52 protein-coding genes and 1 pseudogene (1 of these 53 cut by a window edge) are annotated in these 57,671 nt (G+C 39.0%); 29 read left to right on the top strand and 24 right to left on the bottom strand.

Going from position 1 to position 57,671, the window contains the following annotated elements:
- From ATS71_RS06170 to ATS71_RS06150, 5 genes are all read left to right on the top strand, one after another.
- Positions 1 to 1,565, top strand: the 3' portion of a protein-coding gene (locus ATS71_RS06170) for an ABC-F family ATPase (protein ID WP_082653593.1). The gene continues 25 nt to the left of window position 1, outside the view; 1,565 of the gene's 1,590 nt are visible here — the last part of the coding sequence; its start codon lies off the left edge, out of view; the stop codon is at positions 1,563 to 1,565.
- Between the two features lie 204 nt (positions 1,566 to 1,769).
- A complete protein-coding gene (purE, locus tag ATS71_RS06165; RefSeq protein WP_058404023.1) occupies positions 1,770 to 2,252 on the top strand; it encodes a 5-(carboxyamino)imidazole ribonucleotide mutase in 483 nt (160 codons plus the stop codon).
- 2 nt (positions 2,253 to 2,254) lie between these two features.
- Positions 2,255 to 3,403, top strand: a complete 1,149-nt coding sequence (locus tag ATS71_RS06160; protein ID WP_058404022.1) for a 5-(carboxyamino)imidazole ribonucleotide synthase — start codon at positions 2,255 to 2,257, stop codon at positions 3,401 to 3,403.
- Positions 3,404 to 3,621: 218 nt separating this feature from the next.
- Positions 3,622 to 4,782 (top strand): endonuclease/exonuclease/phosphatase family protein, encoded by a 1,161-nt coding sequence (locus ATS71_RS06155; protein WP_058404021.1) that lies wholly within the window; start codon positions 3,622 to 3,624, stop codon positions 4,780 to 4,782.
- A gap of 119 nt (positions 4,783 to 4,901) precedes the next feature.
- Entirely contained in the window at positions 4,902 to 7,403 is a 2,502-nt protein-coding gene (locus ATS71_RS06150; RefSeq protein WP_058404020.1) for a S9 family peptidase, read from the top strand.
- 82 nt (positions 7,404 to 7,485) lie between these two features.
- Here ATS71_RS06150 and rrtA read toward each other — a convergent pair whose 3' ends face one another.
- A complete protein-coding gene (gene rrtA / locus ATS71_RS06145; RefSeq protein WP_058404042.1) occupies positions 7,486 to 8,070 on the bottom strand; it encodes a rhombosortase in 585 nt (194 codons plus the stop codon).
- 96 nt (positions 8,071 to 8,166) lie between these two features.
- Here rrtA and ATS71_RS18850 point away from each other — a divergent pair.
- From ATS71_RS18850 to ATS71_RS06130, 4 genes and pseudogenes are all read left to right on the top strand, one after another.
- Positions 8,167 to 9,190 (top strand): annotated as a pseudogene (locus ATS71_RS18850) (gamma-glutamyltransferase family protein); the annotation flags it as partial.
- Between the two features lies 1 nt (position 9,191).
- On the top strand, positions 9,192 to 9,942 hold a 751-nt coding region (locus tag ATS71_RS18845; RefSeq protein WP_235591420.1), incomplete at its 5' end, for a gamma-glutamyltransferase.
- A gap of 137 nt (positions 9,943 to 10,079) precedes the next feature.
- Positions 10,080 to 11,774 (top strand): NAD-dependent malic enzyme, encoded by a 1,695-nt coding sequence (locus ATS71_RS06135; protein ID WP_058404018.1) that lies wholly within the window; start codon positions 10,080 to 10,082, stop codon positions 11,772 to 11,774.
- 153 nt (positions 11,775 to 11,927) lie between these two features.
- Positions 11,928 to 12,656, top strand: coding sequence for an SIMPL domain-containing protein (locus ATS71_RS06130; RefSeq protein ID WP_058404017.1), 729 nt, complete (start codon positions 11,928 to 11,930; stop codon positions 12,654 to 12,656).
- 27 nt (positions 12,657 to 12,683) lie between these two features.
- On the opposite strand, the gene ATS71_RS06125 is transcribed toward ATS71_RS06130, so the two are convergent.
- The gene (locus ATS71_RS06125) at positions 12,684 to 14,036 is read right to left on the bottom strand and encodes a DUF2254 domain-containing protein (RefSeq protein ID WP_058404016.1); all 1,353 of its coding nucleotides are present in this window, start codon (positions 14,034 to 14,036) and stop codon (positions 12,684 to 12,686) included.
- A gap of 159 nt (positions 14,037 to 14,195) precedes the next feature.
- Here ATS71_RS06125 and ATS71_RS06120 point away from each other — a divergent pair, with 159 nt between their 5' ends.
- From ATS71_RS06120 to ATS71_RS06105, 4 genes are all read left to right on the top strand, one after another.
- The gene (locus ATS71_RS06120; protein ID WP_058404015.1) at positions 14,196 to 14,570 is read left to right on the top strand and encodes an MAPEG family protein; all 375 of its coding nucleotides are present in this window, start codon (positions 14,196 to 14,198) and stop codon (positions 14,568 to 14,570) included.
- Positions 14,571 to 15,200, top strand: coding sequence for a sulfotransferase (locus tag ATS71_RS06115; RefSeq protein WP_058404014.1), 630 nt, complete (start codon positions 14,571 to 14,573; stop codon positions 15,198 to 15,200).
- Between the two features lie 75 nt (positions 15,201 to 15,275).
- Positions 15,276 to 15,848, top strand: a complete 573-nt coding sequence (locus ATS71_RS06110) for a tRNA-(ms[2]io[6]A)-hydroxylase (protein ID WP_058404013.1) — start codon at positions 15,276 to 15,278, stop codon at positions 15,846 to 15,848.
- Between the two features lie 276 nt (positions 15,849 to 16,124).
- Positions 16,125 to 16,901: a DNA/RNA non-specific endonuclease gene (locus ATS71_RS06105; RefSeq protein ID WP_058404012.1), complete on the top strand. Its 777-nt coding sequence runs from the start codon at positions 16,125 to 16,127 to the stop codon at positions 16,899 to 16,901.
- Positions 16,902 to 17,181: 280 nt separating this feature from the next.
- Here ATS71_RS06105 and ATS71_RS06100 read toward each other — a convergent pair whose 3' ends face one another.
- From ATS71_RS06100 to ATS71_RS06075, 6 genes are all read right to left on the bottom strand, one after another.
- The gene (locus ATS71_RS06100) at positions 17,182 to 18,141 is read right to left on the bottom strand and encodes a sugar-binding transcriptional regulator (protein WP_058404011.1); all 960 of its coding nucleotides are present in this window, start codon (positions 18,139 to 18,141) and stop codon (positions 17,182 to 17,184) included.
- A gap of 169 nt (positions 18,142 to 18,310) precedes the next feature.
- Complete coding sequence (locus ATS71_RS06095; RefSeq protein ID WP_058404010.1) at positions 18,311 to 19,321, bottom strand: ABC transporter ATP-binding protein; 1,011 nt, start codon at positions 19,319 to 19,321, stop codon at positions 18,311 to 18,313.
- A 10-nt stretch (positions 19,322 to 19,331) separates the two neighbouring features.
- A complete protein-coding gene (locus ATS71_RS06090) occupies positions 19,332 to 20,162 on the bottom strand; it encodes a carbohydrate ABC transporter permease (protein WP_058404009.1) in 831 nt (276 codons plus the stop codon).
- A 2-nt stretch (positions 20,163 to 20,164) separates the two neighbouring features.
- On the bottom strand, positions 20,165 to 21,037 hold the full coding sequence (locus ATS71_RS06085; RefSeq protein WP_008133013.1) for a carbohydrate ABC transporter permease: 873 nt from the start codon (positions 21,035 to 21,037) through the stop codon (positions 20,165 to 20,167).
- 139 nt (positions 21,038 to 21,176) lie between these two features.
- Positions 21,177 to 22,484: an ABC transporter substrate-binding protein gene (locus ATS71_RS06080; RefSeq protein ID WP_058404008.1), complete on the bottom strand. Its 1,308-nt coding sequence runs from the start codon at positions 22,482 to 22,484 to the stop codon at positions 21,177 to 21,179.
- Between the two features lie 93 nt (positions 22,485 to 22,577).
- A complete protein-coding gene (locus tag ATS71_RS06075; RefSeq protein WP_058404007.1) occupies positions 22,578 to 23,906 on the bottom strand; it encodes a hypothetical protein in 1,329 nt (442 codons plus the stop codon).
- Positions 23,907 to 24,571: 665 nt separating this feature from the next.
- Here ATS71_RS06075 and ATS71_RS06070 point away from each other — a divergent pair.
- From ATS71_RS06070 to ATS71_RS06050, 5 genes are read left to right on the top strand one after another with little or no spacing between them, the layout of a single operon-like run.
- On the top strand, positions 24,572 to 24,955 hold the full coding sequence (locus tag ATS71_RS06070; protein WP_058404006.1) for a response regulator: 384 nt from the start codon (positions 24,572 to 24,574) through the stop codon (positions 24,953 to 24,955).
- A 12-nt stretch (positions 24,956 to 24,967) separates the two neighbouring features.
- On the top strand, positions 24,968 to 25,873 hold the full coding sequence (locus ATS71_RS06065; protein WP_058404005.1) for an AAA family ATPase: 906 nt from the start codon (positions 24,968 to 24,970) through the stop codon (positions 25,871 to 25,873).
- Positions 25,874 to 25,878: 5 nt separating this feature from the next.
- Positions 25,879 to 26,871: a DUF58 domain-containing protein gene (locus tag ATS71_RS06060; RefSeq protein WP_058404004.1), complete on the top strand. Its 993-nt coding sequence runs from the start codon at positions 25,879 to 25,881 to the stop codon at positions 26,869 to 26,871.
- On the top strand, positions 26,864 to 28,840 hold the full coding sequence (locus tag ATS71_RS06055; protein WP_058404003.1) for a transglutaminase family protein: 1,977 nt from the start codon (positions 26,864 to 26,866) through the stop codon (positions 28,838 to 28,840). Before ATS71_RS06060 ends, ATS71_RS06055 begins: the two co-directional genes overlap by 8 nt.
- An 8-nt stretch (positions 28,841 to 28,848) precedes the next feature.
- On the top strand, positions 28,849 to 30,171 hold the full coding sequence (locus ATS71_RS06050) for a Na+/H+ antiporter family protein (protein WP_058404002.1): 1,323 nt from the start codon (positions 28,849 to 28,851) through the stop codon (positions 30,169 to 30,171).
- Between the two features lie 174 nt (positions 30,172 to 30,345).
- Here ATS71_RS06050 and ATS71_RS06045 read toward each other — a convergent pair whose 3' ends face one another.
- Genes ATS71_RS06045 through ATS71_RS06035 form a run of 3 tightly spaced genes read right to left on the bottom strand, consistent with a single transcriptional unit; the run spans position 30,346 to position 32,451 of the window.
- Positions 30,346 to 30,777 (bottom strand): acyl-CoA thioesterase, encoded by a 432-nt coding sequence (locus ATS71_RS06045; RefSeq protein ID WP_058404001.1) that lies wholly within the window; start codon positions 30,775 to 30,777, stop codon positions 30,346 to 30,348.
- A 5-nt stretch (positions 30,778 to 30,782) separates the two neighbouring features.
- On the bottom strand, positions 30,783 to 31,601 hold the full coding sequence (locus ATS71_RS06040; protein WP_058404000.1) for a M23 family metallopeptidase: 819 nt from the start codon (positions 31,599 to 31,601) through the stop codon (positions 30,783 to 30,785).
- Positions 31,594 to 32,451: a 6-carboxytetrahydropterin synthase gene (locus ATS71_RS06035; protein WP_058403999.1), complete on the bottom strand. Its 858-nt coding sequence runs from the start codon at positions 32,449 to 32,451 to the stop codon at positions 31,594 to 31,596. The genes ATS71_RS06040 and ATS71_RS06035 overlap by 8 nt, the downstream gene beginning before the upstream one ends.
- 203 nt (positions 32,452 to 32,654) lie before the next feature.
- Here ATS71_RS06035 and fabA point away from each other — a divergent pair, with 203 nt between their 5' ends.
- The gene (gene fabA, locus ATS71_RS06030) at positions 32,655 to 33,170 is read left to right on the top strand and encodes a bifunctional 3-hydroxydecanoyl-ACP dehydratase/trans-2-decenoyl-ACP isomerase (RefSeq protein WP_058403998.1); all 516 of its coding nucleotides are present in this window, start codon (positions 32,655 to 32,657) and stop codon (positions 33,168 to 33,170) included.
- Positions 33,171 to 33,256: 86 nt separating this feature from the next.
- On the opposite strand, the gene rmf is transcribed toward fabA, so the two are convergent.
- Positions 33,257 to 33,427 (bottom strand): ribosome modulation factor, encoded by a 171-nt coding sequence (gene rmf, locus ATS71_RS06025; protein WP_004586522.1) that lies wholly within the window; start codon positions 33,425 to 33,427, stop codon positions 33,257 to 33,259.
- A 393-nt stretch (positions 33,428 to 33,820) separates the two neighbouring features.
- Between rmf and acuR the strand changes: the two genes are divergently transcribed.
- From acuR to ATS71_RS06010, 3 genes are all read left to right on the top strand, one after another.
- Positions 33,821 to 34,453, top strand: a complete 633-nt coding sequence (acuR, locus tag ATS71_RS06020) for an acrylate utilization transcriptional regulator AcuR (protein WP_058403997.1) — start codon at positions 33,821 to 33,823, stop codon at positions 34,451 to 34,453.
- A 49-nt stretch (positions 34,454 to 34,502) separates the two neighbouring features.
- Positions 34,503 to 35,495, top strand: a complete 993-nt coding sequence (acuI, locus tag ATS71_RS06015; RefSeq protein ID WP_058403996.1) for an acrylyl-CoA reductase (NADPH) — start codon at positions 34,503 to 34,505, stop codon at positions 35,493 to 35,495.
- A 72-nt stretch (positions 35,496 to 35,567) separates the two neighbouring features.
- A complete protein-coding gene (locus ATS71_RS06010) occupies positions 35,568 to 35,984 on the top strand; it encodes a VF530 family DNA-binding protein (protein ID WP_058403995.1) in 417 nt (138 codons plus the stop codon).
- A 422-nt stretch (positions 35,985 to 36,406) separates the two neighbouring features.
- On the opposite strand, the gene ATS71_RS06005 is transcribed toward ATS71_RS06010, so the two are convergent.
- A complete protein-coding gene (locus tag ATS71_RS06005) occupies positions 36,407 to 36,838 on the bottom strand; it encodes a DUF3859 domain-containing protein (RefSeq protein ID WP_058403994.1) in 432 nt (143 codons plus the stop codon).
- A gap of 162 nt (positions 36,839 to 37,000) precedes the next feature.
- Here ATS71_RS06005 and ATS71_RS06000 point away from each other — a divergent pair, with 162 nt between their 5' ends.
- Both ATS71_RS06000 and ATS71_RS05995 read left to right on the top strand, forming a co-directional pair.
- The gene (locus tag ATS71_RS06000) at positions 37,001 to 38,005 is read left to right on the top strand and encodes a YHYH protein (RefSeq protein ID WP_058403993.1); all 1,005 of its coding nucleotides are present in this window, start codon (positions 37,001 to 37,003) and stop codon (positions 38,003 to 38,005) included.
- Between the two features lie 3 nt (positions 38,006 to 38,008).
- Complete coding sequence (locus tag ATS71_RS05995; RefSeq protein ID WP_058403992.1) at positions 38,009 to 38,530, top strand: hypothetical protein; 522 nt, start codon at positions 38,009 to 38,011, stop codon at positions 38,528 to 38,530.
- 6 nt (positions 38,531 to 38,536) lie between these two features.
- Here ATS71_RS05995 and ATS71_RS05990 read toward each other — a convergent pair whose 3' ends face one another.
- Positions 38,537 to 40,348 (bottom strand): protein kinase domain-containing protein, encoded by a 1,812-nt coding sequence (locus tag ATS71_RS05990; RefSeq protein ID WP_058404041.1) that lies wholly within the window; start codon positions 40,346 to 40,348, stop codon positions 38,537 to 38,539.
- 221 nt (positions 40,349 to 40,569) lie between these two features.
- On the opposite strand from ATS71_RS05990, the gene ATS71_RS05985 reads away from it, so the two are divergent.
- A complete protein-coding gene (locus tag ATS71_RS05985) occupies positions 40,570 to 42,585 on the top strand; it encodes a TonB-dependent receptor (protein WP_058403991.1) in 2,016 nt (671 codons plus the stop codon).
- Between the two features lie 142 nt (positions 42,586 to 42,727).
- On the opposite strand, the gene ATS71_RS05980 is transcribed toward ATS71_RS05985, so the two are convergent.
- Positions 42,728 to 43,402, bottom strand: coding sequence for an NADPH-dependent FMN reductase (locus ATS71_RS05980; RefSeq protein ID WP_058403990.1), 675 nt, complete (start codon positions 43,400 to 43,402; stop codon positions 42,728 to 42,730).
- Between the two features lie 182 nt (positions 43,403 to 43,584).
- Between ATS71_RS05980 and ATS71_RS05975 the strand changes: the two genes are divergently transcribed.
- The gene (locus ATS71_RS05975; protein ID WP_058403989.1) at positions 43,585 to 45,102 is read left to right on the top strand and encodes a leucyl aminopeptidase; all 1,518 of its coding nucleotides are present in this window, start codon (positions 43,585 to 43,587) and stop codon (positions 45,100 to 45,102) included.
- A 44-nt stretch (positions 45,103 to 45,146) separates the two neighbouring features.
- Here ATS71_RS05975 and ATS71_RS05970 read toward each other — a convergent pair whose 3' ends face one another.
- The 9 genes from ATS71_RS05970 to ATS71_RS05925 form a co-directional block, all read right to left on the bottom strand.
- Positions 45,147 to 45,731 (bottom strand): lipoyl domain-containing protein, encoded by a 585-nt coding sequence (locus tag ATS71_RS05970; RefSeq protein WP_058403988.1) that lies wholly within the window; start codon positions 45,729 to 45,731, stop codon positions 45,147 to 45,149.
- A gap of 136 nt (positions 45,732 to 45,867) precedes the next feature.
- Entirely contained in the window at positions 45,868 to 46,881 is a 1,014-nt protein-coding gene (locus tag ATS71_RS05965; RefSeq protein WP_058403987.1) for a DUF5924 family protein, read from the bottom strand.
- A 736-nt stretch (positions 46,882 to 47,617) separates the two neighbouring features.
- Positions 47,618 to 48,388 (bottom strand): SDR family oxidoreductase, encoded by a 771-nt coding sequence (locus tag ATS71_RS05955; protein ID WP_058403985.1) that lies wholly within the window; start codon positions 48,386 to 48,388, stop codon positions 47,618 to 47,620.
- 9 nt (positions 48,389 to 48,397) lie between these two features.
- Positions 48,398 to 49,297: a 3-hydroxyisobutyrate dehydrogenase gene (gene mmsB / locus ATS71_RS05950; RefSeq protein WP_058403984.1), complete on the bottom strand. Its 900-nt coding sequence runs from the start codon at positions 49,295 to 49,297 to the stop codon at positions 48,398 to 48,400.
- Between the two features lie 10 nt (positions 49,298 to 49,307).
- Positions 49,308 to 50,459 (bottom strand): enoyl-CoA hydratase/isomerase family protein, encoded by a 1,152-nt coding sequence (locus ATS71_RS05945; RefSeq protein WP_058403983.1) that lies wholly within the window; start codon positions 50,457 to 50,459, stop codon positions 49,308 to 49,310.
- Positions 50,459 to 51,244 (bottom strand): enoyl-CoA hydratase, encoded by a 786-nt coding sequence (locus ATS71_RS05940; RefSeq protein ID WP_058403982.1) that lies wholly within the window; start codon positions 51,242 to 51,244, stop codon positions 50,459 to 50,461. Before ATS71_RS05940 ends, ATS71_RS05945 begins: the two co-directional genes overlap by 1 nt.
- Before the next feature lie 10 nt (positions 51,245 to 51,254).
- A complete protein-coding gene (locus ATS71_RS05935; RefSeq protein ID WP_058403981.1) occupies positions 51,255 to 52,412 on the bottom strand; it encodes an acyl-CoA dehydrogenase family protein in 1,158 nt (385 codons plus the stop codon).
- A 136-nt stretch (positions 52,413 to 52,548) separates the two neighbouring features.
- Positions 52,549 to 54,039: a CoA-acylating methylmalonate-semialdehyde dehydrogenase gene (locus ATS71_RS05930; protein ID WP_058403980.1), complete on the bottom strand. Its 1,491-nt coding sequence runs from the start codon at positions 54,037 to 54,039 to the stop codon at positions 52,549 to 52,551.
- Between the two features lie 91 nt (positions 54,040 to 54,130).
- Positions 54,131 to 55,312 (bottom strand): thiolase family protein, encoded by a 1,182-nt coding sequence (locus tag ATS71_RS05925; protein ID WP_058403979.1) that lies wholly within the window; start codon positions 55,310 to 55,312, stop codon positions 54,131 to 54,133.
- 330 nt (positions 55,313 to 55,642) lie between these two features.
- Here ATS71_RS05925 and ATS71_RS05920 point away from each other — a divergent pair, with 330 nt between their 5' ends.
- The 3 genes from ATS71_RS05920 to ATS71_RS18840 form a co-directional block, all read left to right on the top strand.
- The gene (locus ATS71_RS05920; RefSeq protein WP_010557391.1) at positions 55,643 to 56,077 is read left to right on the top strand and encodes a MerR family transcriptional regulator; all 435 of its coding nucleotides are present in this window, start codon (positions 55,643 to 55,645) and stop codon (positions 56,075 to 56,077) included.
- Between the two features lie 54 nt (positions 56,078 to 56,131).
- The gene (locus ATS71_RS05915) at positions 56,132 to 57,307 is read left to right on the top strand and encodes an isovaleryl-CoA dehydrogenase (RefSeq protein ID WP_058403978.1); all 1,176 of its coding nucleotides are present in this window, start codon (positions 56,132 to 56,134) and stop codon (positions 57,305 to 57,307) included.
- A gap of 10 nt (positions 57,308 to 57,317) precedes the next feature.
- A partial coding sequence (locus ATS71_RS18840; protein ID WP_327078234.1) for a carboxyl transferase domain-containing protein occupies positions 57,318 to 57,671 on the top strand: 354 nt, incomplete at its 3' end.

Raw genomic sequence — 57,671 nt, 5'->3', positions numbered from 1 at the left:
TGCAATTTGGTGCTAAACCATTATTTGAAAATATCTCAGCAAAATTTGGCGATGGAAACCGCTACGGTTTAATCGGTGCAAATGGTTGTGGTAAGTCAACGTTTATGAAAATTTTAAGCGGTGAGCTTGAACCATCTTCAGGTAATGTAAGCACAGATCCAAATGAGCGCGTTGCTAAACTAAACCAAGACCAGTTTGCTTACGAAGAATACTCTGTAATCGATACAGTAATAATGGGTCACAAAGAGTTATGGGATATTAAACAAGAGCGGGATCGTATTTATTCTTTACCAGAAATGAGTGAAGAAGATGGTATGAAAGTAGCCGACCTTGAAACAGAATTTGCTGAAATGGACGGTTACTCTGCCGAATCTAAAGCCGGTGAGCTTTTATTAGGTGTTGGTATTGCTACTGAGCAGCACTATGGTCCTATGTCTGAAATTGCGCCTGGTTTTAAATTGCGAGTACTACTTGCTCAGGTGTTGTTTTCTGACCCAGATATAATGCTACTTGATGAGCCTACCAATAACTTGGATATTTACACGATCAAGTGGTTAGAAGATGTATTGAACCAGCGCGATTGTACTATGATCATCATCTCGCATGACCGCCACTTTTTAAACTCTGTGTGTACGCACATGGCTGACATAGATTACGGCGAGCTTCGTATTTATCCAGGCAACTACGACGAGTACATGTTTGCAGCAACGCAGGCACGCGAACGTTTATTAAGCGAAAATGCCAAAAAGAAAAGCCAAATTGCAGAGCTACAACAATTTGTATCACGTTTCTCGGCTAATGCCTCTAAAGCTAAGCAAGCTACATCGCGTGCTAAGCGTATTGACAAAATTCAGCTAGACGAAGTAAAAGCCTCGTCTCGTCAAACACCATTTATTCGTTTTGACCAAGAAAAACAACTGTTTCGTAACGCACTAGAAATGACAAGCCTTAGTCAAGGTTTTGAAGACAATACGTTATTCACAGGCCTAGAAGGTTTAGTAGAAGTAGGCGAGCGCATTGCCATAATTGGTGAAAACGGCGTGGGTAAAACAACGCTACTTAATACGTTGGCAGGAAAGCTTGCGCCAAAAGCGGGTGAATTTAAGTGGTCTGAAAACGCTAACATTGGCTACTACGCACAAGATCATGCCGACGAATTTGAAAAAGACATGAACTTGTTTGAGTGGATGGAGCAATGGCAGCAAGAAGGCGACGATGAGCAAGTTGTTCGTAGCTTTTTAGGTCGAATGTTGTTTTCGCAAAACGACATTAAAAAGTCAGTAAAAGTAATATCTGGTGGTGAGCAAGGCCGTATGTTGTTTGGCAAAATCATGATGCATAAACCAAACATATTATTAATGGATGAGCCAACCAACCACATGGATATGGAATCGATTGAAGCGCTTAACTTAGCCCTTGAAGCTTACGAAGGCACGTTGTTGTTTGTATCGCATGACCGCCAATTTGTATCTTCTGTTGCTACCCGCATATGGGAAATTAAAGACGGTAAGATAATCGACTTTAGAGGTAATTACTCAGAGTACCTAGCAAGTAAAGAAGCCTAGTTACTTTGTAATTACAGAATTTAAAAAGCCATGTATAACATGGCTTTTTTTGTTTTTGTTTTATGTTTATTATTTATAAAAAATTAGCCGTTAATCTTCATTTAATATCATTCGAACCTCGCAAATTAAACGTGTTTGGGTATAATACCCGCCTAAAACCGGACATAAGTCCGCTATTTTAAAATACATTACTGAGGAGTATTTATGACTGTTGGCATTATTATGGGTTCTAAATCAGATTGGCCAACCATGGAACACGCTGCGCTTATGCTAGAGCAGTTTGGTATTAAGTACGAAACCAAAGTTGTATCTGCACATCGCACTCCTCAATTACTTGCTGATTATGCAAGCTCAGCTGCAGAACGCGGCATCAAGGTTATTATTGCAGGCGCAGGTGGCGCTGCTCATCTACCGGGTATGGCGGCTGCTTTTACATCGGTTCCTGTTTTAGGCGTTCCGGTAAAGTCTAAAGCGCTTAATGGCGTTGACTCGCTACTTTCGATTTGTCAAATGCCTAAAGGCGTTGCAGTAGGGACTTTGGCCATTGGTGAGCCTGGCGCTGCAAACGCAGGTTTGTTAGCTGCGCAAATTTTAGGGTGCTATAACCCTGAAATTTTTGAAAAAATCGAAGCATTTCGTAAAAATCAAACCGACACAATATTAGCTAACCCAAATCCTGCTGAGTAACGATGAATATTTTAATTTTAGGTGCAGGACAACTTGCACGTATGATGAGCCTTGCAGGCGCACCACTTAATTTGAATGTAGTTGCTTACGATGTTGGCAGCCAAAAAATTGTTCACCCGCTAACGGGTGAAGTGTATACAACAACGCTTGAACAAGCTATTGAATCAGCTGATGCAATCACGGCTGAATTTGAGCACATTCCTGATGATGTTTTAACGCTATGCTGTAATAGCAACAAGTTTTATCCGGGTAAAGCCGCAATTAAAACAGGTGGTGATAGAGCACTAGAAAAAGCGTTACTTAATAAAACAGGGGTTGAATGTGCGCCTTATCAGCTAATTACTGAAAAAGCACATTTAGAACTTGCTGCTAAAAACCTAGGTAAGCCACTTGTAATAAAAACCTGCCAAGCAGGCTACGACGGTAAAGGGCAATGGCGATTAAAATCAGATGATCAAATAGAACAAATTTGGTCAGAAATGGCTGATTTTATAGCATCAGGGTCACAGGATGCGCCGCACACGATTATTGCAGAAAAAATGATCCCGTTTGATCGAGAAGTCTCTATTATTGGTGCGCGAGATAAACACGGTAATGTTGCTATTTATCCGTTAACAGAAAACGAGCATACCAACGGTGTGCTAACGCTTTCTGTTGCTGGTAAAAATAATAAACAGGTAGAAGCACAAGCAAACGACGCATTTACTAAAATTGCTAACGAACTTAACTATGTGGGTGTATTGGCCATAGAGTTTTTTGATGTAATGGGCACACTATTAGTTAATGAAATTGCACCACGAGTCCATAATTCAGGTCATTGGACTCAGCAAGGTTGTCATTGTTCGCAATTTGAAAATCATATGCGTGCCGTTGCAGGTTTACCACTTGGAAATACTGAGCTAAAACATATTACGGCTATGATCAATGTGCTTGGACAAGCAAGCATCCCTGCTGAGGTACTTACATTACCTGACGTAACAAGCCATTGGTACGGTAAAGCGGCGAAGCCAGGTCGTAAAATGGGTCATATTAATGTATCGGCTCACAATATGAATGACCTGTCAGACAAGTTAAGTCAATTAACTGATTATTTACCAGAGCACGATTACCCGGGTATTTTAAAAACGGCAGAAAAACTAATTTTAGGCTAGGGGCCTTGAGCAGGACGGATGAGCCTTTTCTCAGTTAAATAAGCAAGACGCTTTATGCCGCATTTACTCAGAACTTTAGGTTAAATACCTCGAGCCAAAATTAAATTGCACCTTAATTAAAAAATGCTGAGTTTACTCGGCATTTTTTGTCTGTAAAAAAACAAAAACGCACTACATTATGAAATAATAAAACCAATTATTTCAAGGTGAGTGTTTAAATGAAATCTAAACTAATTTATGGCGCGTTAGTCGCCACGTTTTTGAGTGTCAATATTCATGCGACAGAGTCTATTCGTGTTGCCACATTCAATGTCAGTATGGATGCTACAAATTACACTGCCAAAGGCGAGCTTATTAAAAGTGATGCCTTAGTCAAAGCTCTTACCTCAAACACACAACAGATTAAAAATATTGCAGAAATTATCCAGCGCGTTCGCCCAGATATTATTTTACTAAACGAGTTTGACTTTGTTCCTAAAGAACAAGGTATTGATTACTTTAAAACACATTACTTAAACGTAAGCCAAAACCAGCAAACCGCCATTGATTACCCTTATTCTTATATAGCACCCGTTAATACGGGCCTTGCGACAGAGTTTGACCTAGATAACGATGGTAAAAAAAGTAAAGTAATGGGTGATGCCCAAGGCTTTGGCTTTTTTGAAGGGCATTATGGGATGGCCATACTATCTAAGTACCCAATCGATTTTGACAAAATTAGAACTCTTCAAACCTTTAAATACAAAGATATGCCTAATGCCCAAATGCCGTTAATGCCAAAAACAGGTGAGAATTGGTATAGCGCTCAAGAGTGGCAAGCTCTTAGGTTAAGTTCTAAATCGTTTTGGGATGTACCGGTTGTTATTAATAACAAAGCAGTGCATATATTAGCCTCGCATCCTACGCCTCCGGTGTTTGATGGCGAAGAAGATAGAAATGGCAAACGTAACCATGACGAAATTAGATTAATTGCTGACTACGTAGCAAATGCTAACTATTTATACGACGATAATGGACAAAAAGGCGGGCTAGAGACGCAGTCTCGTTTTGTTATTTTGGGTGATTTAAATGCAGCACCCGAAGGTGACAAAGCGCGTTTAGAAACAACCGATCAATTACTTAATAATCCATTAATCAATGCTCGCTTTTTACCTCAAAGTGAAGGTGCTAAGCAGCAATACGAGTTTTCCTATGCAAAACGCTTTACTGCCAATTGGCAGGCACGTGTTGATTATGTATTACCATCGACTTATGGGTTAGAAATAAAAGATGGCGGGGTATTTTGGCCAGTTGAATCAAGCGAGCAATATCGGTTAATTAAAGATAGAACGGCATCAAGCGATCATCGTTTAGTGTGGCTTGATTTAGCAATTAAATAATTAAGGAATGAGTAAACAGAGCTTTACCCTGTTAATTGGCTATTTATCTTAAAAAATTGCATTAACTTTGGTGCTTCTGCTTAAATACGCGTTAATTATAATAACGGTATAGAAGCACTATGATCTTTAATTTTTCCTCATCTAAAACGTTAGTCGCATTGGCTGTTGCCTCAAGTGTTATGCTTGCGGGTTGTAGTGCAACTGCAAACACATCATCTAAAAATAATATTTCGGCAACAAATAAAGTTGAGGCGGTGGTAAGTACACCTGCCGATGTTGGCTCTGAAAAAATTACATTAAAGCAAGCAATGGCTGATCCTGATTGGATAGGTAACCAACCTCAAAATGCTTTTTGGGGTACTGATTCAGCAACAATTATTTATGCTCAAAAGCAACAAGGTAACACCTTACATGATTTATTTAGCCAGTCATTAACGTCTCAAACAGCTGAACAAGTCGCATTGAGTAAGCTACATACACTGGGCGCTAGAAACGCAGTTTTTTCAAACAATAAAGCAATGCAAGCCTACGTGTTTAAAGGCAATGTGTTTGTTAAAAATGTAAAAACTGACACAATTCGCCAAGTAACCCATAGCTCGGTTAATGAATCCAATCCACAGTTTTTAAATGATGGCGCATTGGCTTATCGTCAAAGGAATGTGTTTTTTAAAGTCGATTTAGTGACGGGGTTAACGCAAGAAATTGCTAACTTAAAGCTTGCTGATAAACCAAAAGGAATTAGCGAGCCGAGTTCGTACATTGCAAAAGAACAACACAAACTTATTGAATATATTGCCCTTGAACACAAAAATAAAAAAGATCAGCACGCGCGTAATACACAAATAAACGAGCAAAATACCTCTATAGCGGATACAAGTTACTATTTAGGCAAAGGCAATAAAGTTGATAAAGTAGAACTTTCTCCAAACGGTGATGCGTTATTGGTGGTTGTGAAAAAGCAATCTAGCTGGCGCAGTGACACCGATATAATGCCACATTATGTGACTGATGACGCAACCATAGCCCCTAAAAAAGTTCGTCGTCGTATTGCTGATGCAACAGAAGAAACATCACAACTTATATACATAAATTTAAATGATAAAACACAAAACACGCTAGCGTTTGATACGCTGCCAGGTTTTGATGAAGATGTATTAGCCAGTGTCAAAAAAGAAAATTATGCACGACTAGGCAAAACCTATGAATCAAAAAAATCACCCCGCGCTATTAATTTGATCACTGGGTGGGGATTAGGTCAAAGCCCAATAGTGTGGAACAACGATGGTTCGCAAGTTGCTATTATGCTTGAAGCGTGGGACAACAAAGATCGCTGGATTGCAACCGTAGACTTTGAAAATAATACACTCGAGTCGCAGCATCGTTTACATGACGATGCATGGATTGCTTATGCATTTAATAATTTTGGCTGGTTAAATAACACAAATACTCTTTATTACCTTTCAGAAGAGTCAGGTTACAGCCAACTTTATAAAAAACCATTAAACGGTAAAGCCATTGCGTTAACTCAAGGTCAGTTTGAGGTATCAAACCCAACAGTTACAAGTGACGATTCTGCTATTTATTACAAAGCAAATGTTGAACACCCAGGTTTATACGAAATTTTTCGTGTAAATCCACAAACAGCTGTAAGTGAAAAAATTACTGATTTAAATGGCATGACCGACTACACGTTAAGCCCAGATGAAAGTAAATTATTGCTAGTACACTCTAAAATTACCATGCCTACTGAGCTATATGTAACAGATGCTAAAGCTAATGCGACGGCAACACGTTTAACTAATACGGTATCTAACGCGTTTTTAGCTAAAAAATTAACGGCACCTAAAATAGTTGCAGTGCCATCAAGCCATACAGATCAGCCAATATACGCCAAGGTATACTACCCAGCTGATTACGTAGAAGGCGAAAGTGGTAAAACCCGTAAAGCGGTGATTTTTAATCACGGTGCAGGGTATTTACAAAACTCACACATGGGTTGGTCTGTTTACTTTAGAGAGTTTATGTTTCATTCATTATTGGCTGATGAAGGTTACGTGGTAATGGATATGGATTATCGCGCATCTAAAGGGTATGGACGCGACTGGCGTGCAGCAATTTATCGCCAAATGGGCACGCCAGAAACACAAGATTTAGCGGATGGTGTTAAATGGATGGCTGAAAATGCTAACGTGGATACTAAGGCAGTAGGCACGTATGGCGGGTCTTATGGTGGCTTTATGACCTTTATGGCGTTATTTACGGCACCAGATTTATTTCAATCAGGTGCAGCGCTTCGCCCGGTAACCGATTGGGCACACTATAATACAGCATATACGGGTAATATATTAAACCACCCAGATGTGGATCCCATTGCATACGAGCGCAGCTCACCTATTTACTTTGCTGAAGGGTTAAATAAGCCGTTATTAATAAATGCACCAATGGTAGACGATAACGTATTTTTTCAAGACTCAGTGCGTTTAGTACAGCGCTTAATTGAGCTTGAAAAAGAAAACTTTGAAACGGCTATCTTCCCCGTTGAACCGCATGGTTTTGTGCAGCCTTCAAGTTGGTTAGATGAATACCGCCGTATTTATAAGCTATTTAAAGAAACGCTTTAATCTTAAATTTTTAAATTTTTAAATTTAAGTATAAAAAAACGCCGCGTTTACTAACGCGGCGTTTTTATTAATATTGGAAAGCTTAATCGTTATTTTTTAAGTATGCAATTGCCAAAGGTATGCCAAGCAGTGTGCCACCTATAGCACCTATTAAATGTGCATCTATTGCAACAGTAGAGTTTATTAACTTACCTATGTCGGCATTTGGACCGCTAAATTGCTCAAACGCTATTTTTACCCATACACCTATAAACAACAAATAACCCGACTTTAGCCCCAACGTGACATCTTTCACTGCCCCCCAAATAATTACACCGTGAAGTAGGGCGCTGAGCCCTGTATAAATATGTATATTTGGGCAAAACCAATAAACACCGAGTCCACACCAAAGAGCCAGTAAACATATATTAGTGGTATACCGTGTAGGTGTCGTATATTCGCCGTGCAATAGCCAAATTAGAAATATCCCCCCGCAATTTAAACCTAAATGTGCCCAATTAGCGTGCACAAACTGGCTGGTGAACACTCGCCATACCTCACCTTGTTCAACAAAGTTGCGGTTAAATTCAAGTAAATAATTTAAATCAAATGCAGCAAAAATAGTGCTAAAAAGTATCAGGCAAAGGGGCGGTAAAATATAACGAGGCTGAATTGGTAAATTAAGCATTTTATTGTATTTTTTAGTATTAATTTTTGCATATTGTGCCTGTTTAACTTTAAGATGCCAATTACCCATTGTAATTAAGTGTTTTTAGTATTTTTTATGCATTTTAAACTTAACTCATTATTTGCTATTGGCTTAGGTGTATTGTCTTTGCCGGTACTGTCAAAAGAACCCACAAAAGTAGAAGTTCGTGAACCAGAAGCCACTACCTCAATCAATGCTAAGAAAATTGTTAAAGGTGATAAATATATGCTTGCAGCAGCCAATCCGTATGCGTCACAAGCGGGGAGGCAAATATTAGCAAAAGGCGGCAGTGCTGTTGATGCAGCAATCGCCACTCAACTTATTTTAACGCTTGTTGAGCCACAATCATCGGGTATTGGTGGCGGTACATTTATGATGTACTACAACAAATCAAATAATAAGTTAACCAGCTTTGATGGACGAGAAACGGCTCCTAAAAATGCTGATGAGAACTTATTTTTAAATAAACATGGTAAAGCGGTGAAATGGATTGAAGCGGTTGTTGGCGGACGTTCTGTAGGTGTGCCAGGCGTGTTACATGCCTTTGCTAGTGCGCACAAGCAATATGGTGTATTGCCTTGGGATGAGCTATTTAAACCCGCTATTAAACTCGCCCAAGAAGGTTTTGTGATATCGCCTCGATTGCATGGTTTATTAGCGCGTCAGTTAAATCCAGGTGTTATTAGTATGCCGGTGATACATGAATATTTTTACCCAAAAGGTAAACTCATTGAAGCGGGTAGCATTAAAAAAAACCAGCCGCTTGCTGATTTATACAAAGCCATCGCTCATAAAGGAATAGATGCGTTTTATAAAGGCGAAAATGCTAAACAAATAGTTAAAGCAGTGCAAAAATCAAAAATTGCACCCGGCACATTAACGCAGCAAGACCTAGCACATTATAAAAGCAAAGAGCGTGACGCGGTATGTATAAAATACCGCGTATACAATGTGTGTTCTATGGCACCACCTAGTAGTGGTGGTGTGGCTGTTTTGCAAATGTTAGGTTTACTAGAGCATACAAATATTTCGGCTCTAACACCTAATAGCGAACAGGCTGTTCATTACTTTAGCCAAGCGTCACGCATTGCGTTTGCCGNGAATGTATATATGGGTGACCCAGATTTTACTCAGGTACCTACACAAGAATTATTAAACAAAAACTACATTAAATCACGTGCAAAACTCATAACCGAAAAAGATCAGCATGCGGTTGCTGGCAACCCTGTTAATTTTTTAAGTTACGCACAAGATGATTCGTATGAACTGCCTTCTACATCTCATGTATCTATTGTTGATAGCTTTGGTAATGCGGTATCAATGACCAGCTCAATTGAAATGGCATTTGGCTCAACGGTGATGGTTAATGGATATATTTTAAATAACCAACTCACTGACTTCTCACTTTCACCTCGTAAAAACGGCAAATTAGTTGCTAACCGTGTAGAGCCAGGCAAACGACCGCGTAGCTCTATGTCACCTGTTATGGTGTTTAATGAAGATGGCAGCTTACGTTTAGTTGTAGGGTCTCCCGGTGGCAGCCGTATTATTGATTACGTTGCTCAAGTAGTTGTTGGCGTTTTAGATTGGAACTTATCTGTGCAAGAGGCAATAAACCTGCCGCGTACGACTAATCGTAATGACTACACCAGTCTTGAAAAAGGCACCGTTATTGAATCACTTGAACCAGCACTTTCTGCTCGAGGTCATAAAGTACGTGTGTTAGATCTAAACTCAGGTTTGCATGGCGTAGAAGTAAAAAATAATAAGCTGTATGGTGCAGCAGATCCGCGCCGCGAAGGCGTTGCGCTCTCTGATTTATCTGATAATAACGCCACTTTCAAATTTTAAATTATGTATAATACAAACACGACCTATGTGCGTGTTTGTATTCTCAATGGTCTGACAAGTACTATGTTCATTGCATTTAAATTCTGAGCATTGATAATGACAGATCATAACTTAAGACTCCATTAAAGCCTGGAAATATGACAACAAATACTGATCCTAATTACCTATATATTCATCACTCTGGCCCTGGCCTTATTGAAACGCCTTTACTGAATAAGGGCAGTGCATTTAGTAAAAAAGAGCGCGAAAACTTTAACCTTGCAGGTTTACTTCCTCCACGCTTTGAAACAATTGAAGAGCAAGTTGAGCGTTGTTATCAACAATATTCAAGCTTTACCGACAATCTTAATAAGCACATATATTTACGTGCAATTCAAGATAACAACGAAACGCTTTATTACCGCCTAGTGCGCGATCACCTTGAAGAAATGATGCCAATTATTTACACCCCAACGGTGGGCGATGCCTGTGAAAAGTTCTCCGATATTTATCGTAGCGCACGCGGTTTGTTTATTTCGTATGAAGATCGTTACCAAATTGACGATATTTTACGTAATGCGACAAAAGGTAAAGTAAAAGTAATAGTGGTAACTGATGGTGAGCGTATTTTAGGCTTAGGCGATCAGGGTATTGGTGGCATGGGTATTCCTATTGGTAAATTATCGCTTTACACCGCATGTGGGGGTATTAGCCCAGCATACACCTTACCTGTAATGCTTGATGTAGGTACCAATAACGAAAAACTGTTAAACGACCCAATGTACATGGGCGCACGCCATAAACGTATTGCACAAGACGAGTACGATGAGTTTTTAGATCTATTCATCAAAGCAGTTAAACGCCGTTGGCCAAGTGTTTTACTTCAGTTTGAAGATTTTGCACAGCCTAATGCAATGCCACTTCTTAAGCGCTACCGTGAAGAAATTTGTAGCTTCAATGACGACATTCAAGGCACAGCGTCAGTCACGGTTGGCTCTTTATTAGCCGCCTGTCGTGTTAAAGGCTCAACATTAAGCCAACAAAAAGTGGTGTTTGTTGGGGCTGGCTCTGCCGGTTGTGGTATTGCTGAGCAAATTATTAGCCAAATGGTGTTTGAAGGTATCTCTGAAGAGCAAGCACGTAGCCAAGTATTTATGGTGGACCGTTTTGGTTTATTAACAAATGGAATGGAAGGTTTGCGAGATTTCCAGCAAGCTTTAGCACAGCCAACTAATGCGTTAAGTGATTGGACTTACAGCGGTGAATATGCGTCGCTACTGGATGTAATGCACTGTGCAAAACCAGATATATTGATTGGTGTATCGGGTCAGCCAGGTTTGTTTACAGAGCAAGTAATACGCGCAATGCACTCAACGTGTGAACAACCTATAATTTTCCCATTAAGTAATCCGTCTAAGCAGGTAGAAGCACACCCGGAAGATGTAATTAAATGGACCGATGGTAAAGCATTAGTTGCAACAGGAAGCCCGTTTGATCCTGTTCAATACAATGGTGAAACTTACCCTATTCCACAGTGTAACAATAGTTATATTTTCCCTGGTATTGGTTTAGGCGTTATTGCTGCTAAAGCAACACGTATTACCGATGCTATGCTTAGCGTGTCGAGTGAAATGCTTGCTGAGTCTTCACCGCGTGCAAACAGCGGAAAAGGTAGTTTACTACCCGCGCTAACAGAAATTGAAACGCTAAGTAAACGCATTGCATTTGCTATTGCTAAAAAAGCGATAGAAGAGGGCGTAGCATTAGAAATTTCTGACGATGCTCTTTGGGCAGCAATAGATAAAAATTACTGGTTGCCAAAATACCGCAACTACAAACGTTGCAGTGTTTAATTACGGTACTCGTAATTTAAAGTAACTCAGGCTGTACGTTAAGTTACAGCTAATAACAAAAAACAGGCAATTGCCTGTTTTTTTGTACTTGTTCATTTTTTGTTAACCACGTAGGCTCTTTAATAGAGTTAATTAAATACAATGGATAACGCTATGAAATCACTCACACTCTTTTTAGGCAGCGCTATAGCTTTAACAGCTGTTAGCTTTAATACGCTTGCGGCCTCAACACCAAACGCCCCCCATATTTATGTTAAAGGTGAAGCAACCTTAACGACAATGCCAGACTATGTTCAACTAAGCGTTGGTATCACGGAAATTGATAAAAACCTAATTGCAGCTAAAAACAGAACAGATACCGCAATGGCTAAAGCAATTAAGCTCGTTAAGGAAGTGGGTGTAAAGGAAGGGGATATTAATGCAGGCCATATTTCAATAAATCGTGAAAGCCAGTATAACCGCACATCGGGGTCGCAAGAATTCAAAGGCTTCAGAGTGTCGCGCACACTTACCTTAAAACTAAGTGATATAAAAAAATACCCAGAGCTATTACAAAGCTTAGTAAACAACGGGATTAACGAAATTAATCACACACAATTTTTAGCAAGTAATTACAACGAGCTTCATAAAAAAGCGCAAAAGCTTGCTATTAAAGATGCCCGCGATGCAGCAAAAGAGTTTAGTGAAGATTACGGGGTGGAACTTAAAGGGCTTTATACAGCTTCGCTTAGCCCAATGAATGTAACATCTCAGCCTTATATGCGCGCCGAGCAAACAATGATGAAAGCAGATAGTACACCAGGTAACTTTGTACCCGATGCCTACCATGCCGGAGAAATAAAAGTGACTGCTTCAAGCTATGCAGTATACTTTATAGAGTAACTATATTAACGGTCGCTAAAATTGTGATTAATCTTGGTGGCGCTCAAAACGCGCCACTAATTTCTCACCTTGTTGCTCACTTATTCGGGTAATAGAATTAAGCATATTTTTAATTTCGCGCCTGTCGTACTCATTCGTCACTTGCTCATTAATGTCATCGACTATGGCGTTTAAGTAGTTAAACAAACTATTGCGCGCATCTTCATCGTCATGAGCCACAAACAAAATGTTTTTAAACGCTTCAAGTACGTTAGTCATTACATAAGCATCGCTTTTAGCGTAATTACGCAGCGGCGTAAAATTATCGTGTAATAGCTCATCAAAACTTGTCTCGTGTATAAATAACAGCGGATCGTTATCGGTGTGCTTAAACGAGTAATTTGTGTCGCTTATTTCAAGGCGCTTAATAAGTAAAATACTTAGCATATCTATGGATTTAACCGCAGTACCAGGATCGTTTATCCCTGGGCTCATTGCTTTGACCGCTATTTCAGAAATTTGCGTTAAGCCATAACGATAATGATCGCTAATATACTCTTCTATATAAAAAATAAAGCAGTCTAAAATTTTAGCTATTAGCGCTTCATTGGCTGATATGTCTTTATCGCATTTTAAAAACGGATACCCTTTAACTGTAAAGTAACCTTGATTTACAGAGATATAAATACGGATGTTTTCTTGCTCTAAAAGTGCACACAGCTTGTCGGTGTGAACGCCTTTGTAATAACCCTCTGTTGTACTTTTAATTGAATGCCACTGCGTAAAATCTGGGAAGTCATTAAAAGGACACTCTGCTTGCCTAGTTTGTATGCTTTTTATCTCTGCTTTGGTTTGTCTAAACAAGCCATTTAAAACGTTATCAACCTGTATTGCTTTAGAAATAGAGTGGATAAAAAATACAAATAACCCCAGCGATATCAAACCAAATACGAGCGCAAATAAAACCCCCAAAGAGGGGATAGCTGTATCGCCACCTTCAAGCTTATTAATATTTATAAGCATAATAATTGAGTAAACTATGCTACCTAAATAAAAGCCAAGCACCATTTGGTGAGATTTACGGGTAATAAGTCCAGGCACAACACGTGGCGATAAACTTGCACTAGCGGAGTTTAAAACCACCATAACCATAGAAAAACTAAACACGGTAAGCGATATAATACTGCCCGCAAGGGTACTTAAAATGGTACGTGCGTTTTCAGCACTATCAACTAAAACCACTGAAATAAATGATTTTATTTGTTCAACCGGCGCTACATATTCAAGCGACATAGTAATAATGGCAAACAGTAAAAAACCAATCGAAAATAACGAGGGATAAAAACCAATACTGTTTATCATTTCACGATAACTATCGGCTACTTTACGAGGTACAAACATAAAATCCTTATGTGAGCTTAAAATCTATTTAACTACATTAGCATAGTTGAGCACTAAACTTCTGATAATGCTTATCAAAATATATGTTATTATTCCAAATTAAAATTACGTGGCTAACGGCTAATGTAATATTCAAATAATAAATGACAGGAATACACTGTGATCATTTCAACTTATGCTGCTTTACTTGCGTTTTATTACATTTACCTGAGCTTTAATGTAATTAAAGTGCGTAAAAAAGAGCAAATATCACTCGGTGATAACGGTAATGTTAAACTACAGCGTGCAGTTCGCGCTCATGCAAATTTTATGGAATATGTACCTTTTACAATTATTTTGCTTTTTTTAGCTGAATACCAAGGCCTCGCTAGCCATTACTGCAACATATTGGGTGCCGCGCTGTTAATAGGGCGCGTGTTTCATAATTTAGGCATAGTAGGGGCAAAATTAAAGTATCGTCAAATAGGTGCTGTAGCCACATTTTTAGTCATGGTTATTAGCGCATTTATACTGCTTGTTACCCGTAATAGCTAAATGAGTAAACTATTTATAATCGGCCTTCCGCGTACTGGCACAACAAGTGTGTGCCATGCGTTTTTAGAACTGAGTATTGCAACGGCGCATACTGCCTACACACAAACGTGTTTTAAAAATGCAACGGCTATCGCCGACACCCCCATATTTAACGACTACCAAGTACTTGATAAGCACTACCCAGATTCTAAATTTATTTACCTAGAGCGCGAACTAAGTGCATGGTTACCTTCTATTAAACAGCTTTTAACGCGTATGCATACTAATTTAACGCGCGGCGATGGTGGTTTTAATATTCATATAAAGCGCTGTTATTTAAATACCTTTAGTGAAATGTCGCTTGAAAATATTAACGATGATAGTTATTTAGTAAATTGTTACACCAGCCATTTTGAATCAGCCAAGCGCTACTTTAAACACCGCCCGCAAGATTTTTTATCTATTGATATAGCTAAACCTGCAAGTTATAAAGCACTGTGTGATTTTTTAGAATTAACAAGCGATAAAACAGGTTTTGAAAAAATGAATATGGGCGGAAAAGTCACTGCGTGGAATGATATAAAGCACGCCTTAAAAATAGAGTCGACAGCGAAAGGGCGTATAGATAAACATTTGCCTTATCAGATTTAATTTTAGCGACTCCATCAAGATTTTTAATACAAAATACGCTAAAATCCTCGCATTATTTTTTAAGTAGTACTTATTATGTTTGAATTAAAATACCATACTCCATTTGAATGGACCGAAGCGGTACTTGCCGACTTTAATACCTTTTTACAAGATCACGCTGCTGCAGAAAAAAAAGCATCGGGCATGGCTATTTCTATGCTTTCGCACTATCCAGACAAGCGTAAACTTGTTAAATCGATGACAGACCTAGCGCTTGAAGAACTAATACATTTTAAACAAGTACTTAAACTATTAACTGAACGCGATACAACGCTAGGTGATGACCAAAAAGACCCGTACATAAAACAAATTCGCGCTTTATTTAGACACGGTCGTGATGGTTTTTTAATGGATAGGTTATTAGTGGGCGGCGTAATTGAAGCTCGTGGGCATGAGCGTTTTTCATTAGTTGCCCAAGCATTACCAGCTGGTAAAGAAAAAGATTTTTATGTGGCCATTGCTAAATCAGAAGAAAAACATAAAAACCTTTTTGTTGAATTAGCTTACGAATACTTTGATAAAGAAGAAGTAGACGTACGCTTGGAAGAATTACTAATTGCTGAAGCTGAAATTTGTAAAAGCATCCCATTTACAGCCGCACTGCATTAACTATATTTTATGTAATCACAAAACGCAGGCATTTGCCTGCGTTTTTTTTGTTTGTAAGTTAAGATCTAAGTCAAACGCGTTAATAGATATAATAGGGGGCTTAGCGTATTTTTATTAAGCGATTAAATAGAACTAAAGTTTTAACATTAAAACATAATGATTAAGTCTTAAATGCATGATTTCTATTTAACTTATTGAATATATTTATAAATTTACATATATCTGTAACAAAGGCTTGTTAGTTTTTTATCCTCATTTATACAGGATAAAACAACAATGAAAGCATTATTAAAAATATCATTAACCGTATCAAGCTTATTTATCGCTTCAACAGCCGATGCAGCAAATTGCTTAGAAGGTTGCCCAACAGGATTAAATAACGGCAAAACGATTGAACGTAGTATTTATACCCTAAAAAATAATCGTTATACCAAATTTGCAGACTGGGTAGCATACCAAGTTACACCCGATACAATGAGTGGCCCATCAAGATCAAGAAGTTGGAAAGCAGACCCAGATTTATATTCACATTACACACTTGAACCCAGTGATTACACAGATGCATACGCAACAATTAATACCGACCGAGGGCATCAGGTACCATTAGCATCTTTTAGTAATACAGCTGATTGGCGTTTAACAAATTTGCTTTCTAATATCACACCTCAATCTTCTGCATTAAACCAAGGTCCATGGGTTAGGCTTGAAACTGCTGTAAGAAATCATGTTGAGGATGGTAATAACCTTTATGTAGTAACAGGCCCAATGTACGAATATTACTTTGCAGATTTACCTCGTGCTAACGAAAACCACACAATACCCAGTGGTTATTTTAAAATCGTAATGAAAAAATCTGGTAGCACTATTAAAGTATCAGCATTTATTATGCAGCAAACTGCAGGCCGCAGAGACAATTTCTGTAACACCCAAGTCAGTATTGATGAAGTTGAGAGTAGAACTGGAATTAATGTATTACCTAATTTAACGAGTAATCAGGCGCAAACGATAGAGTCATCTTTATTTGGTTTATCAAACGAGCTAGGGTGTAACTAAAAACTCATTAAGGTTAGCGGTATATTGGATACCGCTAATTACCACTTGAAACCAAATTATAGTTAAATAGAGCGTTATATACGTTAAATAGGTAAGTACTTTACCTTACTAACTAAGTAAATTAACCTATTTAACATAATATAAATTATAGGTAGTAATGTATTAAATAGCAAGAGCGCATAATTGCACTCTTACTATGTCCAATACTAGACGGTATCGGACATTACATGGTTTTATTTAACTTAAATCTTTTTAAATAAATAGCCTATGTATTAATTGTTTAATCAATACTAAGTAAGCGTTCTGCTGTGTATTCGTTCGTTATTAAACCACTAATCATATTAGATCTCACTGCACCTAATATTGCCAACACTTTTTCTTCACCTGCAGCTATAGCATAAATTTGTTTGTTTTCATTAGTTACTAATGGCGTGCTGGCAACGCGTTGGTTTACAGTGCAATCTAATAATTGACCATTTTTATCGTAAACCCAACTTATCATTTCCCCAACGGCACCTAAGCCTTGCAGTTCTTTTAATTCTTCTGCGTCAACAAACCCATCTATATGTAATGGTGACTTTTCACCTAAGCTACCAATGCCAACAAAGGTTACGTCTGCATTTTTAGCGAGTTTTAAATTGGCTGTTATATTATGTTGTGCATGGAGTTGGTTTTTTTCTTCAATACTACGCGGTAAAACTGGTAGTGGCATCGGATAATGTTTTGCATTAGTGTGTTCGGCCATTCTTACCACAACATCATAAGGCGAAGCTGAACCATCTAACGCCATGTTACCTAACATAGCAACTATTTTATGTTGTGGGCAATCAAGTGTTGGTAGTTCATCAACAACAGCTCGCAAAACTCTGCCGGTTCCCATCGCTAATACTTTAGGTGTTTCTGATTTCAAATGGCGTTGTATTTCTGCTGCGCCAGCTTGTGCCAAGCCGACTGTCGACGAAGGCTCTGAAGGATCGCTTGGTACAACTTCACACGAAACTAAACCAAATCGACTTTTTAATTTTTGCGCTAAATCCATGCATTTGGCAATGGGATGATCAAGTCTTACTTTTATTAATCCTTGGCTAACTGATAAAGCCACCATTCGTTGTGCTGATTGACGCGATACATTAAGCTTTTTTGCTATTTCATCTTGGGTTTTTCCCGCAACGTAATACAACCACCCTGCTCTTGCTGCATCATCGAGCTTTCTAATTTCTGTGTTCGATAACTTTGCCACTTAAACCTCTTTTATTTAAGGAATAACATTTATTTATATAATTTAAAGGCTTAAACCTACAACTTTAATATAAATATATCATTTATTTATATAATGCCGAAGTCAATAATATGAAATAACGGATGCCTTATACTATATTCATAGTACAAGGCATTGGTAAGCCTACAATTTAGTTGTTAACTTTAATAGTATTCCCATTAGTATCAAACGTGTGCACTTTATTTTTTTGTGCAGTTAAAAATACCGAATCGCCGTATTCTAGCGGACAATCACCATCGGCTTTAACTGTTACAGTGGTGCCATTTGTCAGTGTTACGTGTAAAAAACTTTCTGATCCTAAGTGCTCAATTACTCCAACTTTACCTGCCCATGTGCCTGCATCTTGTGAAATTATAAAGTGCTCTGGTCGAACACCTAAGCTTGTTGTTTCGTTAGTCTCGGTATTTGGAACCTCAATAAAATTCATTTTTGGTGAACCAATAAAACCTGCAACAAATTTATTTACTGGGTGTTGATAAAGCTCTAATGGAGTGCCGACTTGCTCAATAATGCCACCATTAAATACAGCAATTCTGTCGGCCATTGTCATGGCTTCAACTTGATCATGTGTTACATAAATCATTGTAGTAGCTAAGCTTTTATGTAGCTCAGATATTTCTAAGCGCATATTTACACGCAATGAAGCGTCAAGATTTGATAGTGGTTCATCAAATAAAAATGCCGATGGTTGTCTAACTATTGCACGCCCTATTGCTACACGTTGACGCTGTCCCCCCGATAACTGGCCCGGTTTACGGTCTAAATAATCTGTTAAATTAAGAATTTTAGCGGCATTTGCAATTTTAGACTCTATTTCAGCTGGACTAACTTTTGCACGTTTTAGTGGAAAAGCAATGTTATTACGAACGCTCATATGCGGGTATAACGCATAAGATTGAAATACCATCGCCAAGCCTCTTTTGGCTGGCGGTGTATGTGTTGCATCTTGCCCGTCTATCTCTATATTGCCGCTTGTAGTGTCTTCAAGCCCAGCAATCATGCGTAGTAATGTTGATTTACCACAACCAGATGGCCCAACAAATACAATAAATTCACCATCTTTAATTTCTAAATCTAACGGTTTAATAACGTTTACGTCATCAAAGTTTTTAGTTACTTGTTTTAGTGTGATGCTGCCCATGTGTGTTCTCCTACTTTACTGCGCCGAAGCTTAAGCCACGTACTAATTGTTTTTGACTAAACCAACCAAGAATTAAAATTGGCACAATGGCCATAGCAGATGCTGCCGATAATTTGGCATAAAATAACCCTTCTGGGCTTGAATAACTGGCAATAAATGCGGTTAAAGGTGAAGCATTTGCTGCTGTTAAAATCAGGGTCCAAAATGCTTCGTTCCACGATAAAATAACGTTTAATAATAGTGTTGAGGCAATCCCAGGCAAGGCTATAGGTAATAGCACGTGGAATATTTCTTCGCCAATAGTTGCACCATCCATGCGTGATGCTTCTAAAATTTCACCGGGTATTTCTCTAAAATAGGTATAAAGCATCCACACCATAATGGGTAAATTTATTAGGGTCATCACAATAACTAAACCTAATTTTGTATCGAGCAAACCAAAGTCTCTGAATAAAAGGTAAATAGGTATTAACACCCCTACCGGCGGAAGCATTTTGGTAGAAAGCATCCACATTAAAAGGTTTTTCGTTTTTTTACTTTGTACAAAAGCCATAGACCATGCTGCTGGCACAGCAATTAATAAACCGACTAAACTTGACCCTAATGAAATCACAACCGAGTTCCAAAAATGAGTAAAGTATGGTGATCTCGACAGAACATCTAAGTAGTTTACAAGCGTCCACTCGAATGCAAATAGAGTGGGTGTGGCTGAAATAGCTTCAGATTCTGTTTTAAAACTAGTGATTAACGTCCATAAAATTGGGAAGAAAATCATTGAGCTAACAGTCCATGCAGCTATGGTATAAATAAGTGTTGAACGTGTGTTATTTTTAATACTCATTCTTACCCCTCCAAGTTTTTGCCAATTAAGCGCATTAAAAATATGGCGACTATATTTGCAATGATCACGGCAACAATGCCACCTGCCGAACCACCGCCTACATCAAACTGCAGTAATGATTGGGTATAAATTAAATAGGTAATGTTTGTCGATGAGTAACCTGGGCCACCGCTTGTTGTAACCAATATTTCAGCAAATATAGAAAGTAAAAATATAGTTTCTATTAATATAACCGCTGTAACAGCGCGTGATAAATGCGGTAAAACAATATAGAAAAATTTGCTAAAAGGACCTGCGCCATCTAAATCTGCGGCTTCTAATTGTTCGCGGTCAAGTGATTGAATCGCCGTAAGCAAAATAAGCGCAGCAAAAGGTAACCACTGCCAAGAGACAATGATAATGATTGAGAACAGCGGCATTTGTGCAAAAAAGTCTATTGGCTCAAACCCTAACCAAATAGCAAAGTGAGCAAATAAACCATTTACAGGGTTCATAAGCATATTTTTCCAGACTAATGCAGATACCGTAGGCATAACAAAAAATGGCGCAAGCACCATGATGCGAACATAGTTACGGCCCCATATTGCTTGATCTAATAAAATAGCCAAACCTATGCCACCGCAAATGGTAATTAACAGAACGCCAGTTACTAAATAAAGCGTGTTAAAGAAAGATTCAAAAAATGCCGGGTCGGTAAGAAAAAACTCATAGTTTAAAAATCCTACAAATTCTTTATCACCCGGAACTAATAAATTGTAATCAATGAAAGAAAAATACAATGTCATACACAGCGGAACAATCATCCAAGCGAGTAACAATGTTACGCTAGGAAGAAGCATGAACCGAGCAAGCGTACGCGAGTTAGTTGTTGCCATAACGGTGACCTTTAAAAAGCCAATTCTATTTACTCACTATTAAGTGAAAATCAGAAACCCTTAATAATATATTTAAGAACATAAGTAGAATTGGCATAAAATATAGGGCAAGTTGAGAGCTTGCCCACCATATGTGATATTACTTAGGGTAACGTGCTTTACGCATTGCTCTTTCTACTAAACGCTGAGACGAGTTTAACGCTTGTTTAACGGTCATTTGCTCAGTTAAAGCGGCTGAAAATTGTTGCCCTACTGCTGTTCCTATCCCTTGAAACTCAGGAATAGCAACAAACTGAATACCAACATAAGGAACTGGTTTTACGGTTGGGTTTTTCGGATCGGCAGTTTGAATAGAATCAAGCGTAATTTGTGCAAATGGTGCGGCTTCAATATACTGCTGATTGTTATATAGAGATTTACGTGTACCTGGCGGTACTTTTGCCCAGCCTTTTTTATCGGCTACAAGTTGTGTGTATTCTTTAGATGTTGCCCAGCTGATAAATTTCATTGCAGCATTCTGTTTTTTACTGCTTGAAGGAATAGCGAGTGTCCAAGACCATAACCAATTGCCGCGTTTACCTAAGCCGTTATCTGGTGCGAGTGCAAATCCTACTTTATCCGCTACTTCAGAGTCTTTTTTATTCGTTACAAAAGCACCGGCTACGGTCGCATCAATCCAAATACCACACTTACCAGTTTGAAATAACGCTAGGTTTTCGTTAAATCCATTCGCTGATGAACCCGCTGGACCCGATTCATTCATAACATCAACATAGTATTGCAGTGTTGCTTCCCACTCTGGAGTATTAAATTGAGGCTTCCAGTTTTCATCAAACCAACGTGCACCAAAAGAGTTTGCCATTGAAGTAATAAGAGCTATGTTTTCACCCCATCCTGCTTTACCTCTTAAACACAATCCATAAACACCGTCTTCTTTGTTTGTCATGGCTTTAGCCGCTTTGCGGATAAAATCCCAAGACGGTGCTGTTGGCATTGTTAAACCGGCTTTTTCCATCAAATCAGTGCGATACATTACCATTGAGCTTTCACCATAAAAAGGAGCAGCGTATAACTTATCGTTTACGGTAAGCCCACTTCGAATGGCGGGTAGTAAATCATCTAAATCGTAATTTTTACCTAGGTTATCTAACTCTGTTAACCAGTTTTGTTTGCCCCAAATTGGTACTTCATAAGTACCGATGGTCATAACATCGTACTGACCCCCTTTTGTGGCAACGTCGGTTGTTACTCGCTGGCGAAGTATATTTTCTTCAAGTGTTACCCACTTTAAGTCGATATCAGGGTGTTGGCTTGTGAACTCGCTACTCAGTTCTTTCATGGTGATCATGTCACCATTATTCACAGTAGCTATTGTAATAGTTTCTTTAGCGTACGCGTTGCTCATTGCCATGATGCCGCAGGCAAGCATTAATAATTTATTTTTCATCGTAAATACCTTATTTGTCACGTTAAATAGTGTGCTTGTACCTAATTAACAGATTAAACTAGTTGAATTAAGTACAAAGCCACTGAATAAAAGTTAAAACTTAACTGAAATCTCAGATGTGAAACCGTCAAAACCTGCGCCTATTTGGCCAGCAGAATTAACCCCCTCTTCTTGATTTACATATTCAACTTTTAATAACGTCTTATCGTTAAACCAGTACCCTGCAGCAACTTGAATACGCTCTACTGTATTGTCTGTTTGCTCAATTAAATCAGATGTATTTTCTGCATCCGAATAACGAGCCGCTACATATAACTGTTTAGGGATAAGGTATTGTTGTGCTTCAAACACAAAATATTCTACTGATGTATCACCTTTTATCACACTGTTTGAATCGTACGTTGTGCCATTAGCGTCGGCTACGCCATCGGTACCAAAGTAAGTGATACCTGCTACTGCATTACCCGCTGCATCTGCAAATGTGTAATCATCTGATGATTTACCAACCATAAACACTAGGCTTGTTTCATCAGATGGTTGGTATGCTAGGTTTAGCTGTATTATTGACTGCTCAAGTCCAGGCATTGCGCCTACATGCGTGTCACGCTCATTTGATGGTGAGGCAGAAAAGTTATAGTTTTCACCATCGCCAAAACGATAGTTTGTTGTAGTTACTCCATCTAAACTAGCTACGCCATTTTCAAAATTCAATTGGTCGCCTTGATTGGCTTTGAAAAGATTTAAACCAGCTTTGAAGCCACCTTCAAATTCCAAAGTACCTTGAAGACGATAATTATAACCACGGTCTTGCTGAAACGCTTCGCCAAAGCTAGAGGTTGTTATATGACCAGCAACATTATATGAACGAAGCATACCGCTATCGTATGTTTTAGTGTAACTAAGCTGCGCGCCGTTCTCCGCAGTTGCGTAATCGGTTATGCCGTTACCAATAAGTGCATTACCTTGGTTATCTGCACCATCTTGAAAGCCTTTAAACTGAAATGGCGCTGCACCAATATTGCCTAATCTAAGCGTTAGGTTTTCATCATCTTTTGGTGTGCCATATAAGCCAAGTAAATCAAACTCTACACCTGCAAAGTCATTATGAAATGAAAAGTCTCGATCGCCACCACCAAAATCATTTGGTTCTTCAGCTATATCTATATCGGCCGTGATAAACTCATTAATGTGAAATTTAAGCTGTAAATTTGCTCTTATACGCCCAAAACCAGACTCTTGTACTTCATCTTCTGGACGAAATGCACCGTCTTTAGCTTGAATAGACTGAAAGTTTTGCATTAATAGAAAATCAACATCAATGCGGTCTAAATAGTCAGACATGTCAGCGTGTGCTGGCATAGATGAAGCCATAGCGGCAGTTAAAAGTGAAATTGCGAATTTTGTATTTTTGTTTTTTAACATAATAAGCTCTTCGTTTTGTGTAGTGTTTAGTGTGAGTGTGTAGAAAAGTTATGCGAGCATTAAGTTGAATTACTGTAACAAATTTCATTAATGGGCATAAGCTCAACTGATGAGCATAATCACAGAATGAAATTAATAGGTCAACGGTTTTTTATTACAAAACATTTACAAATTTAAAATTGTTAATTAAATGTATTTATATCAATAGTTTGTGTAATCAAATTAATAAGTGAAAAAAGTATGATTAAACCTGTTTTTAAATTTAATGACGATAAAGGTAGGAATATAGTGTTAATTTTATACGGGTTGTTAATACTTTTTATATGCAGGGCCTAGGGTCTGTTGTTTTTTGCGGATTAAAAATCGTTCAAACTGGGGCTATTTAATGGCGGCGCGAGCTTTGTAACCAAGTGGGCTCGATAACTACTTCTGTGTTACGGTCAATTTATGGGTAATCCCGACACTTTTTAGACTCTAACTTGCCTGAATACCAAATAGACTTATGAGATTAAATCTTGAAAGATCAACAGACCCTCATTATTAAACACATATAGTTTGATTAAAGTAGTGTTATAGAGTGATTTTTTGTGCAACATTCTTGAGGTTATGTAAGCCTTAGCTTAATATTAAAATACTTGAGAAGTATTAAAAGAAGTAACTTACATATGGAATTTGTTCGCCCACTAGAGCCTATCCTCATCATTGACGATGTAAAAGAAATTCGAGATTATCTAAATCAAATTTTAACCGAACTGGGTTATGAAGACATTTTAGAAAGCACTGATTTTAGCTCTGCAAAACCGGTTATCGATAAAAAATCCCCTAATGTTATATTTTTAGATGTGGATTTACCCGACTCTGATGGGACTGATATTTTAGAATTTATTAATATAACCTACCCTCACGCTCATGTAGTTATGTGCTCTGGACATAACAGTTTGGAAAATGTACAGAATACATGGGAGCTAGGGGCTAAAGGATTTATAGCAAAACCTTTTAATGCCAAAAAAGTAGACACAGTAATGAAACGTCTCGAACTCATAGAATAATAAAAGGTTAGCATGCAAAGCACCGTTACCGCGATCATAGACGACTTATCAAATGTTATTTTTGGAAAACAAAAGCAGATAAAATTAGCGCTTACTTGCCTGTTTAGTCAAGGCCACTTATTAATTGAAGATTTACCCGGTATGGGCAAAACAACATTGTCGCATGGGTTAGCTACTGTACTTGGCTTATCTTACCAACGTATTCAATTTACCAGCGACCTGTTACCTGCAGATATACTTGGAACAAATGTTTTTAATAGTAATGAACATAGTTTTACTTTTCATAAAGGCCCTATTTTTAGCCAAGTTGTATTAGCTGATGAAATAAATCGTGCCGGTCCTAAAACACAAAGTGCTTTACTCGAAGCGATGGAAGAACAACAAGTCACGGTTGATGGTAAAAAGTATAACCTCCCCGATCCATTTTTTGTTATTGCTACCCAAAATCCACTTTATCAGTCTGGTACATACCCGCTACCAGAATCACAATTAGATCGTTTTATGATGCGTATTAGCTTGGGCTTTCCAACAAAAGAAGCAGAAAAACGTTTAATTTTAAATTTACAAAAACGTGACTATAGCCAATTACCTAAGCGAATTGATGAGCAACAATTAAAACAAATTCAAACACAAATTAACGGTGTAACACTGAGTATACCGATTGTTGATTACATTATTGAATTGGTAAACTTTACGAGAAACAGTCATTCATTTGCGGCTTCATTATCACCTCGTGCAAGTATTGCATTAGCCAAAGCCGCTAAATCATGGGCATATATAGATGGCCGCGACTTTGTAATTCCTGAAGATGTGCAGGCGGTGTTTTCAAGTGTTTGCCTACACCGTTTGGGATTGCATAGCGACTCGGGCGAAGCTCAAGTAAGAGAGCTGTTACAAGCAGTGCCGGTTCCGGTATAGCCTTTATGCCAGCTAAAAAAGCAAAACGAGTTAGTTTATTTACATCTTTTAAACGGATAATTTTTGAAAAGTTTCTAAAAAACAAACACCTTAAAAATTCTATTACGCTTGAACACAATACAATTTATGTACTGCCGTCTTCCTTAGGGTGGTATTTTGTTATTGTTGCTATTTTAAATTTTGTAATGGGTATTAACTATCAAAATAATTTAATTTTGGTAATGTCTTATTTAATGTTTGTAGTCATTGTACTGGCTGTTTGTATGGGGTACAGCAACGCAAAAGGGTTAACAGTTACTTTTGATAAAGTATTGCCGAGCTTTTCTCCGCAAAAGCCAATTTTAAAATTGAGTTTACAAAGTAACTCTATATGTCAGTCGGTTTCTATTACCTACAACAATGACCTAAAAGCACATACTCATTACGACACAATTTCAAATAAGTCGATTAGTAGTAGTTTGCTACTTCCTTATGAAAACCGAGGCAGTTATGAACTCCAACGAATAAAAATAGCCAGTAATTATCCTTTTGGTTTGGTATCTGTGTGGAGCTACTTACAAATACAAACTAAAACCTATGTTTACCCAGCCCACGAATATGTGCTTAGTGATGCGCATATTTCTTCGCAAGACGAATACGCACAAAATGGAATGGCAAAAAAGCCTGGTACAGAAGAATTCGAAAACCTATTAATTCATCAGCCTGAAATGGGCTTAAACAGAATATCTTGGAAGCACTATGCCAAAACCAAACAATTATTAGTAAAAGACTTTGTTGATTTTAAAACAACGAATGCATTATTTGATTTTAATTTAATGACTGGCGCCACTGAGCAACGTTTAAGTCAGCTATGTTATTTAGTGTGTGAAGCCACTGAACACAACACCCCTTTCATGTTAAAATTGCCAAACACATTAATTAACATCAACACTGGGCAAGCACATAAGCAACAATGTTTAGAAAGCTTAAGTTCTTTTGCTGGTGATAATAATGATTGAACTTAAAAACGAAAAAGTAATTAATTTATCGTTATGTTTTATTTACGCCTGCTTAGTCATATTTTTTTCAGCCCACTTGCCGCTTCCATTTATTAGTGTGTTGGCTGGGTTATGCCTTTGGAATGCATTTATAACAGGAAAAAACATAGCAAAGCCTAATGCATGGCTGGCAAATATACTTGCCGCAGGCGCATTGGGCTTAATGGTATTTACAATCGGAATGTCCGATACTGTAATACTGTTTGTTGCTATGCTTTTGTTATCAAGTTTATTTAAATTACTACAAGCAAAAAACAAAAAGCACTATCATGTTATAACCACACTGACGTTTTTCTCTTTGTCTTCTGTTTATTTATTTAGCCAAACAATAGTAACTACGTTAACGGTAAGTGGCTTATATATATTAAACTTTGCTGTTCTTGGACTACTTGAGTCTAAACATAATCTAAAAATAAGCGCTAAACAAAGCTCAAAATTGTTATTAATGGCATTACCGCTGGCCATATTTCTACTTTTGTTTTTACCAAAAATGCCTGCTTTTTGGCAGTTGCCCGGCCCAAAACTAGCTAAAACTGGACTTTCTGAACAAGTCGACCCTTTTGATATTGCTAAATTATCTAACTCAGATGAACTTGTTTTTAGAGCAACGTTTAGTAAACAACCTCCTCTAACGCCTTACTATTGGCGTGCAATTATTCATGATGAATTTAATGGTAATGCATGGCTTACGTCTGACTTTTTAAAATATAATAATCAACAATCAAATCAAAATTTAGCAACCGAGCAAAACACGCTTATTGCCAACTACTCAGTCATTGCAGAGCCTGCAACACAAAAGTGGCTTTATGGATTAACCTACTCAACTAGTAACAGTAAAAATGTAGACGCTAATGCGCTTGGTTTGCTCAGAAAACAAAGTTATCAAGCCAAAAGCCTGCAATACAATGTAGCAAGCTATCAATTTTCAGTGAATCCCCTCAATGAGTTTGAGCAAAACAGGTACACTTATTTGGGCTTCAAGCAAAATATTAAAACTAATAAACTTGCCATGCAGTTAAAAGAGCAAGTAAGTAATGAACAAACATTTTATAACGCGTTACTTAATTACTTCGTAGAGCAAAATTTCACCTATACGTTAACCCCTTCCCCAATGTCGGGCAATAACACTCTTGATCAATTTTTATTTGAAAATAAACGTGGCTTTTGCGGTCATTATGCCAGTGCTGCTGCGTTTATATTTAGATCTGCAGGTATTCCTGCTCGTGTAGTGAGTGGTTATTTAGGTGGTGAATATAATAACGACAACAATACGCTCACTGTTCGCCAATACGACGCCCATGCTTGGGTAGAAGTTTATTTACAAAATAAAGGCTGGACTATTTTTGATGCCACTGCGGTTGTTGCTCCAGAGCGATTAAATGGATCGCTTTCTCAAAACCAAGAGTTAAACGAAGAATTTAAAAATAATTTAGACTTTGGCTTAGTCAGCTTAAGTAACTTTGCCGCAATAAACTGGTTAAGGCTGGAACTCGAGCAATTAGATTATCAATGGTCAAGCTGGGTACTTGGTTTTGATCAAGAAAAACAAAATGATTTTTTAAAGTCGCTATTCGGTAATAAAACAAGTTGGTTGGTTCCGTTGTTTGTATTAATAACCGCAGCACTCTGTTTTGCTGTTTATTTTATTTACTTAAACTGGCCAAAAACAAAAACGGCTAAACTGCCACCCATTGTTAAAGCGTATAACGAGATTTTGCATTGGGGAAATAAAAAAAATATTACATCGACCGACTCTCTCAGTCCATCACAACAACTTGAGTTTATGGCAAAGAAAAAGCCAAGCGCCTCTAAAGAGCTAATAGAATTTAAACATTTGTTTGAAAACAGTCGCTATGCTAACAAACCATTTACCAAAGAGCGCAAAACCCAAGCTAAAGATCTGATAAAATTAATTAAAAGTTCAAAATAGAGAAAACTATGAATGCTGTTGTTGTTGGCGTTATTTTAATGCTTGCGCTTACCTTAGTTCGTGTCAATGTGATTGTGGCAATGACTTTATCCGCTATAGTGGCAGGATTAACTGCTGGCTTAGGAATAAAACAAAGTTTAGATGCGTTTAATTCAGGTTTATCCGCAGGCGCAGAAATTGCACTGAGCTATGCCATGTTAGGCGCGTTTGCAGTGGCAATATCAAAGTCTGGACTAACTCGCATATTGGCTGAAAAACTCTTAGCCAAGGTTGATGCCAAGAGTGAAGGAAGCCAAACATTATTGAGTTATTTTATTTTGATGATTATTTTAGCCTGCGCTATCTCTTCACAAAACTTAGTGCCTGTTCACATAGCATTTATCCCTATTTTAATTCCGCCTTTATTAGTTGTATTTAATAAATTAAAACTGGATAGACGCGCTATTGCATGCATTTTAACATTTGGTTTAGCAACGTCTTACATGGTGTTGCCATATGGCTTTGGTGGGATATATTTATACTCGATTTTACATAAAAATCTTATAGATAATGGACTTGAAATTGTAAATACCAGTGTACCCATCGCAATGCTTATTCCCGCGTTAGGTATGTTTATTGGCCTACTGATTGCTGTGTTTGTCACGTATAAAAAGAAACGACATTATACAGCGAGCACGATGAATAATCAGAGCAAAGCTGAGCCTATCAAAAATCCTAAAAAAGTAATGGTGGTTGGGTTATTCGCTGTGCTCACTTCATTAATTGCACAAAATATTAGTGGTTCAATGATACTTGGCGGCTTGGTAGGTGTCATGATATTTAGCCTATTTGGTATTGTTAAATGGGAAGAAAATGGCGACGTATTTAGCAAAGGCGTTGCCATGATGGCCATGATTGGTTTTATTATGATATCGGCCCAAGGCTTTGCATCGGTTATGCAAGCGACGGGTGATGTACAAAGCTTAGTTAACAGCGGCGCAAATTTATTTGATGGAAATAAACCCATTGCCGCGGCGGTAATTTTATTAGTAGGTTTGCTAATCACAATGGGAATCGGTAGTTCTTTTTCAACGGTACCAATTATTGCAACTTTATTTGTTCCCTTGTGTTTAGAGCTTGGCTTTTCAGTGATGGCAACCACTGCACTTGTAGGGACTGCTGGCGCTTTAGGCGATGCAGGCTCCCCTGCTTCTGACTCAACACTTGGACCCACCTCTGGTTTAAACGCTGATGGTCTGCATGATCATATTTGGGATTCGGTTGTTCCAACCTTTTTACACTTTAATATTCCATTATTGATATTCGGCTGGATTGCAGCAATGGTACTTTAATCTTTATAAATCATTTATATAGGGTTTATTTCTTAATAAGCCCTCTTATCTGGTTATTAGTTACTCTATCAATATAGCTAATGCAAAGATAACATTGAAACAAAATATAGTATGATGTGTTCTTTATGTATAAAATAATAAGCACCTTAATAGATGCTTATTATTTTATAGCTTTTACTTAAATCCGTTAATCATTTTATCGCATACTACGGGGGTTGGCCTATGATTATCATCAACAGCAACAAAAGTAAAACTACCACTTATTGCTGAGTGTTTATCATCTTTATGCATTGTTTCTAACAGTATATCTACGTCTACTTTTAAACTCGTATTACCAACATGCACTACTTTAGCTATTAGTTCAGCAAATGTACCTGCAGGAATAGCTTCTTTAAAATCTACCCTATCAGACGAAATAGTAACCAAAGGCTTGCGGCAAAAACGAGTAGCAGCAATAAATGCAACTTCGTCCATCCATGCCAATGCATCACCACCAAACAATGTATTGTGGTGATTAGTGCGCCCTGGAAACACTGTTTTTGTAACTGATGTAGTTGAATCTTTTATACGCTGAGCAATAATTGCATCGCGATTTACGTCTGTCATAGTCTCTACTTTTTGTTTGCTAACGTATCTTGCATTAATAAACCCGGATCTAAGCGTTCACCCTTCCAGTTAAAACGCCAGTCTAAATGCGGGCCAGTGACACGGCCGGTTGCACCAATTTCAGCAACTTTATTACCTTGTTTAACTTTATCACCCACGTTTACATCTAGCTTACTTAAATGAATGTAAGTAGAGGTAATTCCATGGCCATGATCTAAAATAAGCGTACCGCCTGAATAATATAAATCAGGTTCTGCAAATACAACGGTGCCACCAATGGGTGCATACACCGGAGAACCTGTTTTGTTTGCTATATCTAAGCCAAAATGAGGGCGACGTGGTTCACCATTAAAGTATCGCTGGCTACCATAAACACCAGATATTCTGCCTTGCGCTGGTTTTAATACAGGGTCTAAAAAGAAGGTAAGATCTGAATTCACAGCACGCGCTTTTCTTACAGCAACCGCTTCTCTGCTTATACGCTCACTTACCGATTTAGGCGGAGAAACATACTTTTTTGCAACGCCCGTAATTTTGTCAATGTTGTAATCACGTTTAGTAATCACTAATTCCTGAGTATGTTTTTTCCCATTTGCATCAACCCAGCTAAGTGTATGATTTACTTTTGCGTCGCGACCAAAACCAAATACAAAATCACCATTTTCTGACAGCTTTAACTGTGTATCGTTTAAACTAACAGACTTTACATCACTCAGCTTCCCGGTCACTAAACCGCCTTGAGTAAGGTGCCCTTTTAGTTCAACAGCAAACGAATTTACACTCACTAAAGCGACAACCAACGAAGATAAAATTGACTTAAGCATAACTGATTGCTCCTTTGCCAACCCCTTCATACGCTGTTATTTTTACATTTTGTTCAGGGTATTTGGCTTTAACTTGCCCTGCAATATAATCAGCAATACATTCAACGGTTGTATCAATAGGTAAAATATCACAGCGTGCTTCACTAATTGCCATTTCAAAATAACCTTGAGCTGATGTATAAGCAAAACAAACATCATCGGCTTTTGCAGTAATATATTTTAAACTTTCCGATGTTATTTGGTCTTCACTTGTTGCTAGGTATATGTCTTCCCACTGCATAGCCCATTCTTTTTGTAAACGAGGCATAGAAATACCATCTAGGCTAATACCTATTTGAGAACGATGACCATGAATTATCCGCTGGCAGTTACCATCGTGCTTTTTAAGACCATGGCTATAATGGTAATAAAAGCTTTGGCTATGTTCTGGTTTTAGTACTAACTCTATTTTTTCAATATTTGAAGGCAGTTTAGGCAAAATAGTATCAACTAAAAATGCAGTTACCGACTCTACATTAATTTCATTAGCATCAATCATGCAATAGGCTTGATGTGGTGCACTCATTGCTAAATGGTGGTTGTCACCGAAGGTACAATCAAGCGTTTTATGCTCATCAAATTCTGTCACTGACCCATTAATGCTATTAGGAATAGCTAAACGGTGATCAATACATTCATCAATAATGCCTTTAATTTGTTTTTTAACTAATCCAAAGTCCAACACCATCGACTCATCATTAAGTTTACCGTGCAAAGTTAAATCAACAATCCAGCTTTCGCCAACGGCGCCGCGTTTGTTGCATAAGTAAGAAAAATCTATCACAGTAAGTGAGTTAACAAAAAGGATCATAAACTTCCTTTAGACTAGTTATAAGACAGCGGTAATTATAATGATTTTTGATTGTAATTGCGCGGTTTTATAAAGCAAAAAGCCAAGCCATTGTTTGATTGATGATTTAATACGCAATATAGTGGATATTTAACTGCTCCGAGTTGTTTAGCGTACAAGTGTACGCTAAAGTACTGGCAATTTCTAAGCGAAGATAATGAGTTATGGAACCTAAAAACAGCTATACAAAAGAAGAACTGATCTTATGTGGTCAAGGTGAAATGTTTGGTGAAGGCAATTGTCGTTTACCTAGCGATAACATGTTAATGATGGACCGCATTACCTCTATAAATGCTGATGGTGGAAGCCACGGTAAAGGCGAAATAATCGCTGAGCTTGATATTGACCCGAGCCTTTGGTTTTTTGATTGCCACTTTAAGGGTGACCCGGTGATGCCTGGATGTTTAGGCCTTGACGCGATGTGGCAGCTTGTCGGTTTTTATCTTGGCTGGTCAGGTGGTCCAGGTCTTGGCCGTGCTTTAGGTGTAGGTGAAGTTAAATTTACAGGCCAAATACTCCCAACATCTAAAAAAGTAACGTACCGCCTTGAAATGAAACGCGTAATTAAACGTAAACTCTTTATGGGCGTTGCAGACGGTACAGTAGAAGTCGATGGTCGCGTAATATACGAAGCTAAAGATTTAAAAGTAGGGTTATTTCAAGACACCACGTCTTTTTAATCTACTTATATACAGTTTTACTTTCAGAAACTGCATACAAAAAGGCCTCCAATATGGAGGCCTTTTTGCTTTAATTTGTTTATAAATTAGGTTTTATACATATTGCGATTTTCTATCGCTTCTCGCCATCCACCTAACCACTCTGATTTTGGATCTATTTGTTGATAAGGGCATAGCTCTTTAGAACGACCTGCTAAACCTGCTTTGAAACCTTGAGAATGAGCTCTTTCTAAACGATCTCTTTTCTGTCTCTTCATCGGTATTATCCTCACCTTTTTTAATTATATATTTTGTAGCATAAGTGAAATCTACAATTAATGAATAGTTAATAAAAATGTAAAGTTCAAATAACAAAAGCAATTAAATTGTTTGACATTAAGTAAGCTGCTGATGCAAAAATGAATTAACATTTAAACAATTCACCTGGTCATACCACACTGATATGTAACCTACTCATCGATTTAAAATCATAACTAACTAAGCCGCACAATTTGTGTATTAACCTCAATTATTGACTAGTAAAAATAAGTGAAGTTCAAACATAAATGTAATTTCACAAATAGTAGGCGTTACATAATCAGACAAAGTCGGTATTATTTTTAAACAAACGAATTTAATACTTGCACATTAAAAGNGTCTAATATAGTTTAATGAACAAAAATACAACAACCGTACGACGTGGCCGTCCACCCAAAATAGCCAGAGATAACGCCGATACTAAAGCGTTACTTATACGCACGGGGTTAGAAACGTTAACTGAGTTTGGCTTTAGTGCTACAGGACTCGATACAATATTAAAAAAAGCCTCGGTACCTAAAGGTTCTTTTTACCATTACTTTAAAAGTAAAGAAGCTTATGGCATTGCTTTAGTCGATGCCTACGACAGTTACTTTATTGCAAAGCTAAGCCATTACCTTGAGCAACAAAATACTCCACCGCTTGAACGAATAGTCAATTTTACTCAAAGTGCCATTAAAGGCATGAGCAAGTACGACTACAAACGCGGTTGCTTAGTTGGTAATTTAAACCAAGAACTAAATCACTTAAGCGATGAGTTTAAAGATCGATTAATGAAAAGCTACACCTCATGGCAAATACAAATTGAAAAATGTTTAAACCAAGCTAAACAGCAAGGCACAATTGCTAAAACGGTTAATACACAATTAATGAGTGAGTACTTTTGGATTGGTTGGGAAGGCGCAGTAATGCGAGCAAAGCTCACTAAATCAAGCACACCGCTTACGTTGTACACTGAAATGTTTTTACGTGCATTATTAACTTAATGCACTTTTACTTACCAATTAAAAGACGATCGGTCTAAAAGGATATATTATGAATAACCCAATTAAAGCCATTGTTATTAATAAAGAAGATAATAATTATAGCGCTTCTTTATCGCAGTTTAACGAAAATGACTTACCTGAAGAGAACACCCAAATAGATGTCCTATACAGCACATTAAACTATAAAGACGGCTTAGCAATTACAGGTAAAGGGCCAGTAGTAAGAAGCTTTCCTATGGTGCCAGGTATAGATTTAGTCGGTACTGTTACAACCTCCACCAGCAATGAATTTAAAAATGGCGATAACGTTATTTTAAACGGTTTTGGTGTTGGCGAAAAACATTGGGGCGGCCTTGCACAAAAAGCAGCGCTAAATAGTGACTGGTTAATTCCTTTACCTGCTGCTATTAGCCCAAAACAAGCAATGCAAATTGGTACTGCGGGTTATACCGCTATGCTCAGCGTTATAGCACTTGAAAAGCAAGGCATTACACCAGACGCTGGTGAAATTTTAGTTACAGGGGCAAACGGCGGCGTTGGTAGCTTTGCTATATATTTACTTAATCAACTTGGTTATCAAGTCACCGCAGCCACGGGTCGAATTGATCAAAGCGAATATTTAAAAGAACTCGGCGCAACAGAAATAATTAACAGAGATGAGCTTTCAAACCCAGGCAAACCATTACAAAAAGAGCGCTTTGCTGCCGCTATTGATTCTGTTGGCAGCCACACGCTTGCTAATATTTGCGCATCACTAAAATATGGAGGCGTTGTAACCGCCTGTGGCCTTGCCCAAGGTATGGACTTACCCGCATCAGTTGCGCCATTTATTTTACGTGGTGTATCGTTAATTGGTATTGATAGTGTAATGCGACCAAAAGCGGATAGAGTTGAAGCATGGAATAGATTAGCCACTTTAGTAAAAGCCGACTATTTAGATAAAATTTCAACTGAGATAAGTTTAGAAAATGTAATCGATAATGCTAACTTATTAATGGAAGGCAAAATTAGAGGCCGTGTTGTAGTTAATTGCCAACGTTAAGCTATTTCCCCTATTAAAGCCTCGTTATTAAATTTATAATGCAGTTTGTAATTAAATAACGAGGCAACACCTATGAGCAACCAAGAACTTTTCAGTAATAACCCACTGCAAGGCGTAAAATTAGAACAAGTGGTTGAAGAGCTGGTTGAACAATACGGGTGGGAACTCCTACACGCATACCTGCAGCTTAATTGTTTTAAAAATAATCCAGATATTAAATCCGCAGTAAAATTTTTGCGTAAAACCCAATGGGCTCAAGAAAAAGTAGACAACTTTTACCTTTACCGCCTTAAAAACTTACCTAAGCCAGACGATGTTCAGTACGAGCTTCCTCCTCGTGATAGAGTGATCCCAGAGGATCATAAACCAGGTGAACCCTGTGAGCTAAGTTTTAGTGATGCAAAACGTATCAAAGAAAAGAAAGAAACTAAACAACGTGCCCGTGATCGTAAGCAACGTTCTAATGCAAGCAACCCTTGGGGTAACTAAATTCTAGGGCGTGTTGACCTTTGCGGATTAAAATTTGTTCAATCTAGGGGCGATTAAATTGCGGCGCGAGGTTTGTAACTTAGTGGGCTAAGTAAAAACCGAGCAACAAAGAGTTTATCGTCCCTAGAAAGAACCCAACGGGCAGCGCATGTTTGGCATTTATGCTACGTTATCGCCTATTTATGGGAAGTAACACACTACATAGGCTCTGCCTTGCCTAAAAACCAAACACACTGCTGCAAATTCAACCATCAAAGATAAACATGCCCTAGTTAAATACTTTCACAAAAAGCCAATCTACATTGGCTTTTTTTGTAAGCACACGTTGCTTAATCTTTAATGTGAAAAGTACCTAACCGCTGTGTTAAATGAGCTAAATATAGCGAGGGGTTATTTATTTTCTACACGGTTAGCTAATCTATTTAGTAACCTCGGCTTTTCCAAAAATCAATTTCTGTTTTTTGTGCTTCTGTTTCAACATTAAATGTCTTATCTGCAATTATTTTATTATTAAGCGTTAAGGTCATGCGCCAAGGGCCGAGTTTATTGTGAATGGGTTCCCACAACGTGTCGCCTAAATAAAACTGCCAGTCGTTATCCTTTACGTATTCAACACCTTCGAAGGGAGGCATTATCTCACCCTCTTCATTAGGTATATCCGGATGATAAATACAAAAATGTAATTTCTCACCTTTTGCTTTTTTTATATTAATTATTAGCCCAAATTCTACGTCTATTTTAGCAATTACATCGGTAGTAAATTGCTCAATTTGTGGCAGCACTTTGCTACTACTATCCCATGTTGAATAAATACCATAGCTTTGTAATGTAACAATGGGTTTTGACTTAGCCATATAACACACCTGCCCTTGCTTACTTTTAACTGCGTTTTATTATAAAACGTTGTAAAAACATTTTATACATACCGTTCAATTACATATTCTTCATTTTTATTTGCACACTGTTTGCACAATTTCAGAATATTATTTTAATCTCTTAGTTAGTGAGATTAAAAAATGCACACGTTAAATTTAAACCTAAGCGCTAATAATTTGGTTAAACAGTTAAAGATTATTACCTGTTTTGTTATAACTACCACGTTGATTGCATGTGGCGGTTCTGATCAAAACAGCACGCAAACGGAAATAGCAACCGACAGTCCTACTGGCGACAATAGCAATGTAGAGACAAATGGTTCTACACAAAATGTTTTATGCCATTACTTTTATAGTGAATATAATGATAGTGACGCTGTACAAACCACCAGCTCGGCTGACTGGACATGCACAGGAACAACACGCGACATAATTGCAAATGGAATACCAGACCACGATGTAGGCACCTTTCCCAATCCTGCAAACCCCAACACCATTGCTGAGCAATCAGTGAATGAAAGCTTTACATTAACACCCATACAAACCTCAACAGCCACATTGATGGGCGGTCCTCGCGGTATAACCGGACTTGTATTAAATGGCGTTAAAATTGATGCGGGCACAGGTGGCAGTTGTGATGATTCAGGTGACAATTGCGATTTAGCCAATAACAGCGGAAACTGGAATATAGAAGCTTTAAGCCAAACCACGTTTAGCTTTGGAACAGATAGTAACAATGCGCATGTTCAGCCGGACGGTACCTACCATTATCATGGGATGCCAGAGGGTTTTATAACCATGCTAGGTGGTAATGCAACAACAATGACCTTAATAGGTTGGGCAGCCGATGGCTTTCCTATTTATGCACGTTATGGCTATTCAAATTCAACTGATGCAAACTCTAACCTAGTTGTAATGACTGGTAGTTACCAACATGTTACCTCTGTCAGTGCTAATAGACCCTCTACCGACATTTACCCACTAGGTACATTTGCGCAAGACTGGGAATATGTTGCAGGCTCTGGGGATCTAGATGAGTGTAATGGCCGCAATGGCGTAACCCCTGAATTCCCTGATGGTATATATCACTATTATGCAACCGACACCTACCCGTTCTTTCAACGATGTGTAAAAGGAGCGTTGTGAGCTATGCGACTTTTAAAATTAATCAAAAGCATCGGCTTAATTAGTTTATTATTTAGTACATCACAAAATGCACATGCCCATTTAATGGTTGCTCAACATGGCACACTTAACATAGTAAACAACCATGTATTTATAGTGCTATCTATTCCAGCGTCATCAATAAAAGGAGCAGACGATAACACCGATGGATTAATGTCACTCGCTGAGTTTACAAAATACCGTAAACACATTAGTAAACAAGTTAAACAGCACGTGTACATGTCTGATCAGCAATATCGTTTTAATATTGACGGCTTACTATTAAAACCTGAATTAGCGCATTCGGTAAATAGTAAAATTGTTGATCAAATTACTATTACGGGTAGATACACACCAACAGTACTTGAAGAGATAAAATTTAATATTAATTTATTTAGTCATGACGAAACTAAGCAAACATATAAAATTACAGCAAGCAATAAACAGCAACAACTTGTTCATCAATTTGAGCTAAAACCGCTATCTCCTTACATTAAATTATTTTAGTTACATTTAAACAAGTTTGGGGTTTTTAGGAAAATATTGCTCTGCTTGTTGTGCACACAATTCAAACTCGCGGGTATTTTTGTATGGAAGTTTCATAAAGCCCGCAACACCTACATCAGTGATATTTACAGCATATTGCATTAATTTGTTTAAAAGGCGTTTAAAATCAGCTTCTTTTGAAGAGTCGAGTAGCCTGTAGTAGTGGTGAATTTTCATTCTATCGGGTAAGGCTTCAAAAATAATACACCCAGTATGGTGTATTTGGTTTAACTCAAATACACATTTAATCACTTTTTTAGGCAACTGTAATTGTTCATCAGGGTCTTTCCCATCTTCAAAATAAGAGTGAGGTCGTGTTATTTCGTTGGCTTTAACGCTCACTACTTCGTAATCAAGCTCTGGTAGGCTGTCAAACTTAAATGCGCCGGTGCCGTCTCGCTCTAATTGAATCGTTTTACGCGCGTCAAACAAACAACATTTAAACAGCCCTTTTTGATTAATAGCTTGCGCTAACATAACGGTATTATTTATTGCATCACTGAAGGCATCGCCTAGTGACTCATCATGCATTATTAACGACGACTCAATAAATAACGATTCATCTTTCCAATGAAAACTTAGCCCACCTACGGCTGGATATTTTGCAAGTCGGCTTATAGAGGCTAAAAATGCTTTTTCGGTGTCGCCAGTATCAAATAAAAATTCTTTGTAGTATCGGTCTAACTGGGCATCGTTTACATCTAGGAGCTGCTGGTTATGGTCAGCTTGGCGTAAAAACTGTTTGCGCGAGCTATATACAACCGTATCTGGAGCTTCATCACTACCGTACCAAAATGGAATAGCGGCTTTGGGCTGTTTTAAATTTAGCTCTGGTAAGTAAGCTTTAGCCATTGTGGTTATGTTTCGCATAAAATAATCGCCAGCAGCATCACGAACTACCTTAGACTTACTGAGCATGCCGTCTATAACTTTAGCAAGTTCTTTAGGTAGCCCTAAAGAACTTGCAGGAATCGCCTGCGCCCCAAATCGGCAAGACTGTGCAGACGCTAATGCATATAAAGTAGCCGCAACCCCCTGCTCATCAAATCGTGGAGACGATTGCTCACCCGACATTTGCGCTTCACCTATAAAATACACATCCCCCATTCGCGCATTAGTCGTGCTTAAATCCCCCGACATTAAATCCATAAAATTACTGGCAACAGGCTCACCTTTACTATCTAACTGGGCATACACCGAACTCCCCCAATCAACTAAGGATAAAGCATCTGTTTGTGCATCCCACACCAAGTTTGAAGGCTTTATATCACCATGCACTATGGGCTGTGCGCTTAAACCATTTTTATGGTTACTTAAATCAAGTAACACATTTCGAAGCCTAACGGCTAATGCCATTATTTTTGCTGCGCTAAATCGCCCCTCTTTAAGCGACACTTTTTCGAGGTCTCCTCCCATAGCGCGCGCCATCATTAAAATACCTTGTTTTTTAATACGCTCAAAGGCATAAAATTTAGGCACCAGTGGGTTGTCAATTTGTGAAAGCATGTACGCCTCGTCCTCAAGGCGGTCACGTACACTTTGGGCAAGTGTAATACGTGAAAACTTAAAAACCCAAGGTAAGCCTTTGTCGTCCTCACCGGCAAATACAAAGCCAAAGGCTCCAGAGCCTATCATTTCTACATTTTTATAACCAAGCAGCGTTAATTGTTTAATACAAATGTTAAGCCATTGACGGTGCTTTTTAGCATCGCGGTGCGACAGCAAATAAACAGATTGCTCTTCGTTAATGTAAAAATTGCGAATTTCTTTGGCTTTCAATACAGGCTCGCTAATAGAGTGATGTGTGGTGAATTTTTTAACACGCTGATTATTAGTTTTATATAACGATATTACAATAGCGCCAACGTAGTTTTTCAAATTACAAACTTAAGCCCTTATTTAAATAATTAAAACACTAAATGTTGCATCCAATAGATTTACTTAGCCGTATTTAATTTAACTGCTCTAAATAGCAATCATAATAAATAGGAACTTTAAGGATGAAAACATTAGCAATTTTAACTGTCGGCACATTATATAGCGCCTATGGTCATGCAAACATAGAAAAGTTAACTGTATATGGCCACCGAGACGGCTTAATAGGCGAAGCCATCAGTGCATCAAGCGGTATTATTGGCCAAGGTGAAATTGACCAACGGCCGATGTTAAGAAGCGCCGAAATGTTAGAGCTAATACCCGGTATGGCGGTAACTCAACACAGTGGTTCAGGTAAGGCAAACCAATACTTTATTAGAGGGTTTAATTTAGACCATGGCACCGACTTTGCCACCAGCATAGATGGTATGCCCATAAATATGCGAAGCCATGGCCACGGCCAAGGATATACCGACCTAAACTTTATAATTCCTGAGTCTATTTCCACAATTAATTATAAAAAAGGCTCCTATAGCGCAAGCCAAGGTGACTTTTCATCCGCAGGTAGCGCACAGTTTAAATTGGCTGATAATCTAAAGCATCAACAAATAGAACTCAGCATAGGAGAGGACAACTATAAACGTGCTGTTGTCTTGGGCTCTACTAACTTAACAAAAGGCAAAATTATTGCAGCAGCAGAATGGCAAGGTTACGACGGCCCGTGGGATGACATAAACGAAGACGTAAATAAAAAAAATGCCCTGCTACGCTATGTTGGGAAAGCTTTTAATGGTGACCTATCACTAAGTGCTATGGCATACGACAATATATGGAATTCAGCAGACCAAATTCCACAGCGTGCCGTCTCGCAAAGTTTAATAACACAATTAGGATCTCTTGATACCACACTGGGGGGCAGCTCTAGCCGTTATAGCCTATCAAGTAATTGGCAAGGAGAACATGTTAAAGCCAGCGCATATGTAATTAATTACGATTTAAACCTGTACTCAAATTTTAGCTATTTTTTAAATGATCCTATTAATGGCGATCAGTTTAATCAGCAAGATAGCCGCAATGTTTATGGCACCAATATAAGCTATCAGTTCGAAACTAAAACATCAGATATAAACATGCAACACACCACAGGGATTGAGATTCGACACGACAACATAGACAACGTAGGACTTTATAACACGCAAGCAAGAGAGCGACTTAGCACGGTAAGGCAAGACGCACTAAAACAAACAAGCTACTCAAGCTATTGGGAATCTAAATTTTTATTTACCCCAAAATTAGAGGCCACTGCTGGTGTGAGGTACGACTATTTTGATACAAACGTGACCAGTAATACTGGTGCAAACTCAGGTAAAGCAAACGATGATTTAGTCAGTTTTAAAGGGAGTGTAAATTATCGCTTTACTGATTTACTAGCCGCATATGCTAATTGGGGGCAATCTTTTCATTCAAATGATGCGCGTGGCTCTACAATTAATGTTGACCCAGTTACAGGTGAGCTGGCTGAGCAAGTAGATTTATTGGTAAAAAGTGAAGGTGCTGAAGTAGGTTTGCGTTTTGCCGATGATCGCAACTTTAATTTATCCGCCGCTTTATGGTGGCTAACACTCGACTCAGAATTATTATTTGTAGGTGATGCTGGTAACACAGAACCCAGTGATGCGTCTAAACGCTATGGTTTAGAAATGAGTGCGTATTACTGGGTTAACGACCAATTTAGTATTGATTTAGAAGCCTCGTTTACACATTCGCGCTTAGATATAAATGACAAAAATAATTACATAGAAGGCGCTGTACCCGTTGTAGCAAGTGCTGGTTTAAATTGGCACTTAACTGAACAATGGCAATCATCAATTAGAGTGCGTCATATTGGCAAGCGTACATTAACTGACGACGGAGATAAACGCTCGACCCCTTTAACGGTTGTTAATAGCTCAGTAAGCTATAAGCAAACCCATTGGAAAGTAGACTTTGAATTACTTAACTTATTTAACAGTACCGACCACGATATAGACTACTATTACGCATCGCGTTTACCCGGTGAGCCCGCACAAGGCGTTGAAGATAATCACTTTCACCCAATAGAACCTAGAACAGCGCGATTAACACTCAGTTTATTGTTCTAGTATTCATTAACGCCATACCGACACTGTATATAAATACAGTGCCGGTATGATTGGGGTCTTATTTGCTACATTACGCCTAACCGGCTTCTCTACTCTTTGATGAACCTAACAGTAAAAATATAACAATTGAAATTACAAAAACTTAATTAGTAGTTGCTTTAGGCGCATTTCGCTGCGCGGGATCTGTTTTAAAGCTTTCAATCATTTTATGGGGGTTTTTACACTCAGCCTGTATTTTAGCGGCTTCAGCCCACCATATTAATTGATTAAATGTACGAGAAAAATAGTTAAACCACGATGTCTGGTCATCTTCAGTAGCAAACTCACCAAGTTCGTTAAACACATCCTGTGCCTTTGGAACATGAATCATCGACGATACTGGCAAACACCCAAGTTCTGATAAAAAAGTGCGCATACTAATCGCAGCTCGAACCCCACCCCACTGCCCAGCAGAATAAGAAACAATAGCACTGGGTTTATATGAAAACAGTGAACTACCAAAATGATTGAGTAGATCAGCTAATGCAGGGCTCATCGAATGATTATATTCTGGACTAATCATTATGTAGCCATCAGCAGATTTAATTTTATCGGCCAAATTGTTAAGTTTAGTCGGGGCATTTTGCTGTGTGTATGCAAAGTGAGGTTTGAATACAGGATCGTTTGGGTAATCTAACGCATCAATTATTTCAAATTCATGTTCACTAAAGTGTGACTGCAAACACAATAAACATGCTTTACTTACTCTATTTCCAAGACGCACTGGTTTAGGTGGTGAGCTCTCACGCACAGTACCCAAGAACAATAAAAACTTCATAATATAACTCCATGTAAACACTTTGTTTTACATTAAGCCTAGTATCATTCACATGCAAACATATTTATAACGTATTTTTGATGCCGTTATACGTCGCTCTTAATTGCCGTTTCAGCTTATCGCACTTAACTAAACAGGCAAAAATAGGTAAAAAACAGTTTTAAATTAATCTTAGGTGAACAATGAAACACATAATTAAGGCCTCTCTCTTAACACTGGCGCTAAGCGCTAGTTTAAATACACAAGCAGCACAGTTTTCGTTTTCTTCTAAAGTAGACAGCGACGCACACACATTAATTGTGTTTTATAGCCAAGATGGAAAAAACAACCAATTTAAAAATCTCGACAAACAATTCAATGGTCAGCTACAACGCATAATTGACGTTGAAAATTTTGAAGGTAAATACGCTAAAACAGCACAGCTTATTGCCCCACTAAACAGTAACTACAAACGTATATTAGTTGTTGGCACAGGCAAACAAGACGAGTTAAACAAAGCTCGCATAGCTAAACTAGGCGGAAACATTCACGCTCAGTTAGTTAAATACAAAGCCGATACCGCCAATGTACTATTTGACGATGTAACGGGTGTAGATGCAAACCATTTACTTGCGGCAAACTTTGCACACGGTGCAAACCTGCGAGATCATCGCTTTGAAAAATACAAACAAACTCCTAACACACAAACAGTGACTTACACGTTTGATGTCGACAGCACAAAAAAAACAACTGCAACGTATAAACAGTTAGAAAGTATTCAAGCAGGTGTATTTTTGGCACGCGACCTTACCTCTGAAGTCGCCACCGAAATGACGCCTGTTGATTTTGCAAATACTGCAAAAGAACTTGAATCGTTAGGTGTTACCATTACAATTTTAAAACCAGAGCAACTTAAAGAGCTTGGTATGGGCGCACTAGAAGCCGTTGGCCGCGGAAGCGATCAGGGTGCTCGTTTGGTAGTTGCTCATTATAAAGGCTCTAACGACGACCCTATTGCACTGGTAGGCAAAGGAATAACATTTGACTCGGGCGGATATAGCATTAAAACAGGTGCGTCTATCGCACGTATGAAATCGGACATGGCAGGCGCTGCTGCAGTGCTTGGAACAGTTAAAGCAATGGCCATGGCCAAAGCCGACAAAAACGTTGTAGCAGTAATGGGCATGGCGGCAAATATGGTTTCGCAGTTTGCAGTAGCCCCCGGCGATGTTGTTCGCACCGCAGAAGGTTTAAGTGTTGAAATACTCAACACAGACGCCGAAGGCCGTTTAGTTTTAAGTGATGCAATGTGGTATGCACGTAAACACTTTAACCCTAGCATAATGATTGATGTAGCCACGCTTACCGGTTCTAAAATTCGTGCGGTTGGTAACGAGTATGCGGCCGTGTTCTCAAAAGACGACACACTCGTAAATCAGTTAACACTTGCTGGTAAGCAGGTAAATGAAAACCTATGGCGTTTACCACTAGGTTACAAAGATATGCTTAAATCAGACATAGCCGATATAACAAACGTAGGCTCTGGCGGGCCAGGCGCAACCACTGCAGCGACATTTTTAGAGCATTTTGCTGGGGAAACGCGTTGGGTTCATATTGATATTGCCGGAAATGCATTAGTTAAAAAAGGCAAAGGCGAACTATCACCAGGCGGTACAGGCTATGGTGTGCGCTTGTTAAGCGAATGGTTATTAGCTAACTAATTATATTAAAACGCCAAAAGCCGATGCTTTTGGCGTTTACCCCACTAATTAAATAAAAACCGACTCGCTGTTACACCAATAACAATACCTATCACTAGTACAACAACCGTATAAAACACTCCCTTACTCTCACCAATAGGGCTGGCTATGTTCGATAGCGCTGCACCTGCATCTATTGTAGATTTTGTCTGTGTCGTATCATTGTGTTTAACCAAGCAAGCCTGTTTGGGTTCATCAATAGTTGGGGCTGCACTTTTTATTTCATTATAAATGGGTGTTTCAGTGACTAAGCTCTCAATATCATGGGTGCTAACTTGGTCTGTGTTGCTAGTGTTATTTTGAAATTCTGGTTTGTCATTTAAAGGGGCTTGTATTAACTCCTCGGATATTTTGTCATATTCAAACACCATCACCACTTGATTTGAGCTAACCTGTTCACCTTCATTTATATTTATCTTAGTGACAATTCCGTTAGCCGTGGCAACAATTTCGAGTACTATCTTGTCCGTTTCCACATCAAGCAATGTGTCATCTTTTTTTACGTGTTGCCCCTCAGTCACATATATTTTTGTAACTAAAGCAGACATTGTTGGTTCGGGTAAATGAGGTATTAAAACATCACTGTTCATCGTCCTTCCTTGCTTAATAAATATAATAAATTTACCACTAAAGCCTATCAACCCCTTTGATAGTTAAAAATAATTTTTTAATACACACTGACTCAATTAATTATTTATGCTTTAGCCCATTTTTATTTAACTTGGTTTAAGGCGTCACCCTAAATTTAGTTAAACCAATTAACTGGCCTGATTCAGTCATAACCTTAACTTGCCACTTTCCTACCGCGTTATGTGGAAAATTTACTTTGTGTGTCCAGGCTCTATAACCACTTTTACGCCCTCCACTGATATTAAGCGCTATTTTGTCTACCTGCTTTTTATTGTGTGTCCACACATGAAATATTTTTTCGTTTAGTCCTCGTGGTGCTTTTACCGCTGTCCATGTATAAAGCCCTTTTGCATGTAAAGAGCGTTCATTTAACGTGTTAATATTTCCTATCGGTTTTTTACTTTGCTCATTTACCTCATGCGCTAATGCAATGCTTGTTAAGTGCAGAGCAGCCGGTGGTACAAAGCTTTTTAATTGCCATACGCCTGCACTCAAACTAAATAAAATTATTGCTAAAATAGGTAAACGCCACCACGGCGCATTAGGCATTAAATTAGTAAGACTAGGTAATGTTAACACCACGGCTATAACTAGCGCAGCAGCTAAACTTTGGTTGGTTGTTAAGCTAAACAAAATAGGCAATGTAACAAGTAAAACTACAAACAAAGCAAAATTGTGAAACACCGTAAATAGCGTTCTATTTTTAGCTAATTTTTTATAGTAAAACGGGTCAATAACTGATGCGACTGCACACAATATAATCAGCGATGTAAATACTGCTTGAGGGTGATCCCATTGGGTCACAACTAAAAAAAATGGCAGTGCAAAAAACAAACTCTCTTGCTGAATCATTTGTAATGCAAAACGCGTTACATTGGGTGAAACGCTTACACCAAATCGTTCTTCAACTTTATCACGCAGCCAATTATCTACAATTAACCACAACCAGCTTATAAGTAAAACAACAGCAACAACCTGCGCAAACGACTCCTTTCTATCAACAAGCACATAACTTGCAACGCCCGATAAAAACGCTAAAACAGCCAATAACCCTGGGCGTTTTTGCATTGCAGTAATAAATTGTGTAATCAAGGATTTTAATTTGTTCATTTGCCCGCTTTATAAGTACCAAATGCACTTTATTATTATGAAGTTAGTTACAACAGCTTAGCTAAACATAGATGAACAGAACATAGATAGCCTAATAGCATTATTAATATTGAGTAACTAAATAAGAACGCGGGCCTGTTTTTGGTAATTTGTTTATGTGACGCAAGATAAATATAAAACGTTTTAACTAAACCCTTTGATAAATTAAACGTTAAACAAAGGCCCAACTAAAAACAAACTACGTTATTGATTAGTGGTAGCGCTTTTTTTAAATTGAGATAACCCCCAAAATAGTATGCCAGTGCCAGCACATGAAAGAAAAAAGAATAACCCCAAACCTAAAGGGGAACCCCAATTTAAAATATGATATAAAAATTCCATACACTTGCCTCCAAAAATTGAATTTAGCAAACAGTAACCCAATAATTATAAAAATACTAATTAAAGCTTTTAAAGCTAAAAGAGTAACATTTGGTTCTTTGCTGCTAACGCACTCAAATAGTTTAATTTAAAAAACGCAACTTTTAGGGATATACCAGCTAAATAGCAGTCACTAAAAAAGTGGCAGCGAGAACACAAGCAATCCTCAACAGAAACTTACCGTTGCGCTTACACAAGCAGAATTATTGATATTTTTTAAAAATATAAGCCAACGCTATTATTTAAAACAAAAAAGCACCGCCCAAAGGGCTGTGCTTTTTAATCAACTTATACTCATACGTTTATAAACATGAGTTTACAAACGTATACCGCCGTCTATCTCTACTACACGGCCAGTAAAAAAGTCGTTTTCGATAATATACTGGGCAGTATGAGCTATCTCAGTTGTTTCACCTAAACGTCCTACGGGTGTTACTGCTAGCATGCGTTGTTTGGCTTCTGGCTTCATTACGTCGGTCATAGCGGTGCTAATAACACCCGGTGCAATAGCGCCCACGCGTATACCAAAGCGACCAAGCTCTTTTGCCCATGTAGTGGTGAGTGCCACAACACCTGCTTTTGATGCGGCGTAATTTGTTTGGCCAATATTGCCCGCACGCGCTACGCTCGACATGTTTACAATTACCCCGCCTTTACCTGATTCTATCATGTGGCTTGCAGCTTCGCGCCCTGCCAAAAATACGCCAGTGAGGTTTACATCAATCACTGATTGAAATTGATCAAGCGACATTTTTTTAACCACTTTGCCGTCTTTGGCTTTTATAAACATGCCATCGCGTAAAATGCCGGCGTTGTTAATAAGTACACCAATGTAGCCAAAGTCGTTGTTGATGGTATTAAATACGTTTTCTACTTCGCTCTCTGCGGTTACGTTTGCAGCGTAGCCTTTTATAGTGCCAGATACACCTTCAAGCTGTGATAGCTGCTCGCACGCTGTATTTAATAGATCTTGCGCCATATCAATTAACGCAATGTTAGCGCCCATTAGGGCAAACTTTTGCGCCATTGCAAAACCTAAACCTTGTGCGCCACCGGTAATAACGACGGTATTATTTTTGATTTCCACAATACTTTCCTACTTTGAAAACAATTTAAATATGGCACTAAAATCATCACTGCCAGCACCTTGGTGCTGGAGCATGGTGTACAAGTTTTTTGCCATAGAACCCATAGGGGTTGATGAATTACTTTGCTGTGCGGCTTCCATGGCAAGGCCTAAGTCTTTTGCCATTAAATCGACCATAAAGCCTGGCTTATAATTATTACTAGCCGGTGCTGTTTCCATTACATCAGGACATGGATTATAAAGCTCAAGCGTCCAGTTACGACCAGAACTTGCGGTCATAATGTCGCTAAGTACTTTTGGATCTAACCCATTGTTAATACCCATTTGTATTGCTTCACTTGTGCCTGCCATTAATATACTAAGCAGCATATTGTTGCATATTTTAGCAACTTGGCCTGCACCAATATCGCCTGCATGGAATATGTTTTTACCCATATCTACCAATACGGTGTGTGCTTTTTCAAATGCTGTTTGTTCACCACCCACAATAAAGGTCAACGTGCCAGCCGCTGCACCTGCAACACCGCCTGATACTGGTGCATCTACAAAGCTAATGCCCTGCTCTCCAAGTGCGCTGCCAACCACACGGGCCGACTCTGCATCTATTGTGGAGCAATCAATCACTAAGGTGTTTTTACTAAGCACATTAATCAAGCCGCTATCGTCGTTATTGCCTAAATAAAGCGATTTAACATGCTTGCCCGCTGGCAACATACTAATAAGTATATCGGCATTGGTTGCGCATGCTTTTGCATTTTCAGCTACGTGTGCACCTTTGCTTGCAAGTTCATTTAAGACCGACTGGTTTAAATCGAATGCCGTAACACTGTGGCCGGCTTTAATTAAGTTAGCCGCCATTGGACCGCCCATATTTCCTAAACCGATAAAACCAATGTTAAGTTTACTCATCGTCTTTCCTTTATTTTTGTGTTGCCGTGTCTAGGTCATCAAGTGGGTGGTTTTCGCCAAATCTGTTAGCAAAAAAGCTCTTTATTATTGTTTGTGGTACATCACTAAGTGTTTTGTATTGCCAATTAGGCGCGCCGTCTTTATCTATTAATAGCGCTCTTACGCCTTCTTGAAATTCGCCAACTTCACCGGCTCTAACCGACATACCTAGTTCCATTTTAAAACAGTCTAAAAGGCTTTTATCTTTACTTGCTTTTAGTTGCTCACTGACTAACGCACAGCTTAGTGGGCAACCATGTTTTAACGATTTTTGTGCACGTTGCAACCACTTATCGTCGGTGTTTAAACTTAGTAGGTAATCCACTTGTTGTTGTAAAGTACTTAAATCACCTAACTGTTGAATGGTGTCTAAATTAGCCTTAACGTTGCCTTTTGGCATATCTGCAGACTTCGCATTTAACTGATTTAATAAATTAGTTAATACTCTGTGGTTGTCGCTTGGAGTACTAGCCCAGCTGGTGGCTAAAATAGTATTTAGCATAGTGTTATATAGACTGCTGTCGATAAAGTGATCGGCAAGCGATACAAAACATGCATCATCGCAATTAATAGACGCTGACGTTAATCCTAAAAACAAGCCAACACTTTTAGGCATGTTGTGCAAAAAATGGCTGCCGCCAACATCGGGGTATAACCCTATTGTTTGTTCTGGCATGGCTATACGTGAAGTTTCGGTAACAACACGGTGGCTTGCGCCAGCCATTAGCCCTAATCCGCCGCCCATTACAATGCCGTTACCCCAAACAAGAATAGGTTTAGCGAAGGTGTGTATTAGGTAGTCAAGCTTATATTCTTGTGTAAAAAAATCTTCAACTAAACTTGTGGGCTCACCTTGTGCCATTGCATGATACAAGCTGACTACATCGCCACCTGCGCAAAACGCTTTGTCCCCTGCGCCTTTTAAAATAACCATTGCGATGGCATCGTCGTTTGCCCATGCCTTTAGCTGAGGGGTAAGCAATTTGATCATGTTAAAATTAAGCGCATTTAACGACTTAGGTGCATTAAGTGTAATAAGCCCAATTAAACGGCCATTGGCCGCGGTTGCCGTCTCAAAAAGTACCGAATCATCCGCTTTATTTAATAAGGTTAAATTACTCATTAGCCATTGACCCATTTTGCTTTTCGTTTTTCTAAAAAGGCATTAACGCCTTCTTTTTGATCGTCAGTATCAAATAAACCAACAAACAGTTCGCGCTCAAATGGTAAAACGCTCGCCATGGGTTGGTGGCGCCCTTTTTGAATCAATGTTTTACATGCCGCAACCGAGCTAGGGCTTTGCTCACTCACTAGGTTTGCAAGATTAAGCGCAGCAGCAAAACTCTCACCTTGGCCAACAACCTCTTCGACTAAACCAATGTGTAATGCTTTATCAGCTTTTAATCGCTCGCCACATAAAATCATACGCTTTGCCCAGCCTTCGCCAACTAACCAAGCGAGATTTTGGGTGCCACCCGCACACGGTAATAAACCGACTTTTGCTTCAGGGAGTGCCATTTGTGCTTGTTGTTCAGCAATGCGTATATCACACGCTAAAGCGACCTCTAAACCGCCGCCCATGGCATACCCGTTTATTGCTGCAACCGACACACCTCTATAGTTAGTCAATGCTTCAAATGCTTCGCCAAATACACGTGACATGTCTGCAGCGATGCCTTTATCGCCACTGGCAAATACATTAAGGTCGGCGCCTGCGCTAAAAAACTTCTCGCCTTCACCGGTTAGTACTAACGCATAAATATTTTTATCATTATTAAGCGCATCAACTTTATTTTTTAAATCAATTAAAGTGTCTTTTGTCCAGGTATTCGCTGGCGGGTTAGACATAGTTAAAATAGCAACATGGCCTTGGGTGGTTAACTCAATACTTGGTTTTGATTCAGACATACCGTGCTCCTTATAAAATTTCGCTTGCAGACTCAGCTAAAATTCGGCGCGCTATAATTACACGCATTATTTCGTTTGTGCCTTCCAGTATTTGATGTACGCGCACGTCACGTACGTGGCGCTCTAATGGGTATTCTTTTATGTAACCGTAACCACCATGTATTTGAAGCGCTTCATTACAAACTGTAAAGCCAACATCGGTTGCAAACCGTTTTGCCATGGCACAATAGGTGGTTTTTTCGCTGTCGCCCGTATCAAGTTTAAATGCCGCAAGCCTTACCATTTGGCGAGCAGCTACAAGCTCTGTATTCATATCTGCAATTTTAAATTGTAACGCTTGAAAAGCAGCCAGCGGTTTACCAAATTGTGAGCGTTCTTTTAAATATTCGCGTGCTGTATTTAAAGCGGCCTGTGCTGTACCAATTGAGCAGGTGGCAATGTTAATTCGCCCGCCATCAAGGCCTTGCATTGCAAACTTAAAACCTTCGCCTTCAGCCCCTAGTAAGTTATGTGCGGGAATACGCACATCTTCAAAGCTAATTAAGCGTGTAGGCTGTGCATTCCAACCCATTTTTTCTTCTGCTTTGCCATATTCAACACCTTTTGCATCAGCAGGTACTACAAACGCAGAAATACCCGCAGCGCCTTCGCCACCAGTACGCGCCATTACAACGAGCACTTCGGTTTCACCCGCGCCCGATATAAACATTTTAGAGCCGTTAATAACGTACTCGTCGCCATCGCGTACTGCTTTGGTTTTAAGCGACGCAGCGTCTGAGCCTGACCCAGGCTCGGTTAAACAGTATGATGCTAATAACTCACCCATTACTAATTGTTCTACGTATTGATCTTTTATTGCGTCGGTACCAAAACTGGCAACCATCCACGTAGCCATATTATGAATAGTAAGCATGGCGGTAGTTGCCGTACAGCCTAGCGCAAGCTGCTCAAAAATAATGCTTGAGTCTAAACGTGATAAACCAAGGCCACCGGCTTCTTCTGGTGTGTATAAACCACAAAAGCCTAATTCTCCGGCTGCTTTAATTGTGTCTTTAGGAAAAATATGCTCGCGATCCCATTTAGCCGCATGAGGTGCAAGCTCTGACTCGGCAAATTGGCGAGCAGTTTGTGCAAAGGCTTGTTGGTCTTCTGATAAGTTAAAGTCCATGGTAGACCTCTTTAGTTGTGTGTTGTCAGTTTTCCCGTAACGGGATTGTGAGTGAAGAGCGGCGAAGGCTTATTTATGTGTGTGTGAAAAACCTTCGCGCCCGTCTTTGTTATTATTTTTAGTGTGTGATTATTAATTATTTTAAGTTAATGCTCATATTAGGCCCTGAAGCGATATCGTCTTCAAACCAACGTGAGGTAATGGTTTTTGTTTCTGTGTAAAAACGAATACCTTGCTTACCATATGTATGAGTATCGCCATAAAAAGAGCCTTTCCAACCCGTAAATGAGAAAAACGGCAGTGGCACCGGAATTGGCACATTAATACCCACTTGGCCAACTTCAATTTCGTGCTGAAATTTACGTGCAACTGCACCGCTTGAAGTAAATAGTGAAGTACCATTGCCATATGGGCTTTCGTTAATTAGGGCGATGGCTTCTTCTAATGTGTCTACAAACATACACGCTAAAACAGGACCAAAAATCTCTTCTTTATATAAGTCCATTTCTTTTGTAACGTCTGTAAATAAAGTTGGGCCAACCCAGTTACCTTGCTCGTAACCTTCTACTGTAAAGTGAGAGCCATCTATTAAACAGGTTGCACCTTGTTCTTTACCGCTTTCAATAAGTGATAAAATGCGCTCTTTTGCCGCTTTTGATGTCTGCGGTCCGTAGGCAGCGTCTTTGTCGTCCCATAAACCTGGGCGTACTTTTTCAAAGCCTGCTTTTATTTCATCTACCCATTCACTCGCTTGACCAACAAATACAGCAACCGAAATTCCCATACAACGTTGCCCTGCAGCACCAACAGATGCACCAACCAAGTTATTGACAACATGCGACTTACTCGCATCAGGCATAATAACCATATGGTTTTTTGCGCCCACACACGCTTGTACACGTTTAAGGTTTTGTGTGCCTTTAGAGTAAATGTACGCACCTACACCACACGAACCTACAAACGAAATAGCACGAACGGCTTTATCTTCTAGTAAGCGGTCTACTTGTGGTTTTGTACCATGAACAATTTGCAGTACGCCTTTAGGTGCACCCGCTTCAATAAATAGTTCAGCTAAGCGCATTGGTGTTAGAGGGTCTTGCTCTGATGGTTTTAATATAAATGTGTTACCACACACAATTGCCAGCGGAAACATCCAAAGTGGGATCATCGCCGGAAAGTTAAATGGCGTAACACCCGCACACACACCTAATGGTTGCATGTATGAATACGTATCGATTTTACGCGCTACGTTTTCCATTGTTTCGCCCATCATCAGCGAAGGCGCATTTGCAGCTTGTTCTACAACTTCTATACCACGCCATACATCGCCTTTTGCATCTTCAAAGGTTTTGCCTAATTCGTGACAAATAATAGTGGCTAGCTCGTCATGGTGTTCTTTTAAAAGCGCAGCGTATTTCATCATGATGCGTGCGCGTTCTGTGATTGGAACATCTTTCCATGTTTTAAATGTTTCAGAGGCTGAAGCAATGGCTGCATCCATTTCTGCATCGGTGGTACAAGGAACCTGTGCTAAAACCTCTTGGTTTGCTGGGTTTATAACATCGATTAGCTCTTTGGAAGTTGATTTAATAAATTCGCCATCTATTAATAGTGGAACTTGGTGCATGGGTAAATCCTATTATATTAGTGTGTTAGTTTTAAAAATAACGCAGCTTTATTATTGTTATGTTGCTGCGTATTTTTAATGTGATTGGTACTTAGAAAGCTTCTACTGCCATTGCAACGGCTTCACCGCCACCAATACATAAAGAAGCAACCCCTTTTTTAAGGCCACGATTTTTAAGTGCATGAATAAGCGTAACTAAAATACGTGCGCCACTGGCACCAATTGGGTGGCCAAGTGCACACGCTCCACCGTTTACATTCACTTTGCTTTCGTCAAGCTTAAGCTCGTTAATAGCAAGCATTGTTACCATGGCAAACGCTTCATTAATTTCCCAAAGGTCAACGTCATCCGTTGTCCAACCGGCTTTATCAAGCACACTATTCATTGCGCCTACAGGTGCTACGGTAAATTCGCTAGGTTTTTGAGAATGTGTGCTGTGAGCAACAATTCTACAAAGGGGTGTTAGGCCCTCAGCCTTGGCTTTTGATTCGCTCATGAGTATGAGTGCGGCACCACCATCTGAAATAGATGATGAGTTAGCCGCAGTGATTGTGCCGTCTTTTTTAAATGCGGCACGTAAGCTTGGGATTTTTTCAGGACGTGCATTACCCGGTTGCTCATCAACCGATACGGTTACATCGCCTTTTCGTGTTTGTAATATGTGTGGCGCTATTTCGTTTTCAAAGCTGCCGTTTTCAATTGCAGCATTCGCTTTACTTAACGAACTTAACGCAAAATTATCCATTTGTTCACGGCCAATGCCATACTCGTCGGCGGTGTCTTGTGCAAAACACCCCATTGCTTTGTTATCGTAAGCGTCTTCGAGGCCATCGCTCATCATATGGTCTTTAATTTCACCGTGGCCCATGCGCATACCGCCACGCGCTTTTGGAATAAAGTAAGGGGCGTTGGTCATGCTTTCCATACCACCAGCAATAGCTGTTTGTATAGAGCCGGCTTTTATTAAGTCGTTAGCCAGCATGGCTGCTTTTAGTCCTGAACCGCAAACTTTGTTAATTGTAGTCGCACCCGTACTTAGTGCGAGCCCTGCTTTAAGCATGGCTTGACGAGCTGGCGCTTGGCCTAAACCAGCGGGAAGTACACAGCCCATAATCACTTCGTCAATTGCGTCGCTATTTAATCCGGTTTGCGCTAATGCACTTGCAATAGCCGTTGCACCTAATTCAGTAGACTGAGCATCGCTTAGCGCGCCCATAAAACCACCCATAGGCGTGCGTTTTGCAGCTACAATTACCACTGATTCTAAAGACATTGCTAACTCCATTGTATTTAAAGGTAAATAGTTGTTAGAATATTTACTCTATTAATTGTGTTTTAAATTATTATTTAATAAGCATACACAATACTAACGTTTACGCTAACGTCAACTAAAAACAGTTAAAATTATACTTTTTAAACTGTAAGGTTTCTTTGCCACTTTTAGTTAATGCAGCTCCCACGCACATTAAGTGTATGTAATTTAAATATTTAAATTGCATTTACTGTTAACCACCGCATTTGTATTTATTTCATATCAGCCAGCACTTTACCTTTACGTAAACTTCACTTATATTGGAGTTATTCGAATGAGGTAAATTCAACTATGAAACCAGATAATCAAACAAACTTTGCAAGTTCTGCCACTATACCAACCAGTAATGAACAAACTTTTAGCATTAGCGATTTAGCTAAAGAGTTTGACATTACAACGCGCTCTATACGCTTTTACGAAGACCAAGGGCTTTTATCACCCGATCGTAATGGCCAAACCCGTATTTATTCTAAGCGCGACAAAGTACGCCTAAAGCTTATATTACGTGGTAAACGTTTAGGTTTTACGCTTGCCGAAACAGGCCGTTTGTTTGAATTGTATGACGCTGATAAATCAAGCGCTAAACAGCTAGTCACAATGCTTGATCTGATTTCAGAGAAAAAGGCCGACCTTTCGCAACAAATGGACGACATTAAAGTTGTTTTAATGGAACTCGTTACCGCGGAAAGACGCTGCAGAGACACACTTAATAAAATAGACGAGTAGTTTATTTTAAAAACAAAAACACACTGATAACACACACTCACACAGGAATGAATCATGAGCACTATTTCACTTTATAAAGAGATGAACTTTGGTCTTGGCGAAACCGCCGATATGATACGCGACCATGTAAATAGTTTTTCAAGCCAAGAAATTGCGCCGCTTGCTGAACAGACCGATATTGACAACACATTTCCAAATCAACTGTGGCCGCAAATGGGCGAAATGGGCGTATTAGGTATGACTGTGCCTGAAGAGTTTGGTGGTGCTGGTTTAGGCTACTTAGAGCACGTAATTGCAATGGAAGAAATTAGCCGTGCAAGTGCGTCTATTGGCTTAAGTTATGGCGCACACTCAAACCTGTGTGTAAATCAAATTAACCGTAACGGTAACCAAGCTCAAAAAGAAAAGTACCTACCAAAGCTTATTAGCGGCGAACATATTGGTGCACTAGCAATGAGCGAGCCAAATGCGGGTTCGGACGTGGTATCGATGAAACTTAAAGCTGAGAAAAAAGGCGATAAGTACATTTTAAACGGTAACAAAATGTGGATCACTAATGGCCCGGATGCAGACACTCTGGTTATTTACGCTAAAACTGATTTAAACGCCGGCGCTAAAGGCATAACAGCATTTATTGTGGAAAAAACATTCCCTGGTTTTTCTACAGCGCAAAAGCTCGACAAATTGGGGATGCGTGGTTCAAACACCTGTGAGTTAGTATTTGAAAACTGCGAAGTACCAGAAGAAAATATTTTAGGGAACCTCAACGAAGGCGTAAAAGTACTTATGAGCGGTCTAGATTACGAGCGTGTTGTACTTGCCGCGGGCCCGCTTGGCATCATGCAAGCGTGTATGGATATAGTAGTGCCTTACATTCATGAGCGTAAACAGTTTGATACCCCTATTGGGCAATTCCAGCTTATTCAAGGCAAAGTTGCCGACATGTACACACAAATGAACGCTGCCCGTTCATACGTTTACACGGTAGCTAAAGCCTGTGACCGCGGCGAAACAACGCGTAAAGATGCCGCGGGTGCCATTTTATACGCCGCTGAGCTTGCAACCAAAATGGCGCTTGATGCGATTCAAATTCTTGGTGGTAACGGATACATAAACGAATACGCAACGGGCCGATTACTACGTGACGCTAAATTATATGAAATTGGTGCCGGCACGTCTGAAATTCGCCGCATGCTAATTGGCCGCGAACTATTCACTGAAAGCCGCTAAGGATTAGATTATGACGATTTTAAAATCGAGCGTAAATCCACACGATCCTACTTTTGTGCAAAATCATAAAAACATGTCGATGCTGGTGGATGATTTACGCGATAAAGTAGCAACAATTAGTTTAGGTGGTGGCGCTGCTTTAAAAGAGCGCCATGAAGGCCGCGGTAAATTATTTGTACGAGACCGTATAAGTACATTAATTGACGAAGGTTCACCATTTTTAGAAGTTTCTCAATTTGCGGCATTTGGCGTATATGAGCAAGCTATCCCGTGTGCAGGTGTCGTAGCTGGTATTGGCCGTGTAAAAGGTATTGAATGCATGATCATTGCAAACGATGCGACGGTTAAAGGCGGCACCTACTTT

Source organism: Pseudoalteromonas sp. H71 (assembly GCF_001468485.1).
In the GTDB taxonomy this organism is placed as follows: Bacteria; Pseudomonadota; Gammaproteobacteria; order Enterobacterales; family Alteromonadaceae; genus Pseudoalteromonas.
This window is presented reverse-complemented; position numbering and strand designations above follow the sequence as displayed.

What these genes read in the sequence shown, in the direction of transcription:
- purE (WP_058404023.1), top strand. Translation starts at nt 1,770, where the DNA reads ATGACTGTTGGCATTATTATGGGTTCTAAATCAGATTGGCCAACCATG.
- ATS71_RS06160 (WP_058404022.1), top strand. Translation starts at nt 2,255, where the DNA reads ATGAATATTTTAATTTTAGGTGCAGGACAACTTGCACGTATGATGAGC.
- ATS71_RS06155 (WP_058404021.1), top strand. Translation starts at nt 3,622, where the DNA reads ATGAAATCTAAACTAATTTATGGCGCGTTAGTCGCCACGTTTTTGAGT.
- ATS71_RS06150 (WP_058404020.1), top strand. Translation starts at nt 4,902, where the DNA reads ATGATCTTTAATTTTTCCTCATCTAAAACGTTAGTCGCATTGGCTGTT.
- rrtA (WP_058404042.1), bottom strand. Translation starts at nt 8,070, where the DNA reads ATGCTTAATTTACCAATTCAGCCTCGTTATATTTTACCGCCCCTTTGC.
- ATS71_RS06135 (WP_058404018.1), top strand. Translation starts at nt 10,080, where the DNA reads ATGACAACAAATACTGATCCTAATTACCTATATATTCATCACTCTGGC.
- ATS71_RS06130 (WP_058404017.1), top strand. Translation starts at nt 11,928, where the DNA reads ATGAAATCACTCACACTCTTTTTAGGCAGCGCTATAGCTTTAACAGCT.
- ATS71_RS06125 (WP_058404016.1), bottom strand. Translation starts at nt 14,036, where the DNA reads ATGTTTGTACCTCGTAAAGTAGCCGATAGTTATCGTGAAATGATAAAC.
- ATS71_RS06115 (WP_058404014.1), top strand. Translation starts at nt 14,571, where the DNA reads ATGAGTAAACTATTTATAATCGGCCTTCCGCGTACTGGCACAACAAGT.
- ATS71_RS06110 (WP_058404013.1), top strand. Translation starts at nt 15,276, where the DNA reads ATGTTTGAATTAAAATACCATACTCCATTTGAATGGACCGAAGCGGTA.
- ATS71_RS06105 (WP_058404012.1), top strand. Translation starts at nt 16,125, where the DNA reads ATGAAAGCATTATTAAAAATATCATTAACCGTATCAAGCTTATTTATC.
- ATS71_RS06095 (WP_058404010.1), bottom strand. Translation starts at nt 19,321, where the DNA reads ATGGGCAGCATCACACTAAAACAAGTAACTAAAAACTTTGATGACGTA.
- ATS71_RS06090 (WP_058404009.1), bottom strand. Translation starts at nt 20,162, where the DNA reads ATGAGTATTAAAAATAACACACGTTCAACACTTATTTATACCATAGCT.
- ATS71_RS06085 (WP_008133013.1), bottom strand. Translation starts at nt 21,037, where the DNA reads ATGGCAACAACTAACTCGCGTACGCTTGCTCGGTTCATGCTTCTTCCT.
- ATS71_RS06080 (WP_058404008.1), bottom strand. Translation starts at nt 22,484, where the DNA reads ATGAAAAATAAATTATTAATGCTTGCCTGCGGCATCATGGCAATGAGC.
- ATS71_RS06075 (WP_058404007.1), bottom strand. Translation starts at nt 23,906, where the DNA reads ATGTTAAAAAACAAAAATACAAAATTCGCAATTTCACTTTTAACTGCC.
- ATS71_RS06070 (WP_058404006.1), top strand. Translation starts at nt 24,572, where the DNA reads ATGGAATTTGTTCGCCCACTAGAGCCTATCCTCATCATTGACGATGTA.
- ATS71_RS06065 (WP_058404005.1), top strand. Translation starts at nt 24,968, where the DNA reads ATGCAAAGCACCGTTACCGCGATCATAGACGACTTATCAAATGTTATT.
- ATS71_RS06060 (WP_058404004.1), top strand. Translation starts at nt 25,879, where the DNA reads ATGCCAGCTAAAAAAGCAAAACGAGTTAGTTTATTTACATCTTTTAAA.
- ATS71_RS06055 (WP_058404003.1), top strand. Translation starts at nt 26,864, where the DNA reads ATGATTGAACTTAAAAACGAAAAAGTAATTAATTTATCGTTATGTTTT.
- ATS71_RS06050 (WP_058404002.1), top strand. Translation starts at nt 28,849, where the DNA reads ATGAATGCTGTTGTTGTTGGCGTTATTTTAATGCTTGCGCTTACCTTA.
- ATS71_RS06045 (WP_058404001.1), bottom strand. Translation starts at nt 30,777, where the DNA reads ATGACAGACGTAAATCGCGATGCAATTATTGCTCAGCGTATAAAAGAT.
- ATS71_RS06040 (WP_058404000.1), bottom strand. Translation starts at nt 31,601, where the DNA reads ATGCTTAAGTCAATTTTATCTTCGTTGGTTGTCGCTTTAGTGAGTGTA.
- ATS71_RS06035 (WP_058403999.1), bottom strand. Translation starts at nt 32,451, where the DNA reads ATGATCCTTTTTGTTAACTCACTTACTGTGATAGATTTTTCTTACTTA.
- fabA (WP_058403998.1), top strand. Translation starts at nt 32,655, where the DNA reads ATGGAACCTAAAAACAGCTATACAAAAGAAGAACTGATCTTATGTGGT.
- rmf (WP_004586522.1), bottom strand. Translation starts at nt 33,427, where the DNA reads ATGAAGAGACAGAAAAGAGATCGTTTAGAAAGAGCTCATTCTCAAGGT.
- acuR (WP_058403997.1), top strand. Translation starts at nt 33,821, where the DNA reads ATGAACAAAAATACAACAACCGTACGACGTGGCCGTCCACCCAAAATA.
- acuI (WP_058403996.1), top strand. Translation starts at nt 34,503, where the DNA reads ATGAATAACCCAATTAAAGCCATTGTTATTAATAAAGAAGATAATAAT.
- ATS71_RS06010 (WP_058403995.1), top strand. Translation starts at nt 35,568, where the DNA reads ATGAGCAACCAAGAACTTTTCAGTAATAACCCACTGCAAGGCGTAAAA.
- ATS71_RS06005 (WP_058403994.1), bottom strand. Translation starts at nt 36,838, where the DNA reads ATGGCTAAGTCAAAACCCATTGTTACATTACAAAGCTATGGTATTTAT.
- ATS71_RS06000 (WP_058403993.1), top strand. Translation starts at nt 37,001, where the DNA reads ATGCACACGTTAAATTTAAACCTAAGCGCTAATAATTTGGTTAAACAG.
- ATS71_RS05995 (WP_058403992.1), top strand. Translation starts at nt 38,009, where the DNA reads ATGCGACTTTTAAAATTAATCAAAAGCATCGGCTTAATTAGTTTATTA.
- ATS71_RS05985 (WP_058403991.1), top strand. Translation starts at nt 40,570, where the DNA reads ATGAAAACATTAGCAATTTTAACTGTCGGCACATTATATAGCGCCTAT.
- ATS71_RS05980 (WP_058403990.1), bottom strand. Translation starts at nt 43,402, where the DNA reads ATGAAGTTTTTATTGTTCTTGGGTACTGTGCGTGAGAGCTCACCACCT.
- ATS71_RS05975 (WP_058403989.1), top strand. Translation starts at nt 43,585, where the DNA reads ATGAAACACATAATTAAGGCCTCTCTCTTAACACTGGCGCTAAGCGCT.
- ATS71_RS05970 (WP_058403988.1), bottom strand. Translation starts at nt 45,731, where the DNA reads ATGAACAGTGATGTTTTAATACCTCATTTACCCGAACCAACAATGTCT.
- ATS71_RS05965 (WP_058403987.1), bottom strand. Translation starts at nt 46,881, where the DNA reads ATGAACAAATTAAAATCCTTGATTACACAATTTATTACTGCAATGCAA.
- mmsB (WP_058403984.1), bottom strand. Translation starts at nt 49,297, where the DNA reads ATGAGTAAACTTAACATTGGTTTTATCGGTTTAGGAAATATGGGCGGT.
- ATS71_RS05945 (WP_058403983.1), bottom strand. Translation starts at nt 50,459, where the DNA reads ATGAGTAATTTAACCTTATTAAATAAAGCGGATGATTCGGTACTTTTT.
- ATS71_RS05940 (WP_058403982.1), bottom strand. Translation starts at nt 51,244, where the DNA reads ATGTCTGAATCAAAACCAAGTATTGAGTTAACCACCCAAGGCCATGTT.
- ATS71_RS05935 (WP_058403981.1), bottom strand. Translation starts at nt 52,412, where the DNA reads ATGGACTTTAACTTATCAGAAGACCAACAAGCCTTTGCACAAACTGCT.
- ATS71_RS05930 (WP_058403980.1), bottom strand. Translation starts at nt 54,039, where the DNA reads ATGCACCAAGTTCCACTATTAATAGATGGCGAATTTATTAAATCAACT.
- ATS71_RS05925 (WP_058403979.1), bottom strand. Translation starts at nt 55,312, where the DNA reads ATGTCTTTAGAATCAGTGGTAATTGTAGCTGCAAAACGCACGCCTATG.
- ATS71_RS05920 (WP_010557391.1), top strand. Translation starts at nt 55,643, where the DNA reads ATGAAACCAGATAATCAAACAAACTTTGCAAGTTCTGCCACTATACCA.
- ATS71_RS05915 (WP_058403978.1), top strand. Translation starts at nt 56,132, where the DNA reads ATGAGCACTATTTCACTTTATAAAGAGATGAACTTTGGTCTTGGCGAA.